Origin of the sequence: Saccharopolyspora gregorii (assembly GCF_024734405.1) — a bacterium.
Lineage (GTDB): Bacteria > Actinomycetota > Actinomycetes > Mycobacteriales > Pseudonocardiaceae > Saccharopolyspora_C > Saccharopolyspora_C gregorii.
On sequence record NZ_CP059556.1, the window covers coordinates 2,807,374 to 2,863,191 of the forward strand.

Genomic DNA, 55,818 nt, shown 5'->3' on the forward strand with positions numbered 1-55,818 from the left:
CAGGGCGGCACGCCGCTCGTGCTCGACCGCGTCGAGCCGGAGCTGGACGTCCCGCACGTCCGGGCCGACCTCGCCGACCGGGCGGCGACCGAGCGGGCCGTGCACCGGCTGGTGGAACTCGCCGGGGGCCGCCTGGACGGGGTGTTCACCGCCGCGGGCATCGACTCGTGCGGCGCGCTGGACGCGGTGCCCGCCGCGGAGTGGGAGCGCGTCGTCCAGGTCAACCTGCTGGGCACGGTCGCGGTGGTGCGCTGCGCGCTGCCGCACCTGAAGGAGAGCGCGGGCCGGGTGGTCACCTGCTCGTCGACGCTCGGGCTCAAGGCGGTGCCGGACGCGACGGCGTACTGCGCCTCGAAGTTCGGCGTTCTCGGGTTCTCGCGGGCGTTGGCCGCGGAGACCGCGGGCGCGGTCGGGGTCACCACGCTGGTGCCGGGCGGGATGCACACCTCGTTCTTCGACGGACGCGACGAGCAGTACAAGCCGCCGCCGGACGCGAAGCTTAACCGGCCGGAGGACGTGGCCCGCACCGTGCTGTTCGCGCTGCGCCAACCGGCCGGCTGCGAGGTGCGGGAGCTGGTGGTGTGCTCCTCGGAGGAGGGCTCGTGGCCGTGACGGGGACCGCGCTGGTGCTGCGCGCGCTGGGGCTCGGCGACCTGCTCACCGCCGCCCCCGCGCTGCGCGCGCTGCGCCGGGCCCACCCCGGCCACCACCTGGTGCTGGCCGCACCGCGCTGGCTGGCCGGGCTGGCGCACCGCACCGGAGCCGTCGACGAGGTGCACCCGACCGGTTCCCCGGAGGCGTTCAGCTGGGACCGGCCGCCGCCGGACCTCGCGGTGAACCTGCACGGCCGCGGGCCGGGGAGCATCGACGCGCTGCTGTCCAGCGGAGCCCGCCGGGTGCTGACCCACCGGCACCGCGCGCACCCGGAACTGGACGGCCCCCGCTGGCTGGACGAGCAGCACGAGGTGCACCGGTGGTGCCGGCTGCTGCGCCACGGCGGTGTGCCCGCCGACCCGGACGACCTGCTGCTACCGGTCCCCGGCGGGGCGCGGCGCGACGTCGTGCTCGTGCACCCCGGGGCCTCCCACGGCGCCCGCCGCTGGCCGCCGGAGCGGTTCGCGGCGGTCGCGGGCGAACTGGCCGGACGGGTGCCGGAAGTGCTGATCACCGGCAGCGGGGCGGAGCGGTCGCTGGCGCTGGAGGTCGCCCGCCGCGCCGGGCTCCCGGACTCCGCGGCCGTCGCCGGGCGGACCGACCTGCTCGAACTGGCCGCGCTGGTGGGCCGCGCCCGGCTCGTGGTGTGCGGCGACACCGGGATGGCGCACCTGGCCACCGCGTCCGGCACGCCCTCGGTGGTGCTGTTCGGCCCGGTCCCGCCGCGCCGCTGGGGCCCGCCCGAGCAGGGGCCGCACACGGCGCTGTGGGCCGGGACGACGGGGGACACGTTCGCGGAGCAGCCCGACCCCGGCCTGCTCCGGATCCCGGTGGGCGAGGTGCTGGCGGCCGCGGACGCGCGCCTGGCTCCCGCTCCCGTCGCGGAGGCCGGCCGATGAGCGCCCGCGTCCTGCTGGCGGGCGGCGGCGCGCCGGCCGCAGCCACCGCCGACGCCCTGACCGCCCTCGGCCACCACGTCACCGGCCCGTTCGACGCGGACCCGCCGCCGGACGGACCGGCACCGGACCTCGGAGTGGTGTGCGGCGCCCGGGCGGGCGTCGACGTGCTGCGGCGGCGCCTGCCGCGCGGCGCGGTCGTGCTGAACTGCTGCGCCCCGCCGTGGGAATCGACCGCCCGGCTGGCGTCCCGGCTGGGCCGGGCGGACCTGCTCGCCGTGAGCAACCCGCACCGCGCCGACGAGTCGGCCGCCGAGTTCCTGCACCCGGAGCTGGTGGTGCTCGGCGCCGCCACCGCGGCCGCGGCCGATGTGGCCGACGAGCTGTACCGGGGCGTGGCCGCGCCGCGGTTGCGCACCGACGCGGCCACCGCGGACCTGCTGCCGCAGGCGGTGGACGGGTACCTCGCGGTCCGGCGGGCCTTCACCGACGAGCTCACCGCGCTCTGCTCGGCGCTCGGCGCCGACATCGGCAGCGTCGCGGAGGCGTTGTCCTACGACGCCCGCACCGGCCGGGCGCCCTTGACGCCCGCGGTGGACGACGGCGCTGCGCTCGCCGAGCGCGCGTACCGCCGCCCGGCGAGCTGAGCGGGGCGGGAACCGTTGCGCGGCAAGCGGATCCTCGTCGTCGGCACCGGTTACGTCGGGCTGACCACCGGCGCGTGCCTGGCCTCGCTGGGGCACCGCGTGGTGTGCAGCGACGTGGACGCGGCGAAGGTCGAGCGGTCCTCCCGCGGGGAGATCGACCTGCTCGAACCCGGCCTGGCCGACCTGGTGCGCGACGGGGTCGCCGCGGGCCGGCTGGAGTTCGCCGTCGGTTCGGCGCGCGCGGCCGCCCGGTCCGAGGTGGTGTTCCTGTGCGTGCCCACCCCGATGGGCGCGGGCGGCGCCGCCGACCTGCGCGCGGTCGAGGCGGTGGTCGCGGAGATCGGCGACCGGGTGCCGCGCGGCGGGCTGCTGGTGGCGAAGTCGACGGTCCCGGTGGGCACCTCGGCGCGGCTGGCCCGGCTGCTCGGCCGGGACGACGTGGGGGTGGTCAGCAACCCCGAGTTCCTCCGCGAGGGGTCCGCGGTGCGCGACTTCCTGCACCCGGACCGGATCGTGATCGGCTCCGACGACCCGGCCGCCGTGGAGCGGGTCGCCGCGCTGTACGCGGCGGTGGACGCACCGGTGGTGCGCACCGGCGCCGCGAGCGCGGAACTCGTCAAGTACGCGGCGAACTGCTTCTTGGCGACGAGGCTGTCCTACGTGAACGCGCTCGCCGCCCGGTGCGAGCGCGCCGGCGCGGACATCGCCGACCTCACCGCGGCGATGGGGCGGGACCACCGCATCGGCCCGGAGTTCCTGCGCCCAGGGCCGGGATGGGGCGGGTCCTGCCTGCCGAAGGACGCGGCGGCGCTGCTGCGGGTCGCGGAGGCCGCCGGCACCGGTTTTCCCGCGCTGCGCGCGGCGATCGACTCCAACGCGCGGCAGCGGGCGCGCATGGTGCGCAAGGTGGCCGCCGCGTGCGGGTCCGGACCGGCGCGGTCGCTGCGGGGGGTGCGGCTGGGGCTGCTCGGGCTCACGTTCAAGGCGGGCACGAACGACCTGCGGGACTCGCCGGCCCTGGCGGTGGCGCGGGCGCTGGCCGCCGAGGGCGCCGACCTCACCGCCTGCGACCCGGCGCTGCGGCCCGGCTCGGCCGGGGTCGGCGCGGACGTGCGGCTGGTCGCCGACCCGTACCGGGCCGCGGCGGGCGCGGCGGGGCTGGTGCTGCTCACCGAATGGCCCGAGTTCCGCTCGCTCGACTGGCGGCGGCTCGCGGCATCGCTGGCGCGCCCGGTGGTCGTCGACACCCGGGACCACCTCGACCCGGCGGTGCTGCGGCGGGCGGGGCTGCGCTGGCGCGGGGTGGGGCGTCCGCCGGTGGACCCGGACTGAACGCGGGCCGCGTGGGTCCGGGCTGAGCGCGGGCCGCGCGGAGCCGGCTGAACGCGGGCCGGGCGGGTCTGGATTGAACGCGGGCCACGCGGAGCCGGCTGAACGCGGGCCGCGCGGAAGCCGGCTGAGGCGCACCGCAGTCGAACACGCCCCGTGCTCAATTCTCCCCGCCAACGTCCCGTTTCACCCTTTTGAGCAGGGAATTCGGGAGAGCGCGAACACAAATGGTGCCGATCTCGGGAGCCGCCTCGTCACGGTGGAGCGCGGTCCAGGTGCCTGCTCACCCCCGGTGACGTCGAGCCCCTGGCCGGAGTTGACCCCCGATCGGCCCGAGGACTGGATCGTGCGCTCTGCACTGACGACGATGTTCCAAGCGCTGCGCCACCGCAACTACCGCCGCTGGGCGACCGCCGACTTCGTGTCGGTCACCGGTGCGTGGATGCAGAACCTCGGCCTGAACTGGCTGGTGCTGACCAAGACCGGGTCGGCGAGCCTGCTCGGGCTGTCCCTGCTGTTCCAGGCCGTTCCGGCGCTGCTGCTGGGCCCGTGGGCAGGCACCGTCGCCGACCGCTGGCCCGCGCGCCGCGTCCTGGTGGTCACCCAGTCGCTGCACGTGCTGCTGGCGCTGGCGCTGGCGGGCGCGGCGATGTGGGACGCGCCGCTGGCGGTGATCTACGGCAGCGCCGTGCTCACCGGGCTGGTCACCGTGTTCGACGGTCCGGCGCTGGGGCGCTTCGGTTCCCAGCTGGTGCCGCGCGACACCTTGGGCAACGCGCTCGGCCTCGGCTCGATCCTGAGCTCCGGCGGCCGGATCCTCGGCATGAGCCTGGCGGGCGCGCTGGTAGCGTTCACGGGGGAACCGATGCTGTTCGTGCTCAACGCGGCGAGCTTCGCCGGGGTGATCGCGGTGATCTGCCTCGTGCGCGAGGACGAGATGTTCTCGCTCGCGGAGAGCCCGCCGGAGCGCAGCGGCGTCAAGGAGGGCGCCCGCTACGTGCTCGGCAGCGGACCGCTGCTGGTGCTGTTCGCGCTGACCTTCGTGCTCTCCAGCCTGGGCCGGAACTACCAGGTCACGATGGCGGCGATGAGCGAAGGACCGCTCGGCGCCGGGCCCGTCGGCTACAGCGTGCTGTCCGTGGTGTTCGCGGTGGGCACGGTCATCGGCGGTTTCCTGGCCGCCTCCCGGCAGGAGCTGACGCTGCGGCTGCTGCTGGTCATGGCGGTGGCGACGAGCGTGCTGCAGGCGGTGGCGGGTTCCGCGTCGAACCTGGTGGTGTTCGCGCTGGTGCTGCTGCCGATCGCGGCTGGCGCGGTGGTGATCGACACCGCGGCCAGCACCCGCATGCAGCTGGACTCCGCGGAGGAGATGCGCGGGCGCGTCCTCGCCGCCAAGGGCATGGTGACCGCGGCCTCCGGCGCCGTCGGCGGACCGGTGCTGGGCTGGCTGTCCGAGCACTCCGGGCCCGGGCGGGCGCTGGAGGTCGCCGGGCTGGCGACCGTCGCGGCCACCGCCCTGGCCTGGTCCCGGTTCGCGAAGATGCGCGAGCGCCGCGAGCTGCCCGCCCACGTCAAGTGGGTGCGGCTGGCGGACGTGCGCACCGAGGACCCCGCCCCCGGGCGCACCCCCGAACCGGCGGCGGGCACCGGTCCGCCCCGCGGGCCCCGGAACCAGCGGCCGGTGCACCGGCGCATCGCGGGTGGCCTACGGGCGGGCGGCCGACGGGCGCGGACCGGCTCCGCGGAACCGGCGGTCCCGGCGGCCGCCGAGCGCTGAGGCTCACCACAGCAGCAGATCCAGCGCCCTGGTCACGAAGAACCCCGCCATGAGCAGCACCACCAGCAGGATGACGGCCCACCACACCCACTTCGCGGGCCGGGCCGTCGCCTTCTCGGTGTGCGCGACTCCGCGGGTGGCCTCCCCGGATTCCGGCGGGGTCTCCCCGGCGGGCACGCCGCCACCCGGTTCCAGACCGGGCGTGCGGTCCGGGTCGGGATCCGGCGGTGGGGTGGTCTCGTCGTGCGGCATCCTCTCCGGCTAGCCGCGCGGCGCGGACGCGAAACGGTGCGCGGTCAACCCGGCCGGACGGTGCGCTTGTCGCGGACCCGCCCGCGCAGGTCGTGGATGACGACTTCGCCGCCCTCGTAGCGCAGTTCCAGGCAGGCGTCCTCGACGGCGTCGGCCTGGCACGGGACGTGGCGTTCGGCGGCGCCGGCTCCGACGACCTTCCAGCCGTCGCGTTCGGCGGGGACGACGTGCAGCACGCTCATGTGATCCTCTCGTCGTGGTCGCCCCCGAGGCCTAGCCGCCCGCACCGGACGCCAAACCCCCGATCACTGGCGCGACCCCACCCCGGTCGCGAGCTCCCGCCACCGGCCGCCCGGGGCGCGGGCGGCCAGTTGCGGAGTCGCCGTGCCGGTGCCGCGCCGCAGGCCGTCCAGCATCTCCAGCACCGCTTCGAGACCGGAGCGGGACGGGCACCACCCCAACTCCTCCCGGGCGCGGGAGACGTCCATCAGCGGCAGCCGCAGCACCGCGTCGAACAGGTCCGGCGAGGCGGGGACCAGGTGCAGCCGCCAGGCCGCGGCGAGCGCCGCCCGCACCGCTCGCGCCGGGATCCGCACCGGGCGCGTGCCGAAGTGCTCCGCCAGCAGCCGCGGGTCCACCACCGGGTCGGCCGCGACGTTGAACGCGCCGCGGACCGGGTTCCGCACCGCCGCGCGGAACGCCTCGGCGAGGTCCGCGCTGTGCACCGCCTGGAAGCGGAGGCCCGGGACGTCCGGGAAGGCGGGGAACGCGGCGGGGCGGACCAGCCGGCCCGGCACCAGCGGGCCGCCGAACAACCGCCGCTGCTCGGCCGCGGCCCCCGCCTTGAACACGAAACCGGGCCGGAACCGCACGATCCGGGTGTCGCCGCCGCGGTGCTCGAACGCGTCCAGGCAGCGCTCCAGGTACGCCTTCTCCCTGGTGTAGGCCGCACCCGGCCAGCCGTCGGTGGGCCAGTCCTCGTCGACGGTGCGGCCCGGACCGGGGGAGTAGGCGCCCACCGAAGAGGCGTACAGCAGCGCGGGCACCCGCTCCGCCGCGACGGCCTCGAACAACCGCAACCGGCCCAGCACGTTGTTGCGCCACGTCGTGACCGGGTCGTGCGTCGGCTGGAAGATCCACGCCAGGTCGATCACCGCATCGGCGTGGCGCACCCGGCGAGCCAGGTCGTCGCGGGTGATGTCGCACCGCGCGAAGTCCACCCCCGGCAGCCCCCGCGCGGGGACGCGGCGCGCGAGCCCGGTGATCCGGCCGACGCCCGGGTCGGCGGCGAGGGCCGCGACGACGCTCGTGCCGATGTTGCCGGTGGCGCCGACGACGACCACGTGCGGGCCGTCGCGGCGGGGTGACGTGCTCATCGTGGTCTCCACGGTCGTCGATTCCGGTCCCGTCCCGCGTACCCGGCACCCGCCGGGCACATGCGCCCCGGTTTGCGACGGTGGTCCGCGGGGCAAGCCGGGAGCAGGACGCGGCCGCGGCGAGACGGGAGGCCGGCCATGGACGCCGATCCGACCGGCGGGCAGGACTGCACGATCACCTTCGTGGGCACGGCGACGGTGCTGCTGCGCCTCGGCGAGTTCGCCTTGCTCAGCGACCCGAACTTCGTGCGCCGGGGGCAGTGGGTGCACATCGGGCACGGGCTGCTCACGCGGCGGCGCACCGAACCGGCGATGACGATCGACGAATTGCCCCCGCTGGACGGGCTCGTGCTGTCCCACCTGCACGGCGACCACTTCGACCGGGTCGCCGCGCGCGAGCTGCCCCGCGACCTGCCGATCTTCACCACCCACCACGCGGCGCGACGGCTCGGCCGGACCGGGTTCACCGAACCGGTGCCGCTGCCGCGCTGGGGGCGGGAGACGATGACCAAGGGCGGTGCGCGGCTGACCATCACCTCCTTGCCCGGCAAGCACGCGCGGGGCGTGCTGAGCGCCGTGGTGCCCCCGGTGATGGGCACCCTGGTGGACTACGAGCCGCCGGTGGGGCGCGGGCTCCGGCTCTACCTGACCGGCGACACCCTCGTGCACGACGACCTCGCCGCGATCGGGGAGCGGTTCCCCGGGATCGACGTGGCGCTGGTGCACCTCGGCGGAACCCGGGTGCTCGGGCAGCTGCTCACCATGGACGGGCCGGAAGGGGCCGACCTGCTGGAGCTGCTGCGCCCGAGCAAGGCCGTTCCCATCCACTACGACGACTACGGGCTGTTCAAGTCGCCGCTGTCGGAGTTCGAGCGCGAGGTCCGCCGCCGCGGCATCGCCGGCGTCGAGCACGTGGTGCGCGGGGACTCGCTCGCCCTGTTCGCCCCGGGCGAGGAACCGGGTCCCACCGCCGATCCGGCGCGGGTGACCGTGCGGCGGCGCGCACCGCTCGGCGGGCGGTGACGGGGTGGGACGCGTTCCAGGTGTCGATCCCGCGGCCGCGGGTACGCGGTGGGTCGGCCCGCGGTGACGACAGGGGGCGCAGCCGGATGAACGAATCTCGGACCTCGATCCCCGGCGTGACGATGGGCGTGGAGGAGGAGTTCCTGCTGCTCGACGCCCGTTCGGCGCGCCCGGTTCCGCGCGCGGGCGACGTGCTCGCGGACGAGGCCGCCCTGCCGGGCCGCGCCGAGGGCGCCACGTTCCAGCCGGAGCTGCACCGCAGCCAGGTGGAGGCCGCGACCGGCCGGTGCACCACCGCGGACGCGCTGCGCGCCCAGCTGGTGGACGACCGCCGCCGCCTGGCCACCGCGGCGGCCGGGCGGGACGCGATGCTGGTGTCCGCCGGTACGCCGGTGCTGGACGGCCCGCCGCCCGGGATCACCGATGAGGCCCGCTTCGCCCGCATCGCGGACGCCTACGCGAGCGTGATGACCGAGTACCAGGCGTGCGGGTGCCACGTGCACGTGGCGGTCCCGGACGAGGAGGCGGCGGTCGGGGTGGTGAACCACCTGCGGCCGTGGCTGCCGACCTTGCTGGCGCTGACGGTGAACTCGCCGTTCCACCGGGGCCGGGACACCGGCTGCGCGAGCTGGCGGATGGTGCAGCAGCTGGGCTTCCCCGGTTCGGGCGTCCCACCGCGGTTCGACTCCGCCGCGGCCCACCGCGACGAGGTCGCGCGGCTGGTGGACTGCGGGAGCCTGGTGGACCCGGAGATGTCCTTCTGGCTGGCCCGCCCGTCACCCCGGTTGCCGACCGTGGAGCTGCGGGTCGCCGACGCGCTGACCACCGCCGAGGAGGCCGTTTTCCACGCGGTGCTGGCTCGGGCGGCGGTGCGGACCGCGCTGCTGGCGGTGACGGCGGGCGTGCGGCCACCCGCGGTCCGGGACCAGGTCGCGGCGGCTGCGGTGTGGGCGGCGGCGCGGCACGGCATCGGCGGTTCGCTCGTCGACCCGGTCCGCGAGGCCCGCGCGCCCGCCGCCGTCCTGCTGCGGCGGTTGCTGGAGTGGATCGAGCCCGCGCTGCGCGCCGCGGGGGACGCCGCGGTCGTGCACGAGGGGATCGCGAACCTGGTGCGCCGGGGCGCGGGCGCCGACCGGCAGCGCCGCGCCGCGGTCGGGGGACCCCGCGCCGTGGCGTTCGCGCTGGCGCGCCGCACCGCCGAACCGAGCGCCGAGCACGTCCGAGAGGAGAGCAGATGAGCGCCCCCGCCACCGGCACCACCTCGGCCCGCCTGCCGAGCCCGCGCGGGCCGCTGTCCGAGGCGGTCGTCGCCGCCCTCGGATCCGCGCCGCCCGCCCCGCCGCTGCCCGAGCCGGACGGCGCCGACCCGTTCGGCGAGGACGTGGCGCTCGCGCTGCACACCTGCTACGAGCTGCACTACCGCGGTTTCCGCGGCGTGGCACCGGACTGGGAGTGGAACGCCGGGTTGCTGCACTGGCGCGCGAGCCTGGAACACCTGTTCCACGACGCGCTGCGCGCGCACGTCGCGGGCGGGGACGACGTGGCGGGCGAGCTCGACGGGCTGCTGACCGAGGTGGTGCCCGGGGACGGCGTCTCGCACCACCTCCGCGACCACGGGACGTGGGAGCAGATGCGCGAGTACTTCGCGCACCGGTCGATCTACCACCTGAAGGAGGCCGACCCGCACGCCTGGGTCATCCCGCGCCTGCAGGGCCGGGCGAAGGCGGCGCTGGTCGCCGTCGAGTTCGACGAGTTCGGCGGCGGGCGCGGCGAGGACGTGCACGCGCAGCTGTTCGCCGACCTGCTGGACGCGGCCGCGATGGATTCCGGCTACCTGCGGTACCTGGACGTGGTGCCCGCGCCGCAGCTCGCGATCGTGAACCTGATGTCGATGCTCGGCCTGCACCGCTCGTCGCGGGGGGCGCTCGTCGGCCACTTCGCGGCCGCGGAGATCAGCACCGCGCCGAGCGCGCAGCGGCTGGCGACCGCGCTGGAGCGGCTGGACGCACCGGCGCCCTGCCTGCGGTTCTTCACCGAGCACATCGAGGCCGACGCCGTGCACGAGCAGATCATGCGCCACGACGTGGTCGGGGACCTGCTCGACCGGGAACCGGAGCTGGCGGCCGACGTCGTCTTCGGCGTCCAGGCGACGGAATTCCTGGAAGGCGCACTCGCCGAGCGGCTGCTCGGGTCGTGGCGCGCGGAGGTGAGCTCGTTGCGGCGACCGCTGGATCAGCCGACGGCCGGGTGACCGCTGAGCCGGCGGGCGTCCGGTGACCGCTGAGCCGATGGGCGTCCGGTGACCGCTGGAGCAGCGGCAGTCCGGCGTCCGCTGGACCAGCGGCGGCCCGGCGAGCGCTGGATCAGCCCGCGGCCCGGTGGCCGCTGGGCCAGCCAGCTTCCCGGTGATCACTGGGCCGGCCGACGTCCCCGCGGATGCCGGACTAACCGGCGTCCCGCCGGGTGCGGCGCCGGTGGCTGGTGTCGCACAGCGGGAACCGGCGGCTGCGCCGGCAGGCGCACACGGCCACCACGAACCGGTCGCAGCGCACGGTGGTGCCGTCGGGCGCGACCAGCTCCACCGGCCCGTCGACGAGCACCGGGCCGTCCGGCACGACGCGCACCCGGCGCGCCGGGTCAGGTCCGGGCACCGCGGATCACCACCAGTTCTTCGCAGCGCTGCCCGGGTTCGATCAGCCCGCGCTCGGCCAGGAAACCGGCGCGGCGCCGCAGCACCGGGCCGAACGGCTGAGTGCGGCGCGCCGGGATCGACACGTCCAGCCCGGCGGTGCCGAGCCGCCGCACCGTTTCGTCCACATCGGACACCGAGGACTGCACGAGCAGCAGCACCCCGGCGGGCCGCAGCATCCCGGGCACCGCGGCGCACAGCGCGTCCAGCACCGCCCGCCCGTCGGGGCCGGCGTCCCAGGCCCGCGCGGCGCGGTGCCGCGGCGGACGTTCCCGCGCCGAGGGCACGTACGGCGGGTTGGACAGCACCAGGTCGAACCGCTCGTGCGCCGAGAGTTCCAGCGAGCGCACCCGCCGGGCCCGCACCGGCAACCGGTGCAGGCGCGCGTGCGCGCGGGCGGTGAGCACCGCCCGCGCGGACACGTCGATCGCGGTGACGTCCTCGGCACCGGCGCGCGCCGCCGCCAGGGCGAGCGCCCCGGTGCCGGTTCCGACGTCGAGCACCCGGGTTCCGGCGTCCACCTCCTCCTGCCGCAGCGCCCGCTCCAGCAGCCGCGTGTCGCCCTGCGGCCGGTAGACGCCCGGTGCGCTGAGCCAGCGTGGGGCGGCGGTGGTCCCGGATGCGGTGCGCGTCATCGCGCCCGGCCGCCGCGGCCGCCCATCAGGGTCGTGCCCAGCGCCCCGGCCCCGGCGAGGATCAGCAGCGCACCGGCGATGACGTTGCTCCACACCATGCCCGCCGAGGGCGTGGCGGTCGGAACGATCCAGGTGGACACGATCAGCCAGGCGCCCAGCGGCACCAGCACCCAGCTCAGCCCGCCGCCGCGCTCGAACAAGCCGGTGAGCCCGAGCCCGATGGCGACCGCGACCAAACCGATGATCAGGTTGTGCGTGCGCATGCCCGGTTGGGCCAGGTCGAAGCCGAGGACCCAGGGGGAGATCGCCGCCCACAGCCCGGCCAGCGCGACCACGCCGTCGGCGACGACGGTCTGCGGCGAGCCGAGAGCGCCGCCGTACTGCTGCTGCAACGACACCACGTCGGGGTGATCGCGCATCGATGCTTCGCGCGACGTCCGCTCGGTCATGATGGACCCCTTTCGCGAGGAGTTTCCTTCGCCTTCCAGGGGTCGCCGCCGGGCGGGCCGGGGAAACGTGCCTCCGCGGATCCGCGCACCGCGGATCTCCGGAACGAGTCCCCGGCGGGCCCGGCGTGCCGCGGTCAGGCGCCGGGGGAGATGACCGCCAGCGCGAGGGCGCGCCCGGCGACGAGGTGCCGGATCCCCTCGGCGGCGGCCGCCGCGACCTGCTCCGGCCCTGCCTGCTCCGGGCCGAGCAGCGCGGTGACGGCCGCGGCGAGCACCCGTTCGGGGTCGTCGACCGGCAGCCGCGGCGGGCGGACGGCCGCGGCGGCGAACCCGGTGGTCAGCGCGTGCAGCGCCAACGCCTGCTCGGCCAGCGGCCAGTCGGTGCGCGCGAGCCCGTGGTCCCGCCAGATCGGCAGCACGTCGGCCATCACCGCGTCCGGCCCCAGCGCGGCGAGCAGGTCCGCCGACCGGGGGTCGTCGGCCAGCACCCCGAGCAGGTGGTCGTCCCCGCTGCGCAGCCCGCTGACGAACCGGCGTTCGGTGGCGGTGCGCAGCATCCGCGGGCACAGCCGGGACGGCCGTGCCAGGTCAGGGTCGGCGGTGACCGCGGCGATCGCGTCGTCGGCCATCGCGAGGAAGTCCCGGCAGACCAGGCCGAGCAGCAGGTCCTCCTTCGTCTTCCAGTACAGGTAGACGGTTCCCTTGCCGATGTGGGCCCGCTTGGCGACCTCGGCGATCGTGACGCCCTTGCTCCCGCGGTCGAGCAGCAGCTCGCCTGCGGCGGCGAGGATGCGCGCCGCTTTCGGCGAAGCGTGCTCGGGCAGGTCAGCCAACGGGTGCCTCCTGTTCCGGTGCGGGTTCCCCCAGGACGTCGCCCACGATATCGACGCTCGCTCCCGTGACCGCGTCGTCCTGGCGCATCAGCCGTTGCACCAGGCGCTTGCCCGGCCGGGTCCTCGCCAGCTTCGGCATCGCCCGGCGCAGCAGGATCTGGCGCCGGGAGTCCGCGACGAAGATCTTGCGCTGCTCGAAGGCGTTGCGCTGGAACCGCTCGATGTGCGGGCGCAGCATCGCCTCCCACTCGCCCAGGGCCCGTTCGACGTCCTCCGGGTGCCGTTCGAGCACGGCGCCGAGCAGGTCCGCGCCGGTGAACCCGGCTGAGACGCCCATCCCGGCGTAGAGCGTGACGCACCAGGCCGAGTCGCCGACGAGGACGACCCGGCCGCGGTGCCAGGTGTCGAGCCGCACCTGCTCGACCGAGTCGAACAGCAGCCGGTCCGAGGATTCGGCCGTGGCCACCACGTCGCCGAGGGTGCCGCCGAGCGGCCGGGGTCCGAAGGCGGCCCGGATGCTCTCACCGGGCGGCCGGGCGAACTCGGCGTCGACGTCGTCGGTGCGGTAGGTCAGCAGGACGGTGGGGTCGTGGTCGGTGAACGCGAAGACCCACATCGAGCGGTCCGGTTCGAGCAGCGTGGCGCCTTGGCCGGGGAGGAGTCCCGGGGGCGTGCCCGGGTATTCGCACGCGGCGATCATGTAGTCCAGCCGGTGCAGGTGCTCCTCGTGCGGGCCGAAGACGAGGGAGCGCACGGTGGAGCGCAGCCCGTCCGCGCCGACGACCAGGTCGTAGCGCTCGGTGGTCGTGGTGCCCGCCGCGGTGTCGAGCAGGGTCACGTCCACTCCGCCCGGGTCCTGCTCGATCGCGGTCGGCACCGTCGAGTACCGGACTTCCGCGTCCGCGGGCAGCGCCGAGAACGCGGCCCGCTCCGCGTCGCCGCGCAGCATGACCCACGGCTTGCCGGGGATGTCGGCGAACGAGGTGCCGGGTCGGCGCCTGCCCTTCCGGTCGAGGTCGAGGTGCTGCTCGGTGCCGGACCGGTCGTGCATCGCGTCGAGGATCCCGAGCCGCCGCGCGGCGTGCCGGCCCGCGCCGAACAGCGCGATGAAGTAGCCGCCGGAGCGGCGTGCGGGCGCCCGTTCGACGAGCACCGGTGTCCAGCCCGCCCGGTGCAGCCGCGCCGCCGTGGCGAGTCCGCTGATGCCCGCTCCGATCACGAGCGCGCGGCCCGCGGTGATGTCGTCGCCCATGTCTCAGACCATACTGACCGAAATGTTCATCTGGTCAGTCTGTGGTGCGGGTCTCATCATCACGTGTGTGCGGAGCCCGCGTCCGGGTATGGCCGGTGAACGCGCGCTCGTCGATCGCGCCGTCGGGAGGAGGTCGGAGGGTGACGTCCCAGGAGCCCGGACCTGGAGGTGCCGCAGGCGGGCCGGAACTGCTCCGGCGCGGGCTGCGCTCGCTCTCCGAGCACGTCCGGGACCACGCCGACACCTGGCTGCTGCTGCTCAAGGGCGTGGTGGCCGCGACCCTGTCCTGGTGGATCGCGGCCGGCGTGCTGGGAGCGCAGGCCGCGTCCTTCGCCCCGTTCTCGGCGGTGCTGCTGGTGCACTCCACGGTGTCGCGGTCGTTGAACCACTCGGTGCGGTACCTGGCCGCGATGGTCTCGGGCATCGTGCTGGCCGGGGTGGTCATCACGCTGGTGGGCGCGGGCATCGCGGTGTTCGCGCTCGTCGTGGCGCTGGCCCTGCTCATCGGGCAGTGGCGCCGGTTGGGCAGCCAGGGCTGGCAGGTGGCGGTCGCGGTGATGTTCGCCTACCAGTACTTCGTGCAGTCCGAGGACCAGCAGGCCAGCTGGGCGCAGCTCGGCTCCCTGTGCGGGCTGGTGCTGCTCGGCTCGGTCGTCGGCGTCGGCACGAACCTGGTGCTGGTCCCGCCGTTGCGCTACCGGTCGGCCGAGCACGACGTGCGCGCGCTGAGCCGGTCGGTCGCGAACTGCCTCGACGAGTTCGCCGAGGCCGTGGACGACGGCCTGCCGTCCCGGGACCGGGCCCAGGAGTTGTGGTCTCGCGCGCAGGACCTGCAAGGGCTCGCGGCGAGCGCGCGGCACGGCCTCGACGACGCCGCCGAGACCCAGCGGTTCAATCCGCGCAAGCTGCTGGCCGGAGCGCCGCGGTCGTTCACCGGGCACCACTACACGGTCAACGCGCTCACCCGCGTGATCAACGAGTTGCAGTCGGTGGCGCGCTCGCTCGACACCGACGACGAGGCCGAGGACGAGCCGCAGCGGCGGTGGACCTCGTCCTTCGGGGAGCTGCTGTCCGCGGTCGGCGAAGCGTGCCGCAGCCTCGGCGAGGTGCACTCCGCGGCCGACCTGCGCGACGGCGGGGAGCTCGCCGACCGCGTCGAGCGGGCCCGGCGGTGCGGGGCGGAACTCGCCGAGCGGCGAGTGGCGGAGGGGATCGAGACGGCGACGCCGTGGCCGATCTTCCGCGCGCTCACCACCGACGCGCGCCGCCTGGTCGACGACCTGATCAGCGCCCACGACGACCTGAAGCGCCTCGGCTGACGCGGGGCGCGGTGGCGGAAATCCTTGGTGCGGCGGGCTTTCTCGGTGTTCCTCCGGTCTGCGGTGCGCCGTCCCCGCCCCTAGCCTGGCGGAAGTGCGACGAGGCGGTGGCCGGCGAACGGCGCGGCCACCGCCACCAGGACCGTGGACGTCAGGTGCGGACCCTCGGAGTCGAGCCGAGTCCGGGTGCGGTCGCCGTCGTGCGCCCTGATCGCGACCTGTCCAGGAGGGTCCATGTTCTTCCACCGCCAGGAGTTGCAGTTCAAGTCGGAGCCCGAGCAACCGGACGCCGTCTACGCCCGCAAGCTCCAAGAAGTGCTCGGCGGCCAGTACGGCGAGATCACGGTGGCCATGCAGTACATGTTCCAGGCGTGGAACATGCACGTCCCCGGCAAGTACCGCGACCTGGTGTTCGGCATCGGTGCCGAGGAGTTCGGCCACGTCGAGATGCTCGCCACGATGATCGCGCAACTGCTGGAGAAGTCCCCTCTGGGAATCACCGAGGAGGCCGTGCAGGCGGACCCGACGGTCGCCGCGGTCGTCGGCGGCACCGACGTGCAGCACGCGATCGTCGCGGGCGCGGGTGCGCGCCCGGTCGACAGCATGGGAAATCCCTGGCAGGGCGCGTTCATCACGGCGAGCGGGAACCTGCTGGCGGACTTCACCTCCAACGCCAACGCGGAGATGCAGGGACGGGCGCAGGTCGCGCGGCTCTACCACATGACCGACGACAAGGGCGTCCGCGACCTGCTGTCCTTCTTGCTGGCCCGCGACACCATGCACCAGAACCAGTGGCTCGCCGCGGCCGCGGAGTTGCGTGAGCAGGGTGTGGAAGAACTTCCGGTGCCCAGCAACTTCCCGCAGAGCAAGGAGCAGACCGAGGTCTCCTACCAGTACCTCAACTTCAGCGACGGCACCCGGGCGGCCGAAGGTCCGTGGGCGTCGGGCCCGGCCCCGGACGGCAACGGCGAGTTCAGCTACCACGAGGGTCCGACCACGAACGCTCCCATGCCGCCGCCCACGCATCCGGACGCCCGGTTCTACGGCACCACCGAAGTGCCCGACGTGGTGGAACGAACGGCCGCGACAGCGCAGGACAAGCTGCACCGGGAGTAGGGCCGGAAACCGGTTCCCCAGTGGACTGCCGGAATTCCGCGGCGTGGCGGCGGAACCGCGTCGAGGGACCGGAAACCGGGCGGGATGGAGGAGGCCGGGACGGACGGCCCGCGGGCGGCACGCCGGGTCCGGCTCAGCCGACGAGTCCGCTGATGGTCTGCTCCCAGGTGGTGGCGAGGGCCGGGGTGGTGAGGCCGAGTTGGGCGAGGACGGCGACGCAGCGGCCGTCGGCGGCGTGCAGCCGGACCACGGAGGTGGGACCGCGCACGCCGTGCGGCCGGGTGATGCGGGCCTCGGCGAGGTCGGCGGGGTGGAACGCGGCGTTGCAGCCGCCGGAGACCATCGTGATCATGTTGCCGCGGTGCTCGACGAGGTCGAGCGCGCCGGTGTGCAGCTGGAGGCAGCCGCGGTTGAGCACGCCGATGCTCAGCGGTACCCCGGTGTCGCACAGGTGGCAGAGCAGGTCGACGACCTGCGCCGGTTCGACCGCGACCCCCGCGTCGGCTCCGGAGGTGGCGTCGGCGAGCAGCCCGTCGAGGGTGCCGAGCTGGTCGGAGGAGTCGTCCGCCGGTTCGGCGGGTGCTTCCTCCGCCGCGGCGGGCCGCGCCATCCGCAGCAGGTCCATGGCGAGGGTTCCGCTGTGCGATACCAGGTAGCCGCGGTGCACCACGCGGTGCAGGCGGTCGAACATCCACAGCCCCGGTGGTTCGTGGCGGCCCTCGTCGGCGTCCATCGCGACGAACGCCCGCACCGACGGCCGGTGCAGCCGCAGCAGCACGGCGTCCGGGACGAGCGGCAGCGGGTCCCCGGTGAAGCTGGGCGGGGCGTAGGTGCCGAGGTCGCTGATCAGCGCGGTGCCGTTGGCGGTCATGGCGACGCAGTCGTCGAGCAGCGGCAGGTGTGCGGCGAGCGCGTCCACGTCGAGGTCGAGCCGCGCGCCGTGCGAGCCGGGCCGGTTCAGCAGCAGGTCGAGGTCGGTCCGGGCGCCGGTGCCCGCGGCGCCGCGGAACGGATCGGGTGGGTGCAACGTCGAGGTCCTCACTGGTCGGCGGGGACGGAACTGAACCTTAGGCGAGCCTAACCTAATAGTGGCGCTCCGGGGCGCTCGCCCGGTGGTCGATCCCCGCCGGAGAGCGGTTCTTGCGAGTGTTTCGTTAACGGTTTACGGTTCACGAACCCGGTGGCGACGCGGCCACCGGTTCGGTTTCGAAGGAGAACCGTTCATGGAATCCGACTCGCTGACCTCCGGCGGCGAGCGCGCGCCCGGCCGCGCCACCCCCGGCTCGAAGGTCGGCCGGTACCGCTACCTGGTGCTCGCCGCGGTGACGCTGGGCATCGCGGTCAACTACCTCGACCGCGCCACGATCAGCGTCGCGCTGCCGGACATGGAAGCCGACCTCGGCATGTCCGACGCGCTGGCCGGCGTGCTGCTGTCCTCGTTCTTCTGGACCTACTCGGCCGCCCAGCTGCCCGCCGGGTTCCTCGCGGGCAGGCTCGGGCCGCGGAAGCTCATCGCGCTGTCCGCGCTGGTCTTCGGCGCGGTCACGATGCTGATGGGCCTCGCCTGGGGCGTCGGCTCGCTGGTCGTGCTGCGGCTGCTGCTGGGAATCGGGGAGGCGCCCGCGTTCCCGGCCGCCGCCCAGGTGGTCTCCGAGTGGTTCCCGAAGGGGGAGCGCAGCTTCGCCTCCGGAACCTTCAACAACGGCAACCCGATCGGCTCGACGCTGTGCATCCCGCTGGTCGCGCTGCTCGTCGCGAGCTTCGGCTGGCGGGCCTCGTTCCTGGTGACCGGCGGCCTCGCCGTCGCCTACGCCGTCGGGTGGTGGTTCTTCTACCGCTCACCGCGCGAATCCCGGCGGGTCGGCGACGCCGAACTCGCGCACATCCGCTCCGGGCAGGAGGAACGCGCGGACGCCGAGCAGCCGGTCGCGGTGTCCTGGAAGTCGCTGTTCCGCCACCGCGCCGTGTGGTCGATGATGATCGGCTTCTTCTGCATCAACTTCGTCGCGTACTTCTTCATCACCTGGTTCCCGACGTACCTGGTGAACACCTACGACCTGACGCTGCTCAACTTCGGGTTCCTCGGGATGGTCCCCGGCATCGCCTCGATGCTCGGCGGCTGGACGGGCGGGCTCGTGTCGGACTGGCTGGTGCGCCGCGGCACCGACCTCACGACGGCGCGCAAGGGCTGCCTCGTCGGCGGACTGCTCGGCACCTCGGTGATCGCGCTGGCCGTGGTCTCGCCCGGTGTGGGCACGGCGCTGGTGGCGCTGTCGGTGTCGTACTTCTCCAGCACCTTCGCCGCCGCGTCCGTGTGGTGCCTGCCCGCGGACGTGGCGCCCACCGCCGCGCACGTCGGCTCGCTCGGCGGGATCCAGAACGCCGCCGCCAACTGCGCCGGGATCGTCTCGCCGATCCTGATCGGCGTGATCACCGGGATCACCTCGTCGTTCGCGGTGCCGCTGCTGATCGCGGGCGGGGTGGCCGTGCTCGGCGCGCTGAACTACGCGTTCTTCATGCCGCGGCTGCGCCCGCTCACCACCGAGGAGACCGCATGATCGAGATCAGCGAGCTGACCGACCGGGTGCGCGGCGTCGTGCGCGCGCTCGGCGCCCCCGCGGAGGTCGCCACCGAGGTCGCCGACCACCTGGTGCGGGCCGAGCTCTCCGGGCACGCCAGCCACGGGGTGCTGCGGTTGCCGCAGTACGCCGCCGAGATCGAGCGCGGGCTGATCGTCGCCGGGGCGCGCGCGGAAGTCGTCAGCGCGACACCCGCGGCGATCGTCGTCGACGGTCACCACGGCTTCGGCCACCACGCCGCCGCGCTGGCCACCGAGGAGGCCGCCGTCGCCGCCGAACGCCTCGGCGTCGCCGCCGCCACCGTCCGCCGCAGCACCCACATCGGCCGCCTCGGCGAGTACGCCGAGCGGCTCGCCGCGCGCGGGCTCGTCGCGCTCGTGCAGGTCGGCGCCGCCGGGCCCGGCGTGGGCAGCATGGCGCCGTTCGGCAGCGGCAGCGGCAGGCCCTTCCTGAACACCAACCCGTGGTCGGTCGGCGTCCCCGCCGCCGACGGCGCGATCGTGTTCGACGGTTCGATGTCGACCATCGCCGAGGGCAAGGTGCACGCCGCGAAGCGCACCGGTGATCCGCTGCCGGAGGGCGCCGTGCTGACCGCGGACGGCCGGCCGGGCACCGGCCCGGAGGACTTCTACGCCGACGGCACGCTGACCCCGCTCGGTGGCGCGCTCGCCGGGCACAAGGGCTACGGGCTTGCCCTGGCCGCCGCGCTGCTCGGCGGCCTCGCGCACGCCGACGGGTCCGCCGCCTCGCTGCGCGGCCTGGCGCGGCTGCGCGGACCCGACGAGGACCCGGCGGGCCTCGGCGGTGTCACGATCATCGCGCTCGACCCGGGCGCGTTCGGCGAGCGGGACGCCTACGCCGCGACCACCGGCCGGGTCGCCGCCGCGCTGCGCGCCGACGGGGTGCTGGTGCCCGGCGACCTGGAACGGCGCAGCAGGGCCGGGGCCACCGTCTCGCTGCCGCCCGGCACCCTCGCCGAGCTCGCCGCCCTCGAAACCAGCCTGTCCTGACCTCCCACCCGAAAGGACCGACATGACCGCGCCGAACCGGCCGATCATCCTCACCGCCGCCCCCGTCGGCTTCGCCGCGGACGGGTCGGTGGACCTGGCGGCCTCCCGCCGCATCCTCGAGTTCATCGCCGCCTCCGGCACCGACGGGGCGTTCGTGCTCGGCACCACCGGCGAATTCCCGTCGCTGACCGAGCAGGAGCGGCACGACCTCGCGCGGCTGAGCCTGGAAGTGCTGCGCGGCAAGCGGGTCGTCGTGCACGTCGGCGCGCCGAGCGCGTTCCAGGTGCGGGCGCTGATCGCCGACGCCCGCGAGCTCGGCGCCACCTCGGTCGCGGTGCTCACCCCGTACTACCTGCCCGCCGGGGACGAGGCGATCGTGGAGTTCTTCCGGTCCGCCACCGCCGACGCCGACGGGCTCGACGTGTACGCGTACCTGTTCACCGATCGCACCGGCAACGCCGTCGGACCGGAGCTGCTGGGCCGGATCGCCGCGCTGCCCGCGGTCGTCGGCGCAAAGATCAGCGGGGAGACGCTGGACGCGGTCGCCGCCTACCGGCACGCGGTCCCGGCGGATTTCCAGATCTTCACCGGTGGTGATCGGGACATCGCGCGGGTGACCGCGCGCGGCATCGACGGCGTGGTCTCCGGGGTCGCCTCGGTGCTGCCCAAGCCGTTCGTGGCGGCCGCCGACGCCGTCGCCGCCGGGGACCCGGACGCGGTGTCCCGGGCGCAGGACGGCGTCGACCTCGCGGTGGAGGCGGTGCGCGGCGACCCGGAGCGGATGAAGGCCGGCCTGGCGCTGCAGGGAGTCGACGCGGGCACCAGCCGGATGGCGCTCGACCCGGTCGGCGCCGCCGGCCGCGCGGAACTGGAACGCGCGGTCGCCGCCCATGGCTGAGCGCGGCGGGCGCGTGTGCGTGCTCGGCAGCGCCAACGTGGACACCGTGGTCCGGGTCGAGCGCAGGCCGCTGCCGGGGGAGACGGTGCGCGGTCTCGGCCGGGACCGCTTCGCCGGCGGCAAGGGGCTGAACCAGGCGGTGGCGGCCGCCCGGATGGGCGCGACCGTCGACTTCCGCGCGCGCGTCGGCGCGGACGGCGAAGCGGACTTCCTCGCGCGGCGGCTGGCGGCCGACGGGCTCGACCTGTCCGGCGTGCTGCGCACCTCGGCGCCGACCGGCACCGCCGACATCACCGTGGACGCCGCCGGGGAGAACACGATCGTCTTCTGCGGCGGCGCGAACGACGAGTTCACCGGGCTCAGCGCCGCGGACGGGGCGGCGATCGCGACCGCGGACGTGCTGCTGCTGCAAGGCGAGGTGCCGGTGCCGGTGCTCGTCGAAGCCGCCGGGCTGGGCCGCACCGTCGTGCTCACCCCGGCCCCGGTGCGGGCGTTCCCCGCCGCACTGCTCGACGCGGTGGACGTGCTGGTGCCCAACGAGCACGAGGCCGCCGAGCTCACCGGTGAGCGGGACCCGGCCACCGCGGCGCGCGCGCTGTCCACCGGCGGGCGGTCGGTGCTGGTCACGGTCGGGGAGCGCGGAGTGGAGCTCGCCGCCGACGGCCGCTCGCTCGGGCGCGTGCCCGCCGTGCCGGTGTCCACCGTGGACACCACCGGCGCCGGGGACACCTTCGCCGGGGCGCTCGGCGCGCTCCTCGCGGAAGGGGCCGCGCTGCCCGAAGCCGCCCGGGTCGCCGCCGCGGCCGCCGCGCTCAGCGTCACCAGGGCGGGCGCGGGCGGCATGCCGCACCGGCACGAGGTGACCGAGCTGCTGGCGGCGACCACTATTGTCCACGGTTGACGATGTGATCGAGGGAGGATGCATGTCCGACTCGCTCGTCCGCGCGGATTCGCTCGGGGAGCGGCTGGCCCGCACGCTCCGGGACCGGATCGTGCGCGGGGAGATCCCGCCGGGCACGCACCTCGTCGAGGACTCCGTGGCGGAGAGCTTCGACGTCAGCCGGGGCCCGGTCCGCGACGCGCTGAAGCTGCTGCGGCTGGAGAACCTGGTCGAACCGCAGCGCCGCGGGGTGCACGTGGTCGGGCTGAGCGCCGCGGACGTCCGCGAGCTCTACGCGATCCGGCAGGCCATCGAGACGCTCGCCGTGACCAGCGCCATCGGTCTCGGCGAGCAGCGCTCGGAGGCGGGCATGCTCCGCGGGCTGCGCGGCATGTCCGAGACGGCCACGCCGCCCCGGGCCGCCGAGTTCGCCGAGCACGACCTGCGGTTCCACCGCGGCATCTACGAGGCCAGCGGCAACCGTAGGCTGCTGACCATCTGGCTGCAGATCGAGCCGCTGTTCGCCAGCATGCTCGCGGTCACCAACAGCGAGGACGAGGACCTGGGCCCGGTGTGCACCGCGCACGAGCAGCTGCGGTCCTCGATCGCCGACGGCGATGCGGGGCGCGCCACCTCGCTGCTCACCGCGCACCTGGCGGGCTCCGAGGAGCGGATGCTCGCCGCGCTCCAGCGCATCTGGGCCGCCACTTCCTGACACCCACGCGGAACCCGGCTCCTCGCCACCGGCGGGGAGCGGGTTCCGCGCGCCCGGAACACCCCGAGAGAGGAACCATGACCGGTCACATCGTCAGCTTCTACGACCTCAACGACATCACCGAGGCGTCGTTGCGCGAGCACCTGCCGGACCTGCCCGGGCTGCGGATCACCGAGATCGGGCCGGCGCAGGACCCCGCCGACCACCTGGACGCGCTGGCCACCGCGACGATCGTGCTGGCCCCGCTGGAGAAGGAGCGGCGGATCGGCGCCGAGCTGCTGGACGCGATGCCGCGCTGCGAGCTCGTGCAGTCCGTCGCGGTCGGCTTCGACGGCGTGGACCACCTCGCCGCGGCCGAGCGCGGCATCCCGGTGGCGAACCTGCCCGGGTTCAACGCCGACGCGGTCGCCGACTGGACGGTCGGTTCGCTGCTGTTCCTGCTGCGGCACTACGCGGCCGGGCACCGCAAGGTGGAATCCGGCGGCTGGGGGCCGGAGGGGTTGCGCGGCCGCGACCTGGCGGCGCTGACGGTCGGGATCCTCGGCTTCGGCAACATCGGCCGCGCGGTGGCCCGCCGCCTGGACGGCTTCGGCGCCCGGGTGGTGGTGCACGACCCGGTGCCGTCCGAGCCGGGCCGGGAGTACCTGCCGCTGGCCGAGGCGGTGGCCGCGTCGGACGTGCTGAGCCTGCACCTGCCGCTGAACACCGCCACGCACGGCCTGGTCGGCGACGAGCTGCTGGCGCGGATGCGGCGCGGCGGCTACGTGCTCAACGCGGGGCGTGGCGGCGTCCTGGACGAGCGGGCGCTGGTGCGGGCCCTGGATTCCGGGCAGCTGGCGGGCGCGGCGCTGGACGTGTTCGAGCAGGAACCGCTGCCCGCGGACTCGCCGCTGCGGGGCCGCTCGGACGTGCTGCTCAACCCGCACACCGCGGGCGTGACCTGGGACGCCTACCACAACCTCCGCGGGAAATTGTTCGCGAAGCTCGCCGCCGTGCTGTCCGGGGAGCGGCCCGCCGACGTGGTCAACGGGGTCGAGCCGCGCCCCCGCTGAAGTTGGCGGGTTCTCGTCATCGGGAGCCGTTTTCGGGGCCGGGGCCGCCGGTGGTCCGGGTCCGCTCGGGGCAGCCGGTGCGCCGGGCCGGTCGCTCGATTCCTGGGCGGTACGGCCGAAGCCGCGTTGCTGCCGGAGCCACTCGCTGGACGCGCGGGACATGATCGACGCGTCCAGCGGGGAGGGCGCGAGTTCTCCGGATCGACCCGATCCGGACCGGATCAACGGCAGGCGTGATGAGTGTGAACGAGAAGGTTGCGGTGCCCCGCATCGGCGCGGTTCGGCTCGGTTCGGTCGGCTTGGCCGTCGTCGCCGCGCTGTCGCTGGCGGGATGCGGCGGCGTGCAGGTCGACTCCCCGAAGGACGCGAGCGGGGAGAAGCCCTGCGACCTGGTGCCCGAGCAGACGGTTCACGAGCTGGGATTCCACCTGGGCGGCAAGGAGGACGCGGGCGCGTGCACCTGGAGCACCCCGCGGGACAGCGTGCGGCTGGAGGTCGGCGTGGTCGCGGACCGGTCGCTGCAGGACTTCCAGGACGCGGCCGAGGAGTACTCCGACTTCGGCGAGCTGACCATCGGCGGGCACCCGGCGGTGCGCGCGAACTCCGGCGACCCGAAGGCCGACGGCACCTGCGAACTGGTCGTGGCCGCCGATGCGGACCAGGCGGTGTCGGCGAAGTCGAAGATCCCCAGCGGTGCCACCGCCGACCCGTGCGAGCTGGCGGAGCGGGCCCTCGACGCGGCCGTCCCCTCCTGGCCCGCCGCCTAGCCGCCGGGCGCACGGCGAGGTCGCGGTGATCCCGCGTCCGGTGGGGTGGCAGCACCGGGCGCGGGAGCCGGAGTCGCCGATGTCATATTCGCGAACGGCGATGCGTGCGCCGGTGTCCGCCACCTGCGGCGACACCGGTTCCGCCGACCGCGGTGCGGGTTCCGGGCGGTGGCCGCGGCCTTGACATCGGCCACCGGGGCTGCGAACTTCTGAGCCGTTCGAACGACGGTGTGCAGGAAGCCGGTGCGAATCCGGCGCGGTCCCGCCACTGTGAGCGGGGAGTCGTCCTCCACCCGAGCCACTGCCGGTCCCCGGCGGGAAGGCCGGAGGCCGGTGCCGATCCGCGAGCCAGGAGACTGGCACCGTCGTGCCGATTCGTGCGGGGTCGCGGAGCCCCGGAGGAGGTACGTGGTGTCGCGCATCGCCGCATCGCGCCGGGAAGTCCGGCAAACCGTCCACATCGGACACTAGTCGTCCCCGCGGGTTCGTCCCGCCGCTGTGCGTTCCGTTCCGGTTCCAGCTCGGGGAGACACGTGCGTCCTGCCACCACCACTGATCAGTCCTACGTGGACTCGCTGGTCGAGTCCGCGCTGTCCGGTCACGTCCGCGATGCGGGCGGGAACGGCCCGGCGGAGCTCTCCGCCGCCGTCGCGTTCCTGACCGTGCAGGCCGCCCGGCACACCGGCCGCGGCACCGGCTACACCAACACCGTGCTCAGCGTCCGGATCGCCGACGCCGTCGGCTCGTGCGCCGTCGAACCCGGCGCCCTGGACGAGGACGCGGTGCGCGACGCCGTGGGACGCACCGCGGCCGAGCTGCTGCGGCACCCGCTGCTGCCGGTTCGGGTCGCGGCGCTGGACGCCTACCTCGCCGCGCTCACCCCGCACCCCGCGCACCCGCTGTCCCGGCAGGTGGTGATCCCGGCGGGCGACTCGCTGGCCAAGTCCACCGCCCGCGCCCGCGCGGTCGCCGCGATCACCGCGGTCCCCGATGGCGGCCGGGTCGCGGTGATCGGCGTGGTGAACTCGCTGCTCGCCGCGCTGCGGGACCGCGGCCTCGACTACGTGCCCTGCGACCTCAAGGGCGGCCGCACCGAGTGGGACGAGCCGATCCGCACCGACCACGCCGCCGCGATCGACGGCGCGGACGCGGTGCTGGCCTCCGGCATGGTCCTCGGCAACGGCACCTTCGACGACATCGCCGCGACCTGCGCGGCCCGCGACCTGCCGCTGACCCTGTTCGCGCAGACCGGATCCGCGGTGCTGCGGGAACTGCTCGGCGGCCCGGTGCGCGCGCTGTCGGCGGAGCCCTACCCGTTCTTCTGGCTCTCCGGCGAGGACACCACGATCCACACCTACGAGGCCGCCCGCGCCACCGAGGTCGTGCGGTGACGGGTCGCGCGCCCGCCCGCTGCGACTCGGCCCTGGATCTGATCGGAGGCACCCCGCTGCTGCGGGTCGCCGCGCCGATCGCGTTCCCGCACCCGGGTTTCTGGGCGAAGCTGGAGAGCACCGCGCCGGGCGGCATGAAGGCCCGCGCCGCGCACGCCATGCTCACCGGGGCCCGGGCCCGCGGAGAACTGCGCCCCGGCGGGACGGTCGTCGAGTCCACCAGCGGCACCCTGGGCATCGGCTTGGCGTACGTGGGGACCGCGCTGGGCCACCCGGTCGTCGTGGTCGCCGACGCGGAGCTCGACGGGCAGACCCGCGCGCTGCTCACCGCGCACGGGGTGCGGGTGGAGCTGGTGCGCGACCCGCACCCGGTGGGCGGCTGGCAGCGCGCGCGGCTGGACCGGGTGCGGGAGCTGCTGGCCGAGCTGCCCGGGGCGTACTGGCCGGACCAGTACAACAACCCGGACAACGTCACCGGCTACCGCGCGCTCGGCCACGAACTGCTGGACCAGCTGCCGGACGCGCAGGTCGTGGTGTGCAGCGTCGGCACCGGCGGGCACAGCGCCGGCATCGCGCGGGCGCTGCGCGAGCGCGCCCCCGGGGTGCGGCTGGTCGGGGTGGACGCGGCGGGGTCCGCGGTGTTCGGCGACCCGGTGGCGAAGCGCCTGATGCGCGGCCTCGGCAGCAGCATCCACCCCGGCAACGTGGACTACGCGGCGTTCGACGAGGTGCACCTGGTCGGCGCGGCGGAGTCCGTCGCGGCCTGCCACCGGCTCGCCGCCGGCGCGTTCGTCACCGGCGGCTGGAGCACCGGCGCGGTGGCGCTGGTGGCGTCCTGGTGCGCCCGGGAGCTCGGCGCGGACCAGGTGGCCGCGGTGTTCCCGGACGGGCCGCACCGCTACTGGGGGACGATCTACGACCCGGACTTCCTCGCCGCGCAGGACTTCCCGGAACCCGCCGCCGAACCGGTGGACGCGGACGGCATACCGTCCGAAGTGGACAGCAGAACGACGTGGAGGAGGTCGCGCAAGGTGGTCGATCCGTGTGCCCGGCGAGCCGACGGCCCGGCGGAATGCCCGGTCTGCGAGGTGCGGCCGTGAACCGCGCCGCGTTCGCCCGGTTGTCCCCGGCGGCGAAGCTGCTGGTGATCAACCAGTTCGGCATCAACGTCGGCTTCTACATGCTGATGCCGTTCCTGGCCGCGTACATGAGCGGGAACCTCGGCTACGGCGCCGCCGTGGTCGGGCTCGTGCTCGGGGTGCGGAACCTGAGCCAGCAGGGCATGTTCCTGCTCGGCGGCACCGCGGCGGACCGGCTCGGCTGCCGGCCGATGATCATCGCCGGTTGCGCGCTGCGCGTGGTGTCGTTCGGCCTGTTCGCCGTGTTCACCACGCTGCCCGGCCTGTTCGCCGCCGCGATCCTCACCGGTCTGGCGGGGGCGCTGTTCAACCCGGCGGTGCGGACCTACCTGATGCACGAGGCGGGGGAGCGGCGCGCCGAGGTCTTCGCCGTGTTCAACGTGTTCCAGCACGCGGGCACCCTGGTGGGGCCGCTGCTGGGCGCGGCGCTGCTGGCGGTGGACTTCCGGGTCATCGCACTGGTGGCGTGCGTGGCGTTCGCGGTGCTCACCGGCGCGCAGCTGCTGGTGCTGCCGCACCGCGAGGTCGAGCCGCAGCGCCAGAGCGTGCTGGGCAGCTGGCGGGAAGTGGTGCTGAACCGCCGGTTCCTCGGCTTCACCCTGGCGCTGTCGGCGTACTTCGCGCTCTACAACCAGCTCTACCTGACGCTGCCGCTGGAGGCGCAGCGGGTGTCCGGGGTGGCGTGGTCCATCGCCGTCGTGTTCGGGGTGTCCACGCTGATCGGCGTGTTCGGGCAGGTGCGGATCACCGAGTGGTGCCGGGCGCGGTGGAGCTCCGGCCGGTCCATCGTGGTCGGCCTGGCCTGCATGGGCGGCTCGTTCGTGCCGATCCTGCTGGCCGCACCCGTGCTGCCGGAACGGCTGCCCGTCGGCGGCATCGCCGGGACGGTGCTGGCGTTCGTGCCCGTGGTGCTCGCGATCGTGCTGTTCACCGTCGGGCAGGCGATGACGAACCCGTTCGCGATGGAACTGCTTCCCGCGGTCGGCAGCGAACGCCTCGCCGGCACCTACTACGGCTTCTACTACCTGGTCTCCAGCCTGGTCGCGGCCGCGGTCAGCTGGCTGGCGGGCGCGCTGCTGGACGCCTTCGCCGAGCCGGGGATGCGCTGGCTGCCGTGGGCGGTGCTGCTGCTGGTGGGCCTCGCGGGCAGCGCGGGCACCCGCCTGCTGGAACGCCGGGGAGCGCTCACCCCCAACACCCCGGCCGACGCCTGACCGCCCGAGGACCAAGCGGGTCTCGGTCCTCTCCTGTCAGCGGCAAAGCCGCTGAGCCGCCGACCACGTACGCAGGTCGACCAACCGCTGAGATTCCGCCACCCGAGCGCTGAGCAACCCGTGTTCGACCACCCGCAGCTCAGCGGTCGAGCCATTCCGGGCGGGAAGAGCCTCGTGGGACCAGAACGGTGCGGTAGTGGCCGGGGGTCGCGGACATCCGGACCTGGTCGGTGACGCCCTGGTAGTGGCCCAGCGGCGTCTCGGCGGTGAACGTCTCCGGGTCGAGGTAGGCGTGCCGGGCGTCGCTGCCCGCGGTGGCCGCCGCGTACTCCTTGTCGAACACGCCGAGGCTCAGGATCCAGAGCGCGGCGCGGGTCAGCGACACGTGCACCCGGTAGCTGCCGCCGTCGACGGCGCGGCGGGCCAGCGCCTCGGCCACCCCGGTCGCCATCAGCCAGGACACGATGTAGTCGTTGACCACCAGGATCGGCGGCAGCGCAGGCGTCTCCCCGTCGCCCTCCAGGTTCATCATGCCGGTGAGGCTGCCCGCGGTCTGGTCGAAGCCGACGCGCCCCGCCCACGGCCCGCGCTCGCCGTTGAGGGTGGTGGTGGCGTGGACGATGCCGGGCCGGGCCTCGGCGGCCTGCTCGGCGGAGAGCCCGATGGAGTCGAGGAAACCGGGCCTGCGGTTGGCGAAGAACACGTCCGCTCCGGCCAGCAGCTCCCGGATGCGCCGCGACCCGTCCGCGCCGTAGGGGTCGAGGGTCGCGGAGCGGGTGCCGACGTTCGCGGTCACGTAGGTGGTGTCGTGCTCCATCTCGCCGGGCCGCCACAGGTTCAGCACGTCGGCCCCGTGCAGGGCGAGGGCGCGCCCCACCCCGGCTCCGGCGATGACGTGGCCCATGCCGAGCGCGCGGATGCCGTCCAGCGGTGAGCCACCGCCGGTGAGCGGTTCCGGTTCGCTCTCGCCGATCTTGGTGATCTCGATCAGCGGCAGGTCGGCGAGGGCGTCGCGGTAGTGCGGTTCGGCGAGCAGTTCCTCGGTGCTGCGCAGCATCGGCAGCACGGTGCCCGCTTCGACGGCCGCGTTCTCCAGGTCGAGCGCGTTCCAGCCGGAGATCGCCTTCGCGACGGCCTGCGCGTCGTCCGGGACGCCCAGCAGCTTCTGCGCCGCGATCTTGATCTTCGGGTAGGGGTTGAGCGGCATCACCCAGCGGTCGTCGGCGGTGCGGTAGAAGGCGAAGCCGAGCGCGTTCGACGGGTTCGCCGCCGAGGCCGCCGGATAGCCGTTGACCAGCTCCCACCTGCGGTCGTAGAACGGGCACAGCCGGTGCGGCGCGGACCGCAGGTCCACTTCGATGTCCTGGCCCTCGCCGCCGCGCAGCCGCCACAGCTTCGCGATCGCCGCCGACTTCGCGGCCAGTGCGATCGCCGAACCCCCGCCGAGGCGCAGGGTGCTGGGCACCACCGGGTCCGCGCCGTGGAAGGTGATGGAGCCGCCGGTGTCCGCGGCGCTCATGCCGACGCCGCCGAGCACCTCCTCCAGCTCGCCCGCCGGATCGAACTCGTCCGAAGTGGACGGTTCGGCCACCGCCTTGGTGACGCGGTCAGTCAGCGACATGGTTCCCTCCTCTGTCCGGTAGCAGTTCCACCGGGATGAGCACGTGCTTGGCCCGCAGGTATTCGCCCACGGCCTTGCCTACCTGGTCGACGCGCAGGTTCGACGAGCCGCCGGTGCCGAGCAGTCCGCGCAGCACGAAGTGCACGGCCCGCAGCTCCGGAAACTCGTGGCGCACCACGTCCAGCCCGGCGCACTCGGGCAGCAGCTCGCGCAGCGCGGCGGTGGACAGGGTGTCCCGCAACCACGGCCACGCCCGGTCCTCGGCGACCCAGACGCCGACGTTGCTGTTGCCGCCCTTGTCGCCGCTGCGCGCGTGCGCGAGCGTCCCCAGCGGAGCCGACCGGGTCTCGCCGAGCTCGGGAGCGGCCGGTTCCGGATGGGCGGGTCGCGCGGGAGCGGGCTCGGTGCGGACGGGCGGCGCGACGTCCACTTCGGACCCGTCGGCGAGCACGACCCGGTGCGGCACCTCGGACATCGGCAGCAGCGCCGGCCAGTGGTCGATGCGCGGCCGCGGCGTCGAGGTGAGCCCGGCGGCGCCGTCGTGGAAGAAACCGGGCAGGCCCTGCAAGTACAGCGACCCGAGCCGCGCCGCCGCGTCGAACCGCTCCAGCGGTTCCCGCTCGGCCGCCGTCGCCATCACCCGCACCGGGACGGTCGCCGCCCACTGCGTCGCCGGATCGGCGGCGGGCGTGCCGAGCGGGGTGACGTCCAGCTCGGTGATGCCCTCGGGCAGGTCGCGGGCGAGCTGGGTGCGCAGCAGCTCGACCTTCGCGGCCACGTCCAGGCCGGTCACGAACGCGGTGTTCACCACCTGGTACCCGATCCCGCCGAACACGGCGACCTTCGTCGTCGGCGGCGGGGGAGAACCGGTGGCACCGGTGATCCGCACCCGGTCCGGGCCGTCCGGCGCCAGCGCGACCGCGTCGAGGTGCGTGGTGACGTCCGGGTTCAGGTAGGTCGGGCCCTGGATCTCGTAGACCAGCTGCGCGGTGACGGTGTCGGTGGTGACCGCGCCACCGTCGCGGGCGTGCTTGGTGATGGTGCTGGACCCGTCGGCGGCGACCTCGGCGATCGGGAACCCGGGCACCGCCATCCCGGGGATGCGGGTGAAGCCGGAGAAGTTGCCGCCGGTGGCGTGCGCGCCGCACTCGATGACGTGCCCGGCCAGCACCGCTCCGGCCAGCTCGTCCCAGTCCTCGCGGCCCCAGCCGTGCCACCAGGCGGCGGGGCCCGCGGTCAGCGAGGCGTCGGTGACCCTCCCGCACACCACCACGTCGGCCCCGGCGGCGAGCGCTTCGGCGATGCCCCACCCGCCGAGGTAGGCGTTCGCGGCCATCGGCGTCGCCGCCCACCCGGCCAGGTCCCGCCCGGTGTCCAGGTGTTCCAGCCGGTGCCCGGCCCGCTGCAGCTCCGGCAACCGGCCGAGCACGTCGTCGCCGGCCACGTGCGCGACCCGCAGGCCGGCGCCGTCGGCCGCGATCAGCTCGCGCAGCGCCGCGGCCAGCCCCGCCGGGTGGAAGCCGCCCGCGTTGGTGACGACCTTGGCGCCGCGTTCGGCGAGCACCCCCAGGTGCGGGCGCAGCTGGTCGAGGAAGTGCTCCACGTACCCGTGCGCCGGGTCGCGCCGGTAGCGCACCGACAGCGCGGCGAGGGTGATCTCCGCGAGGTAGTCACCGATCAGCACGTCCACCGGATCTCCGGCCAGCACCTCGGCCACTCCGGTGAACCGGTCCCCGAGGTAGCCGGAGAACCCGCCGATGCGGATCGCGCGTTCGGACATGGCAGTGCACCTCGCTGTTCGTCGGTTTTCACGCTACGACCGGTGCCGGGCCGCGGCTACGACCGTTCGGCGAAGGCCGCCGTGATCGCGCCGGTCACGCCGCCGGGTCAGCACGCCACGAGCCCGGCCGCCTGCGCCGCGGGTCCGGTCGGTCCCGGTCGGCGGCGAAGCCGCTGACCCCCCGCCGCTGAGCGGGCGAGCGGACTGGTGCGTCGGGACCGATCCCGCACCGGGAGGACCGCTGGGGTTCCGCCGTCCCAGTGCCGCGCGGCAGGAGCAGCGGGGCGTCAAGCGGTGAAGTGCGGGGACAGACCCGGGCGCGGCCACTCGGTCTCGTAGAGCACGCCCCGGCCCGAGGAGGTGATGTAGGCGGTGCGCAGGTCCGGCCCGCCGAAGCAGATGTTGGTGACCAGCGGGTCCGGCACAGGGACCGGCACCTGCTCGACGAGTTCGCCGTCCGGGCTGAGCACGCTGATCTCGCCGGTGTTCAGCGTCGCCACGCACACGTTGCCCGCCGAGTCCACCGCGAGCGAATCCAGCATCCGCGCCCCGGAGAACCCGTGCAGCAGCTCAGCACCGCGGCGCACCCGCCCCGGTCCCAGCACCTCCCAGCTCCACACCCGGCCGGACCCGGTTTCGGCGACGTGCACCCGATCTCCGTCCGGGGACAGGCCGACGCCGTTCGGCTGGTGCAGCGGGAACACCAGTTCCTCCACCCGGGAGCCGTCCGGCAGCGCGTAGTACAGCCCGCCCAGGTCCATCTCCCGCGCGCGGGTCTTGCCGAAGTCGGTGAAGTAGCAGCCGCCGTCGGCGTCGAACACGAGGTCGTTCGGCCCGCGCAGCGGGCGCCCGTCCACTTCGGTGCACACGTCGGTGACCTCGCCGTCGAGGGTGACGCGCTGCAGGCGCCCGCCCGAGTAGTCGTCGGGTTGGCCGCCGGGCACGCTCAGCCCGTCCCGGTCGTGCCAGCGGAACCCGCCGTTGTTGCACACGTACACCGCGCCGTCGGGGCCGACGGCCGCGCCGTTGGGTCCGCCGCCGCAGTCCGCGACGATCGAGATCGCGCCGTCCGGGCCCACCCGGGACAGCGTGCCGCGGCGGATCTCCACGACCAGCACGGAGCCGTCGGCGAGGGCGACGGGGCCTTCGGGGAACCGCAGGCCTTGAGCGATGGTGCGCAGTTCGGGCATGGGGCGGGACTCCTCTTCTCCTGGCGGCCGATCACCACGCTCCCAGACTCGCGCCAGGTCCTCGACCCCGATTGCGGAGGTTCCGCGGCGCTCCGCACGCCCGCCCCTGCTCACCGGCTCGGCCGGAACCCGGAGCCGACGCGAGGTCGTGCGCCGACGTCCTCGGCCCGCTGACCGATCCGCGCGCACAGGGCGGGGACCTGGCGGATGCGCTCCACGCGGTCGCGCCGTCGTTGCCCGGGTACGGCTGGAGCGACAAGCCGTCGACGACCGGGTGGGGCGTCACGCGCATCGCGCGGGCCTGGGAGCCGTTCATGGCGTCGCACCCGCGAATCCACTGTGGACGGCACGTGTCCGCCGCCGGAGGTGGCGTGGTGCCGCGGTGTTTCGCTGTGCGAAGCTGGTGGTTCGGACCACCGATCGCCCCGGCGGAACCCGGGAACGGTCGGATCGAACGGGCCACGCGCCCGAAACGTCGGAAGGTAGGCGTCGTGACCGAACAATCGCAGGCGTTCGTGCCGGAGTGGGTGCGCGTCGAGCCGGAGCGGGTGCTCGCCTTCGCCGAGGCCGCCGCGCACCCCGACGGCGGCTTCGCCTGGCTGGACTCCGCGGGCGCGCCGGTGCTGGATCGGCCGGTAGAGACCTGGATCACCTGTCGCACCACGCACGTGCTCGCCCTCGCCGTCGCGCAGGGCCGGGACGACCTGCGGCCGCGGGTCGAGCACGGGGTGGCCGCGCTGCGCGGACCGCTGCACGACGACGAGCACGGCGGCTGGTTCGCCTCGGCCACCGCCGCCGGGCCGGTCGCCGATCACAAGGGCGCCTACGAGCACGCGTTCGTGCTGCTCGCCGCCGCGAGCGCCGCCGCGATCGGCGCCGACGGCGGCCGGGAGCTGCTGGACGACGCGCTCGCGGTGCAGGACGCCCACTTCTGGGAGGACGAGCACGGCCTGGTCGCCGATTCCTGGAACCGCACCTGGACCGAGCTGGAGCCCTATCGCGGCGTCAACGCGAACATGCACACCGTGGAGGCGCTGCTGGCCGCCGCCGACGTCACCGGCGACCGCCGCTGGTCCGACCGCGCGGCCCGCATCGTCGAGAACGTGGTGCACGGCTTCGCCCGCGACGGCGGCTGGCGGCTGCCGGAGCACTTCGACCCGAGCTGGAACGTGCGGCTGGACTACAACCGGGACAAGCCCGCCGACCAGTTCCGCCCGTACGGGGTGACCATCGGCCACCTGCTGGAGTGGTCCCGGCTGGCCCTGCACGTGCGGCACGCGCTGGGGGAGGAGGCGCCCGCCTGGTTGCTCGACGACGCGCGGGAGCTGTTCACCACCGCCGTCCGCGACGGCTGGGACGTGGACGGGGCGGCGGGCTTCGTCTACACCACCGACTTCGACGGCGTCCCGGTGGTGCGCAACCGGCTGCACTGGGTGATCGCGGAGGCGCTGGCCACCGCGTGGGCGCTGCACCAGGCCACCGGCGACGAGGAGTACGCCCGCTGGTTCACCACCTGGGCCGAGCACGCCGAGCGCCACTTCGTGGACCGCGAGCTCGGGTCCTGGCGCCACGAGCTCGACGAGCACAACCGGCCGGCCGCCACGGTCTGGGAGGGCAAGCCCGACCTGTACCACGCCTACCAGGCGACGTTGCTGCCGCGGCTGCGGCCTGCAGCGTCGTTCATCGGCGCGCTGACCGGCTGATCGCCTGCTGAACGCCCTGCCCGTGCGGCAGGGCGTTCTCCTCGTCCGACGTTCTCTGCGCACCGAATGTGTTCAGGGTCGACTGAAATCAATCCGCGGACGAGCCGGTGTCGATCCGCGCCAAGCGGGTAGCCGGGAGGGGACAACGACGTCCACCCCGCTAATTGCCTGTCTCTGAACCCGCCCGGCGGGTCTTGTCGGTTTCCTGTCAGCGGCGGAGCCGCTAAGCAGCCGACCACCTGAGGCACCGGCACCGCCGCGGGTTCTCAGCGGCTTCCTCGCGAGGACAGCGATGTCGCCGTGTGTGGACACACATCAGACATCGATCCCGCAGCGAGGAAGCCGCTGAGGTTCCGCTACCCGAGCACTACGCAACAGAAGCAGCGAGACAGGCAGTAAGGAGGCGGCCGTGAAGATCGTTGCCGTCCTGTACCCCGGCCCCACCGAGCAGCACGCCGACCACTCCGGGCTGGAAATGCTCGGCAGCACCGAAGGCGCGCTGGGGCTGCGCGAGCAGCTCGAATCCGAAGGCCACGAGTACGTCGTGCTCAGCGATCGGGACGAGGCGCTGCGCGAGCACCTGCCCGACGCCGACGTGTTCATCACGACCCCGTTCTGGCCGACCTACCTCTCCGGCGACGACCTCCGCCGCGCGCCGCGGCTGAAGCTGGTGCTGACCGCGGGCGTCGGCTCCGACCACGTCGACTCGGACACCGCTGCCGAACTCGGCATCACCGTCGCCGAGGTCACCGGCAGCAACGTGGTCAGCGTCGCCGAGCACGCCGTGATGCAGCTGCTGACCCTGGTGCGCAACTACATCCCGGCCTACCAGCAGGTGGTCGACGGCCGCTGGGACATCGCCGACATCGCCGCCCGGTCGCACGACATCGAGGACAAGACCGTCGGCATCATCGGCATGGGCCAGATCGGGCAGCGGATCGCGTTGCGGCTCAAAGGATTCGACGTGCGGATGCTGTACAACACCCGGCACCGCCGCAGCAGCACCGAAGAAGCGGTGTTCGGCGCCCGGTTCAAGCACCTCGACGACCTGGTGGCGCAGTCGGACGCGATCGTGCTGTCCTGCCCGCTGACGTCCGAGACCAAGGGGATGTTCGGCGAGGAGCGGTTGCGCTCGATGCGGCCGGGCGCGTGGCTGGTGAACATCGCGCGCGGCCAGATCGTGGACACCGACGCGCTGGTGCGGGTGCTGGAGGACGGGCACCTCGGCGGCTACGCGGGCGACGTCTGGTACCCGCAGCCCGCCCCCGCCGACCACCCGTGGCGCAGCATGCCGGGGCACGCGCTGACCCCGCACGTCTCGGGCACCAGCCTCGAAGCGCAGCAGCGCTACGCGGCCGGCGTGCAGGACTCGGTGCGCCGGTTCCTCGCGGGCGAGCCCCTCCAGGACGACTACGTCGTCGCCTGAGCCCGTCGGGTGGACGGCCCGTCCGGAACGGGCCGTCCGCTCAGCGCGCTCGGCCGTGGCGCCAGCGGACGATCCGCTCCACCAGGCGCATCGTCCGGGCCGTGCGCTCGAAGCTCATCAGCGCCATGCCCGGGAGCGCGAACCGCTGCCGGGTCAGCGAGTGCGATCGGCTGAACTCCAGCAGGCCCTCCGCGCCGTGGATGCGGCCGAACCCGGAGGCGCCGACCCCGCCGAACGGCAGCGCCGCCACCGCCGCGAAGCCCAGCACCGCGTTCACCGAGGTCGCCCCGGCGCGGATCCGCCGCGCGATCTCCATGCCGCGCCCGCGGGAGAACACGGTTGCCGCCAGCCCGAACTCGGTGGCGTTGGCCAGCCGCACCGCCTCGTTGACCGACTCCACGGTGCGGACCGTGACCGTCGGGCCGAAGGTCTCCTCGCGGACGGCGGCGGAATCCTCGTCCGCGTCCACCAGCAGCACCGGATCCACGTACGGCGGGCGCACCGACTCCGCGCCGCCGACCCGGGCCGTGGCGCCGTGCGCGAGCGCGTCCGCGACGTGCCCGCGCACGATCTCCACCTGCGCGGGCACCGTCATCGGCCCGTAGTCCACCCCGGCCCGCACCCGGCGAGCGCGTAGGCGATGGAGCCGTTCGGGGTGAACAGCGGGTAGTTCCACGGCCCGATCACGCCGACCACGCCCAGCGGACGCTGCTCGACCCGCGCCGCGTGGTTGGCCATCAGCGCGCCGGGGGAGACCGACCGGGGACGCAGCACCGAGCGGGCGTGGCGCGCGGCCCAGCGGATGTGCTCCAGGGTGAGGGTGAGTTCGAGGAACACGTCGTCGCGGGGCTTGCCGTTCTCGGCGCGGACGAGCGCGGTGATCTCCTCGCGTGCCGGGTCAGGTGCGCGGCCCAGCGCAGCAGGCGGCGTTCCCGGTCGGCGAAGCCGAGGCCCGCCCACCAGGTCGAGGCCTCGCGGGCGCGGGCGACGGCGGCGGCGACCTGCTCGGAGCCGTCGACGTCGAACTCGGCGACCAGGCCGCCATCAGCGGGATCGGTGGACCGCAGCCGCGGTGTCGGGTCGGTCATGGTCGCTCACAGCCCGTAGGTCTTGCCGATGATGTCGCGCTGGATCTCGCTGGTGCCGCCGTACACGGTGGACACGACGGTGGAGCGCAGCAGCGCCTCCATCCCGTACTCGGTGGCGTAGCCGTAGCCGCCGAGCATCTGCATCCCTTCCAAGGACACGTGCTTGGCCAGCTCGGTGCACTTGAGCTTCGCCATCGACGCCTCGCGCGGAAAGGTGCGCTCCGGTGCCTCGTCGATCTGCCGCGCCACGTCGTCGACGAGCAGCCGGGCGCATTCCAGTTCCGTGGCCATGTCGGCGATCCGGTGCCGCAGCGCCTGGAAGGTGCCGATGGGGCGGCCGAACTGCTCCCGTTCCTTCACGTAGGCCACGGTGTCGTCGAACGCGCGGCGCGCGGTGCCGAGCATCAGCGCGGCGAGGATCATCCGCTCCAGGTTCAGCCCGGCCATCAGCTGCTTCCAGCCCTGGTCCACGGTGCCGACCACGGCGTCGTCGGGCAGGAAGCAGTCGGTGAAGTACAGGTCGTTGACCTCGCGCCCGCCCATGGTGTCGATGCCCTGGATCTGGAGGCCGGGGGTGCCGGTGGGCACCACGAACTGGGTCAGCCCCTCGTGCTTGGTGCCGCCGGACCCGGTGCGGGCGATGAGCAGCACGTGGTCGGCGAGGTGCGCGTTGGAGCACCACGTCTTCTGCCCGTTGACCACCCAGCCGCCGTCGCGCCGCTCGGCCTTGCAGGTGAGCGCGCCGACGTCGGATCCGGCGCCCGGCTCGGACATGGAGATCGCTTCGACCCGGCCGCGCACGACGCCTTCGAGGATCGTGCGCTTCTGCTCCGGCGTGCCGAACTTCGCGTAGGCGGCGGCGGAGATGATGGTGGTGGCGAAACCGCCGATGGGGGCGCGGCCGTAGGCGGTCTCCTCCAGGAACAGGCACAGGTCGGTCATGCCGAGCCCCGCGCCGCCGTGCTCCTCGGGGATGTGGACGCCCAGCCAGCCCAGATCGGCCATCTTGGCGTAGAGCTCCTGGTTGTGCAGGTGCGTCCCGCCGTCGGTGAGCTCGTCGCGCTGCTGCTTGCTGCCGCATTCGCGGCGGCAGAACTCGGAGATCGCCTGGACGAAGTCGCGTCGCTCGTCGCTGAGGACTCGGGGCATGGTCGTTTCCTTCCGGGATGGCCGGACGTGATCCCTCGGAGAGTGGTCGGCCGCGGCGGGCCGGACCTCCGGTGAACTGTAAATCCCGATTAACTTAGTGGCAAGGACGTGCCGATCCACCTGCTACGACGGGGAAAAACCAGCTTGCGGAGCAATGCGCGTGCGATTCACGGTTCACCCGAGCGGTCGCTCCGGTTGCGCCGGACGCGGTGCGGTCAGACGCGGTGCAGCACGTCCAGCGCGAGGTGCGCGGCCTGCTCCGGGGTGGCCGGCTGCGCGCTCGCCATCGCCAGGTCGTTGATCATGTTCAACGCGGCCTGCGCGGTCACCTGCGCGTGCTGGGCGTCCGGGCGCACCCGCTCGGCCACCAGCGTCCACTGCCGCACGTGGTCGCGCTGCGCCCGCCGCAGCTCGTGCCGGTCCCCGGTGGGCAGGTTCTTGTACTCCGAGAGGTAGACGGCGAGCAGGTCCCGGTTGCGGAACGCGAAGTCCACGTAGGCGGCGACCAGCCCGCGCCGCGCGGCCTCGGCGTCCGGGGCGTCGGCCACCGCCTGCCCGCACGCCGAGGTGAGCCGGTCGGCGGCCCGGTAGTACACCGCGGCCAGCAGGTCGGCCTTGCCGCTGAAGTGGCGGTACACGCTGGAAGCGTTGATGCCCGCCGCGGTGCCGATCTCCTCCATGCTCACCGCGTGGAAGCCGCGCCGCCGGAACAGCGGCACGGCCGCGGCCAGCAGCTTCTCCCGCCGCGCGGCCAGGTCGGGGACCCCGTTCCCGGCCGGTGCGGCCGAGGTGGGGGAGTCGGCGGGCGGATCGGCGGCCAGCAGCACCGCCGCGATCGAGCACAACCTCGCCTGGGCCACCTTGTCGCCGAGCGCGACGCGGTGCGTGGACCAGCCGGCGATGCCGCTGAGCGAAGCCGAGGCCAGCAGCCGTGCGGTGGCCGCGGGCAGTTCCGGGCGCACCGCGGCGAGCCGGTGCGCGAGGACCGAGATCAGGTCGCCCAGGCAGCGGGCCACGTGCCTGCGGTCCTCGTCGTCGAGGTGGCGCGCTTCCCACTGGTAGAGCCGGATGCTGCGGCGGCGGTGCACGACCAGTTCGGCGACCGCCCGCACGACCGCGTCCAGCTTGTCCCGGTCGCTGCCGGGTTCGGCGTCGGCCCGCCGCGCGCATTCGGTGAGCGCCGCGGCGAACTCGCGGGCCGCGTGGGCGAGGATGCCCTGCTTGTTGGGGAAGTGGCGGTAGATCGCCGGTCCGGTGATCCCGGCGGCGGAGGCGATCTCGCCGAGGCCGACGCCGTGGTAGCCGCGTTCGCTGAACAGCTCCGCGGCGATGGCGGAGATCTGCGCCCGCCGGTCGCCGGTGCGCCGCCGCGAGGTGCCGGTGCCGCGCGTGCCCGGAGATGCCATGAGTGATACCTCCGTTGCTCGCCGCACCGTCGCGCGCCGACTTTACACTTCGGCGCTCTCGGTGGCAGAGCTGGCGGTCGTGGCCTTGACGGTCTTCGACGACGGCACCTATGTTAATCATAATTCGCATCGCGCCCGGGTTGTCGACCCGCACGTGGAGGAGCCACCGCGCCCGGTGCGCCGACCCTTCCCCGGATCACCGTCGATCGTGGAGGCGCCCAGTGAACGACACCGCAGGCAGCAGGCGACCACCCGGCGCGACCCCGGTGCCCCGGCGTTCCGGGCGGGCGGCATGACCGCCGCGGTGCGCGTCCCGCAACCGCTGACCGGGGACGCGGCGTGGGAACTGGTCGAACGGGCCCAGCGCGGTGACCGGATCGCGTTCGGCAGGCTCTACGAGCGGTACCGCCCGCTGGTCAGCAACTTCCTGTGCGCGCGGATCCACGACTTCAGCACCGTCGAGGACCTCGTGCACGAGACGTTCGCGCGAGCGCTGCACAACATCCGCACCGTCCGGCGCGGCAGCGACGATCCGGGCGCGTGGTTCGTCACCATCGCCCGCCACCTGCTGCTGGATCACCTCAAGTCCGCGCGCAACCGCCGCGAGGTCGTCACCGCCGACTTCGACCCGGACCGGCGCAGCGCCGACGCGCTGGAGGACCTGGTGCTGGACCGGTTGATGGCCGACCGGCTGTGGTCCCGAGCCGGTGACCTCAGCGACGACCAGCACCGCTGCCTGGTGCTGCGGTTCGCGCTGGGCCTGACCGTGGAGCAGACCGCCAGCCGGATGGGGCGCGATGGCGGCGCGGTGCGCGCCCTGCAGTACCGGGCGGTCCGGCGGCTCGGCGCGCTGCTGCGCGAGGACTGCTGGGAGCACGTCCCGCATCCCCGGTGACCGCATCGCCCCCGGCTCGCTTCCGGCCGGACCGGGAGGCCGCGGCGGTGCTCCGCGGAGATCCGGCGTCCTTCGAACCGGCCCGGTGCCATGCGCATGCTCGATGTGCTCCGCCATCGGCGGGGTGGCCTGCCGCGGCGCGCAGGAACCCGCCGACGACCGGTGCGCTGGACGGCGCGCAGCAGGATCGACGTGCCGGCGCCTCCCGGTCGTCGGCTGCGGCGACAGCGCGCTCGCCCGGTCGGCCCCCGGCCGGCGTCGGCCGGGAACCCGCCGGGCGGGCCCGCAACGCGGTGGCGGCCGCCGTCGAACACCTCGACGGCGGCCGCACCGAACCGCGTCCCTCAGCGGCCGCGCCGCGCCCGCGTTCGACGACGACGGCACCGGCGGGCCGGGTGGCTCAGCCGTGCAGCGCCCGGTCCGGAACGCCGAACCGCTCGGAGGCGCTCAGCTCCTGGTGCCAGTGCGGGTAGATCAGGTACGGCTTGCTGATCTCGTCGAGCTTCCGGAACTCGTCGTCGCTGAGCCGCACCTCGGTCGCCCCGAGGTTGTCCCGCAGCTGCTCGTCCTTGCGGGCGCCGATGACCAGCGAGGTGACCCCCGGCTTGCGCAGCAGGTAGGCCAGCGAGATCTGCGCCGGGGACACCCCGTGCGAGGAGGCGATGTCCACCACTTCCTCGATGGTGTCGTAGAGCTTCTCGGCGTCGCGCACCGGTGGCTCGTTCCAGTCCTCCTCCAGGTGCCTGCCGTCGGCGGCCTGCTGGCCGCGCCGGTACTTGCCGGACAGCAGCCCGCCGGCCAACGGGCTCCACACCAGCACGCCCAGGCCCTGGTCGATCGAGGCCGGGATCAGCTCGTACTCGGCGTCGCGGCTCTCCAGCGAGTAGTAGATCTGGTTCGCCACGAACCGCTGGTAGCCGAGCCGGTCCGCCAGGCCCAGCGCCTTGAGCAGCTGCCAGCCCGCGTAGTTGGACACCCCCAGGTAGCGGACCTTGCCGGAGCGGACCAGCGTGTCCAGCGCTTCGAGGGTCTCCTCCAGCGGCGTCTGCCCGTCCCACTCGTGCACGTGGTAGAGGTCGATGTGGTCGGTGTCGAGCCGGCGCAGGCTGGCCTCCGCCTGCGAGATGATGTGGTGCCGGGAGAGCCCGGCGTCGTTCGGGCCGTCGCCCATGACCATCCGGACCTTCGTGGAGATCAGCACGTCGTCGCGCTTGTCCGCGATGGCCTTGCCGACGATCTGCTCGGCGACGCCGGTCGAGTACATGTTCGCCGTGTCGATCAGGTTGACCCCGGCGTCGAGGCACATGTCGATCTGCCGCTTGGCGCCGTCGACGTCCACGTTGCCGAGCTTGGCGAAGTTGCCCTCGCCGCCGTACGTCATCGTGCCCAAGGTCAGCGTCGAGACACGCAGTCCGGATCGTCCCAGCTGGCGGTACTCCACTGTTGTTCCTCCTGTCGGCGTGCGCGGCGGACCGGTCGCGGTCCCCAGGATCAACGATCAGCGGAAGGGTGTTGTTCCCGGTCCCGACCGCGACCGGACGCGTTCACCCTTCCCGGTGGAGCGCCAGGTGCTCGTGGTGGACTACGCCGTCCCGGACGTCACCGGTCGCGGTGAACCCGGTGTCGTCGACGTCGTCGAGGTGACTCCCGGTGACGGTGCGGCCGCCGGTGCGGGCGGGGCCTCGTCGTAGCGCCCGTCGGCCCGCGGCTCCTGGCGGAGGTGGCCCGTCGGCGGTCACCCACGTGCCGGCCACGCCCACCGGCCGTCCTGTTCGGGCTCCCGATCGCGTTCGTGCCGAGCCGAGCAGGCGGGCCGGGCGGTAGGTGGCGGGGAGGCGGCGCGGCCCCCGGGTTCCTTGCGCCCGCCACCAGTTGAGTACACAGTGGACTGAGTCCGGTAACGCGAATTCCCTTCACCACACGAAGGTGTTCCTCCGTCCTGCGTGGCGACCGGTGCCGGTCCTAGTCTTGCCGGACCACCCAGGTCGCAGGCGGGTGAGGGGGCCATTGTGGACATGTCACGGGCTCGTGGACGACCTGCCCACGAGCGCACCACCGCGCGGGTACCGGACTTCGCGGCGCAGCTGCCCGACAGCGCGGCCGTGCTCGCGCGGGCCGACGGCGAGAACTTCCCCGTCGCGGCGCGAGTGCTGCCGCGGGGCCCGCGCACCCACCTGATGGCGCTCTACGGCTACTTCCGGCTCGTCGACTACGCCGGGGACGACGCGCCCGGCAACCGCGAAGTCCTGCTCGACCACCTCGAAACCGACCTCGGCCACGCCTACCGCGGCACCCCGCGGCTCCCGCTGCTCAAAGCGCTCGCACCCACCATCCGCGCCTGCGGCCTGCCGCAGGAGGTGCTGGTGCGGCTGATCGACGCGAACCGGCGCGACCAGCACGTGCACCGCTACCGCACCTTCACCGAGCTCGTCGACTACTGCGCGCTCTCGGCGAACCCCGTCGGCGAATCCGTGCTGCACGTCTTCGGCTGCGCCCGTCCCGACCTGGTCGCCCTCTCCGACCGCATCTGCACCGCGCTGCAGATCCTGGAGCACTGCCAGGACGTGCTCGAAGACCACCGCGCGGGCCGCGTCTACCTGCCCGAAGCGGACCTGCGCCACTACGGCTGCGCGCCCGAGGAACTGGAATCGGGCCCGGTCCCCGCGCACTGGCGGGCGCTGCTGCGCTTCCAGGTCGTGCGCGCGCACCGGATGCTCGAATCCGGCGCGCCCCTGGTCGGCAAGCTGCCGATGCCCGCCCGGCTCGCCGTCGCCGGGTACGTGGCGGGCGGACGCGCCACCGTCCACGCGTTCACCGCCGCCCGGTTCGACCCGATCAGCGGCGACGTGACCCCCGCCCGCGCCCGCACCGCCGCCGAATCGGTGCGCTTGCTGCTGTCAGGAGGTACCTGGTGACCACCTCGGTTCCGGAGGCGTACCGGGAGTGCGAGCGGATCACCCGCGAACGCGCGCGCAACTTCTCCTACGGGATCAGGTTGCTGCCGGGGCCGAAGCGGCGGGCGCTGTCCGCGGTGTACGCGTTCGCCCGCCGCGTCGACGACATCGGCGACGGCGAGCTGCCCGCCGCCGAGAAGCTGCGGCTGCTGGCCGAAGCCCGCACCGCGCTGCACCACGCGAGCCCGCGGTCCGCGGACCCGGTGCTGGTGGCGCTGGCCGACGCCGAATCGCGGCTGGCACTGCCGATGTCCGCGTTCGACGAGCTCATCGACGGCTGCGAAGCGGACGTGCGCGGCACCAAGTACCTGACCTTCGAGGACCTGCTGCACTACTGCCGCTGCGTCGCCGGATCGATCGGCAGGCTCTCGCTCGGGGTGTTCGGCACCACCGACCGGGCCGTGGCCGAACGCCGCGCCGATTCCCTCGGCGTCGCGCTGCAGCTCACCAACATCCTGCGCGACGTGCGCGAGGACCACGGCAACGCGCGCGTCTACCTGCCCGCGGAGGACCTGCAGCGCTTCGGCGTGCACCTCGCCCCCGGCGAACCCGGCCCGGTCGCGAGCGACGCCGACGGGCTCGCCCGGCTCGTGCGGTTCGAGGTCGCCCGCGCCGAGCAGTGGTACCGGGAGGGCTTCGGGCTGCTGCCGATGCTCGACCGCCGCAGCCGGGCCTGCTGCGCGTCCATGTCCGGGATCTACCACGAGGTGCTGCAGGCCATCGCCGCCGCGCCTTCGCGGGCGATGCGGCGGCGCACCTCGCTGCCCGCCTGGCGCAAGGCCGGCGTGGCGGCCCGCTCGGTGGCGGGGATGGCGCCGTGAACCGCGCCGTGCTCGTCGTCGGCGGCGGCCTCGCCGGGCTCACCGCGGCGCTGCGCTGCGCCGACCAGGGCTTCGAGGTGACGTTGCTGGAGGCGCGGCCCCGGCTCGGCGGCGCCGCGGGATCGTTCCGCCGCGGCGACCTCGACGTCGACACCGGGCAGCACGTGATCCTGCGCTGCTACACCGCCTACCGCGCGCTGCTGCGCCGGTTCGGCGCCGCCGACGGGATCCACGTGCAGCCGAAGCTGCGGATCCCGGTGCTGCGACCCGACGCGCCGCCGAGCGTGCTGCGGCGCTGGCAGGCGCCCGCCCCGCTGCACCTGGCACCCGCGCTGCTCGGCTACCGGGCCCTGGCGCCCGCCGAACGGCTCGGCGCCGCGCGGACCGCGCTCGCGCTGCGCGCGCTGGACCCGGCCGACCCGGAGCTCGACGAGCACAGCTTCGGGGACTGGCTGCGCTCCCGCGGCGAATCGGCGCGAGCCGTGGACGCGCTGTGGGGGCTGCTGTCGGTGGCCGCGCTCAACGCCCAGCCCGACCGCTCCTCGCTGGCGCTGGCGGTGAAGGTGTTCCGCACCGGCGTGCTCGACGGCACCGATTCCGCCGACATCGGCATCCCGCGCCGCCCGCTCGGCGCGCTGCACGACACCGCGGCGCACCGGGCGCTGCACGCCGCCGGGGTGCGGGTCCTGCTGCGCACCAAGGCGGTCGGGCTGCGCCGGGACGCGCTCGGCTGGCGCGTGCCCGTGCGCGGGCGCGGCGGTGAGGACGTGCTCAACGCCGACTCCGTGGTCGTGGCCGTGCCGCACCAGCACGCCACCGCGCTGCTGACCGGGCTGCCGCTGCCCGCGGTGCCGCGCTGGTCCGGGCTCTCGGCGGCGCCCATCGTCAACGTGCACGTGCACTACGACCGGGCGGTGCTGGCCGAGCCGATGGCCGCGGTGCTCGACTCGCCGGTGCAGTGGCTGTTCGACCGGACCGCGATCGCGGGCGCGCGGCACGGCCAGTACCTGGCCCTCTCATTGTCCGCCGCGCAGGACCTGCTCGACCGGCGCACCGACGAGCTGCGCGAGCTGTTCCTGCCCGCCCTGCGGGATCTGCTGCCCGCGGCCCGGCAGGCCCGCGTCGACGACTTCTTCGTCACCCGCGAACCGCGCGCGACCTTCGACCAGGCCCCCGGCACGCGGGCGATGCGTCCCGCGGCGGACACCGGGCTCACCGGGCTGGTGCTCGCAGGCGCGTGGACCGCCACCGGCTGGCCCGACACCCTCGAAGGCGCTGTGCGCAGCGGAGAACGGGCCGCGCGCGTCGTGCGAGCGGCCACCGGCGACGCCCGGCAGGCGGGCGTGGAGGTGTCCCGATGACCATTGCCGTCCCCAGCGCGCTGACCACCTCGCGACGGCAGGTGGAGCCCGCACTCCGGGCCGCGGTCGGCGAGCTCGACGAGCACACCCGGCTGGTCTGCGAGTACCACTTCGGCTGGGTGCACGCCGACGGCAGCCCCGACGGGCGCACCGGCAAGGCGCTGCGGCCCGCGCTGGTGCTGCTCGCCGCTGCCGCCGCCGTCGACGACGCCCCCGCGCCGTTCCGGGAAGCGGCCGCGGTGGAACTGGTGCACAACTTCTCGCTGCTGCACGACGACCTGATGGACGACGACACCTCCCGGCGGCACCGGCCCACCGCGTGGACGGTGTTCGGCAGGCCCGCCGCGCTGCTGGCCGGGGACGCGCTGCTCGCGCTCGGCACCAGCGTGCTCGTCGACCCGCCCGCCCCGCACGCCGCCGACGCGGTGCGGATGCTCGGCTCGGCGACCGGGCGGCTCATCGTCGGGCAGGCCGCCGACCTCGACTTCGAGCGGCGGCACGACGTGGGGCTCGGCGAGTGCCTGCGGATGGTCGAGGGCAAGACCGCGGCGCTGCTCGGGTGCGCCTGCGGGCTCGGCGCGCTGGCCGCGGGCGCGGATCCGGCCGTCGTGTCGCGGCTGCGGACCTTCGGCGAGGAGCTGGGGATGGCCTTCCAGCTCGTCGACGACCTGCTCGGCCTGTGGGGAGACCCGGCGACCACCGGGAAACCGGTGCTCTCCGACGTGCGGGCGCGGAAGAAGACGGCGCCCGTCGTGCACGCCCTCACCTCCGGGACCGCGGCGGGAGAGCGGCTGCACCGGCTCTACCAGGACCCCGAGCAGCTCGTCGGCGACCGCGCCGAACTCGCCGCCGACCTGGTGCGCCAGGCCGGTTCGAAGGAGTGGGCCGAGAACGAATGCGAACGCAGGCTGACCGCCGCGCTCGCGCAACTGCCCACCGGCGGCCGGACCGGCCCCGCGGTGGACGCCCTGACCGAACTCGCGGAATTCATCGTGCGGAGGCAATGGTGACCGAACAGCTGACCCGATCCGGGACCGAGGAGCAGACCCTGCCGGACCTGCCGCTGGGCAGCGGTGTCCGCGCGCACGCGGCGCTGCTGTCGGCCCAGGAGCACCTGCTGTCCCTGCAGGACACCGACGGCTGGTGGAAGGGGGAGTTGCAGACCAACGTCACCATGGACGCCGAAGACCTGCTGATGCGCCAGTTCCTCGGCATCCGCACCCCCGCCGAGACCGAGCGCGGCGCGCGCTGGATCCGCTCCCAGCAGCGGGAGGACGGCACCTGGGCGACCTACTTCGGCGGCCCCGGGGACCTGTCCACCACCGTCGAGGCCTACACCGCGCTCAAGCTCGCGGGCGACGACCCCGAGGCCGAGCACATGGCGGCGGCCCGCTCCTGGATCCTCGCCCGCGGCGGCATCGAGGAGACCCGGGTGTTCACCCGGATCTGGCTGGCGCTGTTCGGGGAGTGGTCCTGGGACGAGCTGCCCGCGATGCCGCCGGAAGTGGTGCTGCTGGGCAAGTCGGTGCCGCTGAACCTGGCGGACTGGGCGTGCTGGGCCCGGCAGACCGTGGTGCCGCTGACCGTCGTGTGCACGCTGCGGCCGAGCCGCGACCTGGGCGTGGGCGTCGGAGAACTGCGCACCGGACGGGTCCCGCAGCGCTCCACCGGCGCGTGGGACCGGGCGTTCCACGCGCTCGACGCGGTCCTGCACCGCTACCAGCGCCGTCCGCTGCGGTCGCTGCGGGAACTGGCGATGCGCCGGGCCGCGGAGTGGATCATCGCGCGGCAGGAGGCCGACGGGTCCTGGGGCGGCATCCAGCCGCCGTGGGTGTACTCGCTGCTGGCGCTGCACCTGCTCGGCTACCCGCTGGAGCACCCCGTGTTGCGGGAGGGCATCGCCGGGCTCGACGGGTTCACCGTCCACGAGCAGACGGCGGACGGGCCGGTGCGCAGGCTGGAGGCGTGCCAGTCGCCGGTGTGGGACACCGTGCTGACCGTGCAGGCGCTGCGCGACTCCGGGCTGCCCGCCGACCACCCGGCGCTGCGCTGCGCTGCGGACTACCTGCTCGACGAGGAGGTGCGGGTGACCGGTGACTGGGCGGTGCGCAGGCCGAACCTGGCGCCCGGCGGGTGGGCCTTCGAGTTCGAGAACGACGGGTACCCCGACACCGACGACACCGCCGTCGCGCTGCTGGCGCTCAACCGGATCCAGCACACGAAGCCGGCCGAGGTCCGCCGCGCCATCGACCGCGGGGTGCACTGGCTGCGCGGCATGCAGTCCCGCGACGGCGGCTGGGGCGCGTTCGACGCGGACAACACCCGCAAGCTCGTCACCCGGCTCCCGTTCTGCGACTTCGGCGAGGTCATCGACCCGCCGTCGGCGGACGTCACCGCCCACGTGGTGGAGGCGCTGTCCGCGGTCGGGCACCGCGACGACCCGGCGGTGCGCGCCGGGGTCCGCTGGCTGCTGGAGAACCAGGAGTCCGGCGGTTCCTGGTTCGGCCGCTGGGGCGCCAACCACGTCTACGGCACCGGAGCGGTGGTGCCCGCGCTGGTCGAGGCCGGGGTGCCCGCGAACCACCCGTCGCTGCGGCGTGCGGCGCGCTGGCTGGAGCAGCACCAGAACGCCGACGGCGGCTGGGGCGAGGACATGCGCTCCTACACCGACGAGCGCTGGATCGGCGTCGGCACCTCCACCGCCTCGCAGACCGGGTGGGCGCTGATGGCGCTGCTCGCGCTGGGCAGGCACACCACCGAGGCGGTGCGCAACGGGGTCGAGCACCTGGCGGCCACCCAGCGCGCGGACGGAACCTGGGACGAGCCGCACTACACCGGCACCGGGTTCCCCGGCGACTTCTCGATCAACTACCACCTGTACCGGCTGATCTTCCCGCTCACCGCGCTCGGCCGGTACGAGCGCGCGGTCGCCGAGCGGTGATCGGGGCGCGGCGGTGAGCGCGGCGGCGCGACGGCGGACCGGTGGTGCAGCCACCGGTTCCCGGGTGCTGCTGTGCGCGCCGCTGCGCTGCGAGGCGGTCGCGCTGCGCGGCGCGACCGGTTCACCGGTGCTGCGCACCGGGCTCGGGCCGTGGCGCAGCGCGCGCCGTGTCGCCGGGGTTCCGCTCGGTCCCGAGGACGCGCCGGTCCTGCTCGGCCTGGGCGGGGGAGTGGGGGACACCGGTCCCGGCGCGGTCGTGGTCGCCGACGAGGTCCGCGACGAGGCGGGCAGCGTGCGGCTGCCCGGGGCGGCCGGGCTGGCCGAGCTCCTCCGCGGCGCCGGGTTCCCGGTGCTGGTCGGTCCCGTCGCCAGCACGGACCACCTTGTCGGCGGCGGCGAGCGCGCCGCGCTGGCCACCACGGGCGTGGTGGCGGTGGACATGGAATCGGCCGCGGTGGCGCGCTCGGCGGGGGACCGGTTGTGCGCCGTGGTGCGGGTCGTCGTCGACACCGCGCGGACCCCGCTGCTGCACCCGCGCACCGCCGACCGGGGGCTGCGCGCCCTGCTGCGGCTGCGGCGGCTCGCTCCCGCGGTGACCGCGTGGGCCGCCTCGTCGCGGCGATGTCGGCCCGCGGCGACCGACCACCCGCGGTGACGACCCGCCGTCCCGACCCCACCCGAGCTGGAGGTACTGACATGGGAATTCCTCTGCGCCAAGCCGTCCGCGTCGGCTCCTACCTCGTGCGGCAGAAGCTCGCGCGACGCGAGAAGTTCGCCCTCACCCTGGAGCTCGAACCGCTGTTCGCCTGCAACCTGGCCTGCGCCGGCTGCGGCAAGATCCAGCACCCGGCCAGCGTGCTCAAGCAGCGGATGCCGGTGGACCGGGCGCTGGCCGCCGTCGAGGAGTGCGGCGCCCCGGTCGTGTCCATCGCCGGTGGCGAACCGCTGATGCACCCCGAGATCGAGGTGATGGTCGCCGAGCTGGTGCGGCGCAAGAAGTTCGTCTACCTGTGCACGAACGCGCTGCTGATGCCCCGCAAGATCGATAAGTTCACGCCGTCGCCGTACTTCTCCTGGGCGGTGCACATCGACGGGCTGCAGGAGCGCCACGACGCCTCGGTGTGCAAGCAGGGCGTGTTCGATCAGGCGGTGGAGAACGTGCGCGAGGCGCAGCGCCGCGGCTTCCGGGTCACCACCAACAGCACGTTCTTCAGCACCGACACGCCCGCGTCGGTGATCGAGGTGCTCGACTACCTCAACGACGAGCTCCAGGTCGACCAGATGATGCTCTCGCCCGCCTACGCCTACGACAAGGCGCCCGACCAGGAGCACTTCCTCGGCGTCACCGAGACCCGCGAGCTGTTCGCGAAGGTCTTCGCCGACGGCAGGCGCAAGAAGTGGCGGTTCAACCACTCGCCGCGGTTCCTGGACTTCCTGGAGGGCAAGGTCGACTTCGGTTGCACCGCGTGGGCGATCCCGTCCTTCTCGCTGCACGGCTGGCAGCGGCCCTGCTACCTGATGGGTGACGGGTACGCGCAGAGCTACCGGGAGCTGATCGACGAGACCGACTGGGAGTCCTACGGGCGCGGCCGGGATCCGCGGTGCGCCAACTGCATGGCTCATTGCGGTTATGAGCCCACCGCGGTACTGGCCACGATGGGTTCACTACGCGAATCGATTCGTGCCCTGAAGGGGTGAGGGATACCACCCGAACCACTGTTGATCAGCAACGATGCGGTTACCCTTGTGGTCCCGCCCCCGACGACGGACACCGAAACGCATGAAGCAGCCATCGCAGGTCGTGCACCTCGACGCGCTCCCATCGCACCTGTGGCACGCCGCCAAGCACCTGGGCGAAACGGTCGTCGCACCGCTGGTGCTGTTCTACGTCCTGTTCACCTTCACCGGTCTGACCGGTGGACTGATCGCCGCACTCGTGTGGGGCGTCGGCGCCGTCGCCGTCCGCCTCGTGCTCCGGCTGCGGGTGCCGCTGGTGCTGATGCTGACCACCGGGGTGCTGGTGGTGCGGACCGTCGTCGGGTTCGCCACGAACAGCTCGTTCCTGTACTTCCTGGAACCGAGCCTGCAGAACTTCCTGGTGGCCGTGCTGTTCCTCGGGTCGCTGCTGTTCGAACGGACGCTCATCGCCAAGCTCGCCGACGACTTCTGCATCCTGCCGCCGTCGCTGATCGGCAACGCCCGGGTGCAGCGGTTCTTCCGGCGGGTGTCGCTGCTGTGGGCGCTGGTGTTCACGATCAACGGCTTCACCACGCTGTGGGCGCTCGCCCAGGCCACCATCGGGCACTTCCTGCTGGCCAGCACGGCAGGCTCGTTCAGCCTGGTCGCGGTGGCCGCGGTCGCCTCGATCTGGTGGCTGCGGCGCGAGCTGCGCGGTGAGGGGATCACGCTGCGCTTCGCCCGCGCGGCCTGAGCAACCGCGGTCGCACGGCCCACCGATCCGGTCCAGCCGGGTCGGTGGGCCGCTCTCGTGAGCAGCCCTCAGCCGAAGCGGTGCGCGAGGCGGTGGAAGGTCGCGGGCAGCGCACCCTGCGCCCGGGCGGCGAGACCCAGCCAGCTCGGCACGAACACCTCCGCCGTGCCCTCCTCCAGCGCGCGCACCAGCACCCGCGCCACCCGCTCCGGCGGTACCGGCCGCGGGAAGCGGCGCTCCGGGGCACCCCGGCGGTCGAAGAAGCGGGTGGCGACCAAGCCCGGGAACACGGTGGTCACCGGCACGCCCTCGTGCGCCACGCTCGCCGCGAACGCCCGCAGCCCCGCCTTCGTCGCCGAGTACACCGCCTCCCCGCGCACCCCGGTCGCGGCGATCGACGAGACGAACCCCACCTGGCCGCCCCGAGCGACCAGCCCGGGCAGCGCCGCGCGCGTCAGCTGCAGCGGGGCCGTGAGGTTCAGCGCCACCAGCTCCGCCACCCGCGCCTCCGGCATCTCCGGCAGCGGACCCGCGCACCCGGCCCCGGCGTTGTTGATCAGCAGATCGGTGTCGGCGGCGACCTCGGCGACCCGGCGCACCGCATCCGGATCCGCCAGGTCCGCCACCAGCGCGCGCCCGCCGCTGCGCCGCGCCACCGCCGCCAGCCGCTCCCGGTTCCGGCCCACCAGCACCGGATCGCACCCGAGCGCCCCCAGCTCCAGCGCGAGCGCGGCGCCGATGCCGGAGGACGCGCCGGTGACCAGCGCGGAGCGCCACCTCACCCGGCACCTTCCTCGATGGCCCGCCGCAGGTGCTCGCCGCGGTGCGTGAGCACCCAGATGCCCGCCATCAGCACCAGACCCGCCAGCACCTGCCCGGCCACCGCGCCCGGCGCCGTCTCCACGCGCTCGCCGAGCCAGCTCACCCCGATCGCCATCCCCACCAGCGGATCCGCCGCGGTGATCACCGCGAGCGCCGGGGAGATGAACCGGCCCTGCTGGAACGTGTTCTGGCTCAGCAGGAACCCCACCGGCCCCAGCGCGCACACCACGTACAGCGTCGGATGCGTGAACGGTTCGGCGATGCCGCCGTGCCGCAGCTGCTCGGCCACCACCTTGATCAGTCCGGCGGTGACGCCGTAGAGCACGCCCGTCGCCAGCGCCAGCGCCAGCACCCGCACCTCACCGGGGAAGCGGTTCGCGGTGAGCACGCAGGCCAGCACCACCAAGGCCAGCGCCACCGCCAGTGGCCGCACGTCCGTCGCCCCCGTGAACCCCGTCCCCTCGCCGACGGGCCGCGCCAGCAGCAGGAACGCGGCGAGCCCCGCCATCACCGCCAGCGCGCCCAGCACCAGCACCCGGTCCAGCCTGCGGTGCGCCATCCCCGCCGCGAACACCGCGCCGAACAGCACCGAGGTCACCAGCAGCGGCTGCACCAGCACCAGCGGTCCGAACGCCAGAGCCACCATCTGCAGCGACAGCCCGGCCAGCACCGTCCCGATGCTGAGCAGCCAGACCGGCTTGCGCACCAGGTCCCACAGCAGCCGCGGGTCGAGCGTGCGGCTGGTGGGCACCTGCTTGGTGGCGCGCTGCTGCACCGCGCTGGCCAGCCCGAACCCGGCCGCGCCGAGGACGGCGGCCGGTACCGCGATCCCCAGCATCGTGCCCGTGGAACTCACGAGCCGACGCCCACCGGTGCGGGGTCGCCCAGCGCGGCGAACGCCTGCCGGAACCGGTCGGCGAACTCGGCCACGTCCGGGAACGACCCGGGGTCGGTGGTGATGCCGACGCCCGTGTGCTCGGACCAGTGGATCACTCCGAGCGCCAGGCCCACCCCGGCGGCCAGCGGCAGCACCGGGTGCACGGTGTGCAACCGCGCGCCCGCGATCCGCGGCGGTTCGGCCCGGCCCGGCATGACCGAGACGATGGCCTGGAAGAAACGTCCCCGGTACATCGACCGGACCGCTCGCGCGTGCAGCGGGGCCGGGAGCGCGCCCAGCGCGCCCACCACCGCGGCAGCGGCGACCGGCATGCCGCCGCGTTGCGCCCGGTCCAGGCGGGCGGCGATCTCGGAGAGGCGTCGGCGCGGCGCCATCGGACCCAGCGGCAGGTCCACCGCGATCCCCGCCGCGTGGTTGCCGAACCAGGACGTCCCGCCACCGGTGCCCCGGGGCACCATCGCGCGCAGCGAGCGCTGCGTGGTGTCGTTCTCGTCCACCAGGTGCAGCGCTTCGGCCAGCACCGCCAGCAGCAGCGCGGTCCGGCTGACCCGGTGGGCGGCGGCGGTGCGGCGCACCTGCTCGGTGGGGAGCTCCACCCACGCGTAGCGGCGGGCCGAGGTGCTGCGCCGCGCCGGCCCCGCCGCGGGCAGCGCGTTCGCCGCGGCCAGGCCCAGCAGACCGCGCAGCACCACCAGCGCCCGGCGCGCCCCCGACAGCTCCGGGGCGGCGGGCGGCGGCTCCTCCTGCGGGTCGTCGGAGAGCAACCGCAGCAGCGTCGCGGTCATCACCAGCCCGTCACCCAGCGCGTGGTGCATCGACACCAGCAGCACGACCTGCGCCGAGCCGGGTTCGCGCAGCACCTTCAGCGCCCACGGCGGCCGGTCGGCGCGCAGCGGGGCGGTGAAGAACTCCCGCTCGACCCGTTCCCGCTCGCCGGGAGCGCCGCTCAGCTCGTGGTGGCCGAGGTGCTCGGGCACCGAGATCTCCCGCACGGGGATCCAGCGCCCGCCGCTGAGCCGGTGGTGCAGCATCGGCAGCCGCGGCGCCCGGCTGGTGATCAGGGCGCCGAGGTGGTCGATCCAGTCCGCGGTCGTCATCACCCGGTCCGGGTCGCTCAGCGTCAGCACCGCGCCGGTGCGCTGCGGGACCTCCGGGGTGGCGGCGTGCACGAAGAACGCGTCCTGCCCGCGCAGCCGCCGCGGGCGCGGCGGGGGCCGCAGGTCGGCGAGCTCGGCCACCTGGTCGGCGAACCGGCCGGTGACCCGCAGGTGCTCGTGCACGCGCTGCTCGACGGCGTGCAGCTCGTCCGGGTCGGTGAGCAGGCGGTCCAGCACCCGGGCCAGCGCGTCCGCGTCCTCGCACAGCTCGGCGAGCCCCGCGTCGGCCATCAGTTCGGCGTTGGCGCGGCCGTGCCCGGCGATCGGTTCCACCATGAGCACCGGGCGTGCGCACGCGAGCGCCTCCAGCGCGGTCGCACCGCCCGCGTTGGTCACCACCACGTCGGCGGCCGCGGTGTAGGCGGGCACGTTCCGCACCCAGCTCAGCGGCACCAGCCGGGGGTCCTGTCCGGCGCGGTCCCGCAGCCGCCGCAGCAGCGCCTCGTTGTGCCCGCACAGCACCACCACCCGGTCGATCTCGGTGCGCAGCGCGGCGTCGGCGGCGCGCTCCACGGAACCGAAGCCGAGCGAACCGCAGGAGATCAGCAGGATCCGCCCCTCGGCGGGCAGCCCGCAGTCCCGGCGAGCCTCGGCCTTGTCCCGCGGCCGGAACCGGGACTCCACCGGCGGGGCGCTCACCGCGTGCACCGAGCGGGGCTGGGCACGGCGTGCGGCCCGCAGCCCGTTCTCGCTCATCACGTAGTGCAAGTCGATCCGCGAGTACACCCAGAACGGGTGCGGCGCGAAGTCGGAGATCACCGCGGCGATCGGCACGTCCAGCTCACCGCGCCCGCGCAGCCAGTCGAGGCCCGCGGTACCCAGCGGGTAGGTCGAGACGATCAGGTCCGGGCGGTGCTCGGCCAGCACCGGCCGCAGCCGCCGCCCGCACCAGGACCCGACGAAGCGGCGGCAACCGTCGGCGAACCAGCGCTGCCGCCACAGCGCGGCGTAGAAGAAGTCGTACAGCCACGGGGTGCTCTCGACGTTGGTGACGTAGATGCGCTGGAACGCGGCCGGCACCCACGAACCCATGACCTGCAGCGCGTCCACCCAGGTGACGGCGCATCCCGGCCAGCGGGCGCGGGCGGCCTCCTCCACGGCCCGCGCCGTGGCGTTGTGGCCTTCCCCGATGGTGGCGCTGACCAGCAGGAGTCGGTGCGGTGGCTGAGTCACGAGGCGAGCTCCCCCCTCCGAGAACGGCTCGTGGTCCGGAGGCTAACGGCGTCCCGGAGGCCCGGCCGGATGAGCGAACGCCCCGCAGCCGGATGACTCGGCGGCCGGTTCCGGGCGAGGATGGCCGTGGTGGATCAGCTGAGGCCCGGGCGACCGGGCGGAACGGGAGTGGGCATGACCAGCAAGCAGGAGGCGGCGGCCGCGGTCCGGGCGAAGAAGGTGGAGCTCGGCATCACGTGGGCGCAGCTGGCGGAGGCCGTGGGGCGCCCGGTGGCGTGGACGACGGCGGCGCTGCTGGGCCAGCACCCGATGCCGGAGGCGGAGGCGCGCGCGGCGGGGAGCTGCTGGAACTGGGACCGGACGTGCTGCACGCGCTGCGGCTGCAACCCACCAGGGGCGCGTTGGACCAGCCGGTGCCCACCGACCCGACGATGTACCGGTTCTACGAGGTGCTGCAGGTCTACGGGCCGACGATCAAGGAACTGATCCACGAGGAGTTCGGCGACGGCATCATGAGCGCGATCAACTTCCGGCTCGACGTGAGCCGCGCGGAAGATCCGCAGGGCGACCGGGTGGTGGTGACGCTGGACGGCAAGTTCCTGCCGTACCAGTGGTGACCTCGCCGCGCGCCTGAGCGGGCGTTCAGCCGGTGGCCGCGAGGAACGCGTCGCGCAGGTCGTGGGTGATGTGCGCGGGCCACAGCGCGTGCAGCGGCGCGAACAGCGCCGGGCGCAGCTCCACCACCCGGGTCCGCCCGCCCGCGGTGGGCCCGGGCGGGGCGGTCACCAGGGCCACGTGCCGGGTGCCGATCACCGCGGTGACCGGCGGGGTGCCCTGGATCGGATTGCGCAGGTGCTTCGGTTCGAACCCGGCGCGGCGGCAGTGCTCCAGCAGCAGGTCGGTGTAGCCGGACCGCCCCGGATCGCCCCAGACCACGAGCCGTTCCCCGGCGAGTTCGGTGAGCTCGACGTGGTCCCGGCCGGCCAGGTGGTGGTCCGCGGCGACGGCGAGCGACAGCCGGTCCTGGCTGAGGGTGCTGCGGGTCAGCCCGTGCTGGGGGCGCATGCCGCGGCAGAGCCCGAGGTCGAGTTCGCCGCCGAGCAGGTCCTC

The 55,818-nt window shown here is 74.3% G+C and carries 52 protein-coding genes, 4 pseudogenes and 1 riboswitch (2 of these 57 cut by a window edge); of the genes and pseudogenes, 34 read left to right on the forward strand and 22 right to left on the reverse strand.

The genetic code is table 11. The annotated features are described in order from the left end of the window. From H1226_RS12055 to H1226_RS12075, 5 genes are all read left to right on the forward strand, one after another. Positions 1 to 612: the 3' portion of an SDR family oxidoreductase gene (locus H1226_RS12055; protein ID WP_224956779.1), read on the forward strand. 78 nt of this gene lie to the left of the window's left edge; only the last 612 of its 690 coding nucleotides appear in the window; its start codon lies beyond the left edge, outside the window; it ends in the stop codon at positions 610 to 612. After that, positions 609 to 1,553 carry a glycosyltransferase family 9 protein gene (locus H1226_RS12060; protein WP_258349398.1) on the forward strand — a complete coding sequence of 315 codons (945 nt, stop codon included), beginning with the start codon at positions 609 to 611 and terminating at the stop codon, positions 1,551 to 1,553. Before H1226_RS12055 ends, H1226_RS12060 begins: the two co-directional genes overlap by 4 nt. Further along, positions 1,550 to 2,197, forward strand: a complete 648-nt coding sequence (locus tag H1226_RS12065) for a UDP-glucose 6-dehydrogenase (protein WP_258349082.1) — start codon at positions 1,550 to 1,552, stop codon at positions 2,195 to 2,197. Before H1226_RS12060 ends, H1226_RS12065 begins: the two co-directional genes overlap by 4 nt. A 15-nt stretch (positions 2,198 to 2,212) precedes the next feature. Continuing rightward, positions 2,213 to 3,529 carry a UDP-glucose dehydrogenase family protein gene (locus H1226_RS12070; protein ID WP_258349083.1) on the forward strand — a complete coding sequence of 439 codons (1,317 nt, stop codon included), beginning with the start codon at positions 2,213 to 2,215 and terminating at the stop codon, positions 3,527 to 3,529. Positions 3,530 to 3,872: 343 nt separating this feature from the next. Continuing rightward, the gene (locus H1226_RS12075; RefSeq protein WP_258349084.1) at positions 3,873 to 5,303 is read left to right on the forward strand and encodes an MFS transporter; all 1,431 of its coding nucleotides are present in this window, start codon (positions 3,873 to 3,875) and stop codon (positions 5,301 to 5,303) included. Between the two features lie 3 nt (positions 5,304 to 5,306). Here the strand turns inward: H1226_RS12075 and H1226_RS12080 are convergent, their stop codons facing one another. The 3 genes from H1226_RS12080 to H1226_RS12090 form a co-directional block, all read right to left on the reverse strand. After that, a complete protein-coding gene (locus H1226_RS12080) occupies positions 5,307 to 5,555 on the reverse strand; it encodes a DUF6480 family protein (RefSeq protein WP_258349085.1) in 249 nt (82 codons plus the stop codon). 44 nt (positions 5,556 to 5,599) lie between these two features. Further along, complete coding sequence (locus tag H1226_RS12085; RefSeq protein ID WP_258349086.1) at positions 5,600 to 5,797, reverse strand: DUF2188 domain-containing protein; 198 nt, start codon at positions 5,795 to 5,797, stop codon at positions 5,600 to 5,602. A gap of 63 nt (positions 5,798 to 5,860) precedes the next feature. Beyond that, complete coding sequence (locus H1226_RS12090; protein WP_258349087.1) at positions 5,861 to 6,931, reverse strand: NAD-dependent epimerase/dehydratase family protein; 1,071 nt, start codon at positions 6,929 to 6,931, stop codon at positions 5,861 to 5,863. A 138-nt stretch (positions 6,932 to 7,069) separates the two neighbouring features. Here H1226_RS12090 and H1226_RS12095 point away from each other — a divergent pair, with 138 nt between their 5' ends. The 3 genes from H1226_RS12095 to H1226_RS12105 all read left to right on the forward strand — a co-directional run bounded on the left by H1226_RS12095 (position 7,070) and on the right by H1226_RS12105 (position 10,205). Further along, the gene (locus H1226_RS12095) at positions 7,070 to 7,954 is read left to right on the forward strand and encodes an MBL fold metallo-hydrolase (RefSeq protein ID WP_224956767.1); all 885 of its coding nucleotides are present in this window, start codon (positions 7,070 to 7,072) and stop codon (positions 7,952 to 7,954) included. 86 nt (positions 7,955 to 8,040) lie between these two features. Continuing rightward, entirely contained in the window at positions 8,041 to 9,192 is a 1,152-nt protein-coding gene (locus H1226_RS12100; RefSeq protein WP_258349088.1) for a carboxylate-amine ligase, read from the forward strand. Then, a complete protein-coding gene (locus H1226_RS12105; protein WP_258349089.1) occupies positions 9,189 to 10,205 on the forward strand; it encodes an iron-containing redox enzyme family protein in 1,017 nt (338 codons plus the stop codon). Before H1226_RS12100 ends, H1226_RS12105 begins: the two co-directional genes overlap by 4 nt. Before the next feature lie 193 nt (positions 10,206 to 10,398). Here H1226_RS12105 and H1226_RS12110 read toward each other — a convergent pair whose 3' ends face one another. The 5 genes from H1226_RS12110 to H1226_RS12130 all read right to left on the reverse strand — a co-directional run bounded on the left by H1226_RS12110 (position 10,399) and on the right by H1226_RS12130 (position 13,812). After that, positions 10,399 to 10,605 carry a CDGSH iron-sulfur domain-containing protein gene (locus H1226_RS12110; RefSeq protein ID WP_258349090.1) on the reverse strand — a complete coding sequence of 69 codons (207 nt, stop codon included), beginning with the start codon at positions 10,603 to 10,605 and terminating at the stop codon, positions 10,399 to 10,401. After that, positions 10,592 to 11,278, reverse strand: a complete 687-nt coding sequence (locus H1226_RS12115; RefSeq protein ID WP_258349091.1) for a HemK2/MTQ2 family protein methyltransferase — start codon at positions 11,276 to 11,278, stop codon at positions 10,592 to 10,594. Before H1226_RS12115 ends, H1226_RS12110 begins: the two co-directional genes overlap by 14 nt. Further along, entirely contained in the window at positions 11,275 to 11,727 is a 453-nt protein-coding gene (locus H1226_RS12120; protein WP_224956762.1) for an SPW repeat protein, read from the reverse strand. The genes H1226_RS12115 and H1226_RS12120 overlap by 4 nt, the downstream gene beginning before the upstream one ends. A 134-nt stretch (positions 11,728 to 11,861) precedes the next feature. Then, a complete protein-coding gene (locus H1226_RS12125) occupies positions 11,862 to 12,560 on the reverse strand; it encodes a TetR/AcrR family transcriptional regulator (RefSeq protein ID WP_258349092.1) in 699 nt (232 codons plus the stop codon). Next, a complete protein-coding gene (locus H1226_RS12130; RefSeq protein ID WP_258349093.1) occupies positions 12,553 to 13,812 on the reverse strand; it encodes an FAD-dependent monooxygenase in 1,260 nt (419 codons plus the stop codon). The genes H1226_RS12125 and H1226_RS12130 overlap by 8 nt, the downstream gene beginning before the upstream one ends. 140 nt (positions 13,813 to 13,952) lie before the next feature. Here H1226_RS12130 and H1226_RS12135 point away from each other — a divergent pair, with 140 nt between their 5' ends. Beyond that, positions 13,953 to 15,131, forward strand: coding sequence for an FUSC family protein (locus tag H1226_RS12135; RefSeq protein WP_258349094.1), 1,179 nt, complete (start codon positions 13,953 to 13,955; stop codon positions 15,129 to 15,131). A 234-nt stretch (positions 15,132 to 15,365) separates the two neighbouring features. Next, positions 15,366 to 16,247, forward strand: a complete 882-nt coding sequence (locus tag H1226_RS12140; protein ID WP_258349095.1) for a manganese catalase family protein — start codon at positions 15,366 to 15,368, stop codon at positions 16,245 to 16,247. 133 nt (positions 16,248 to 16,380) lie between these two features. Here H1226_RS12140 and H1226_RS28140 read toward each other — a convergent pair whose 3' ends face one another. Continuing rightward, entirely contained in the window at positions 16,381 to 17,274 is an 894-nt protein-coding gene (locus H1226_RS28140; protein ID WP_309148808.1) for a ChuX/HutX family heme-like substrate-binding protein, read from the reverse strand. 196 nt (positions 17,275 to 17,470) lie between these two features. Here H1226_RS28140 and H1226_RS12150 point away from each other — a divergent pair, with 196 nt between their 5' ends. From H1226_RS12150 to H1226_RS12195, 10 genes are all read left to right on the forward strand, one after another. Beyond that, positions 17,471 to 18,805 (forward strand): MFS transporter, encoded by a 1,335-nt coding sequence (locus H1226_RS12150; RefSeq protein WP_258349096.1) that lies wholly within the window; start codon positions 17,471 to 17,473, stop codon positions 18,803 to 18,805. Further along, positions 18,802 to 19,836: an Ldh family oxidoreductase gene (locus H1226_RS12155; RefSeq protein ID WP_258349097.1), complete on the forward strand. Its 1,035-nt coding sequence runs from the start codon at positions 18,802 to 18,804 to the stop codon at positions 19,834 to 19,836. The genes H1226_RS12150 and H1226_RS12155 overlap by 4 nt, the downstream gene beginning before the upstream one ends. A 22-nt stretch (positions 19,837 to 19,858) precedes the next feature. Continuing rightward, a complete protein-coding gene (locus tag H1226_RS12160) occupies positions 19,859 to 20,734 on the forward strand; it encodes a dihydrodipicolinate synthase family protein (protein ID WP_258349098.1) in 876 nt (291 codons plus the stop codon). Continuing rightward, positions 20,727 to 21,635: a ribokinase gene (locus tag H1226_RS12165; protein WP_258349099.1), complete on the forward strand. Its 909-nt coding sequence runs from the start codon at positions 20,727 to 20,729 to the stop codon at positions 21,633 to 21,635. Before H1226_RS12160 ends, H1226_RS12165 begins: the two co-directional genes overlap by 8 nt. A 22-nt stretch (positions 21,636 to 21,657) precedes the next feature. After that, positions 21,658 to 22,329 carry a GntR family transcriptional regulator gene (locus H1226_RS12170; protein WP_258349100.1) on the forward strand — a complete coding sequence of 224 codons (672 nt, stop codon included), beginning with the start codon at positions 21,658 to 21,660 and terminating at the stop codon, positions 22,327 to 22,329. Positions 22,330 to 22,406: 77 nt separating this feature from the next. Next, entirely contained in the window at positions 22,407 to 23,381 is a 975-nt protein-coding gene (locus H1226_RS12175) for a 2-hydroxyacid dehydrogenase (protein ID WP_258349101.1), read from the forward strand. Positions 23,382 to 23,623: 242 nt separating this feature from the next. Beyond that, entirely contained in the window at positions 23,624 to 24,148 is a 525-nt protein-coding gene (locus H1226_RS12180; protein WP_258349102.1) for a DUF3558 domain-containing protein, read from the forward strand. Between the two features lie 211 nt (positions 24,149 to 24,359). Continuing rightward, a riboswitch (cobalamin riboswitch) is annotated at positions 24,360 to 24,527 on the forward strand. 154 nt (positions 24,528 to 24,681) lie between these two features. Beyond that, a complete protein-coding gene (locus tag H1226_RS12185; protein WP_258349103.1) occupies positions 24,682 to 25,539 on the forward strand; it encodes a hypothetical protein in 858 nt (285 codons plus the stop codon). Then, complete coding sequence (locus H1226_RS12190; protein WP_258349104.1) at positions 25,536 to 26,639, forward strand: PLP-dependent cysteine synthase family protein; 1,104 nt, start codon at positions 25,536 to 25,538, stop codon at positions 26,637 to 26,639. The genes H1226_RS12185 and H1226_RS12190 overlap by 4 nt, the downstream gene beginning before the upstream one ends. Then, the gene (locus tag H1226_RS12195; protein WP_258349105.1) at positions 26,636 to 27,892 is read left to right on the forward strand and encodes an MFS transporter; all 1,257 of its coding nucleotides are present in this window, start codon (positions 26,636 to 26,638) and stop codon (positions 27,890 to 27,892) included. Before H1226_RS12190 ends, H1226_RS12195 begins: the two co-directional genes overlap by 4 nt. 139 nt (positions 27,893 to 28,031) lie before the next feature. Here H1226_RS12195 and H1226_RS12200 read toward each other — a convergent pair whose 3' ends face one another. From H1226_RS12200 to H1226_RS12210, 3 genes are all read right to left on the reverse strand, one after another. Next, the gene (locus tag H1226_RS12200; RefSeq protein ID WP_258349106.1) at positions 28,032 to 29,513 is read right to left on the reverse strand and encodes a CoA transferase; all 1,482 of its coding nucleotides are present in this window, start codon (positions 29,511 to 29,513) and stop codon (positions 28,032 to 28,034) included. Further along, a complete protein-coding gene (locus tag H1226_RS12205) occupies positions 29,500 to 31,293 on the reverse strand; it encodes an acyclic terpene utilization AtuA family protein (RefSeq protein ID WP_258349107.1) in 1,794 nt (597 codons plus the stop codon). The genes H1226_RS12200 and H1226_RS12205 overlap by 14 nt, the downstream gene beginning before the upstream one ends. A gap of 287 nt (positions 31,294 to 31,580) precedes the next feature. After that, complete coding sequence (locus tag H1226_RS12210) at positions 31,581 to 32,483, reverse strand: SMP-30/gluconolactonase/LRE family protein (RefSeq protein ID WP_258349108.1); 903 nt, start codon at positions 32,481 to 32,483, stop codon at positions 31,581 to 31,583. 155 nt (positions 32,484 to 32,638) lie between these two features. On the opposite strand from H1226_RS12210, the pseudogene H1226_RS28415 reads away from it, so the two are divergent. From H1226_RS28415 to H1226_RS12225, 3 genes and pseudogenes are all read left to right on the forward strand, one after another. Beyond that, a pseudogene (locus H1226_RS28415) lies at positions 32,639 to 32,806 on the forward strand (epoxide hydrolase); the annotation flags it as partial. A 168-nt stretch (positions 32,807 to 32,974) separates the two neighbouring features. Further along, a complete protein-coding gene (locus H1226_RS12220) occupies positions 32,975 to 34,186 on the forward strand; it encodes an AGE family epimerase/isomerase (RefSeq protein WP_258349399.1) in 1,212 nt (403 codons plus the stop codon). 409 nt (positions 34,187 to 34,595) lie between these two features. After that, the gene (locus tag H1226_RS12225) at positions 34,596 to 35,612 is read left to right on the forward strand and encodes an NAD-dependent formate dehydrogenase (protein ID WP_258349109.1); all 1,017 of its coding nucleotides are present in this window, start codon (positions 34,596 to 34,598) and stop codon (positions 35,610 to 35,612) included. 40 nt (positions 35,613 to 35,652) lie between these two features. Here the strand turns inward: H1226_RS12225 and H1226_RS28430 are convergent, their stop codons facing one another. The 4 genes and pseudogenes from H1226_RS28430 to H1226_RS12240 all read right to left on the reverse strand — a co-directional run bounded on the left by H1226_RS28430 (position 35,653) and on the right by H1226_RS12240 (position 39,255). Next, positions 35,653 to 36,234 carry an aldehyde dehydrogenase family protein gene (locus H1226_RS28430; protein WP_309148809.1) on the reverse strand — a complete coding sequence of 194 codons (582 nt, stop codon included), beginning with the start codon at positions 36,232 to 36,234 and terminating at the stop codon, positions 35,653 to 35,655. Beyond that, a pseudogene (locus tag H1226_RS28435) lies at positions 36,204 to 36,700 on the reverse strand (aldehyde dehydrogenase family protein). The gene H1226_RS28430 and the pseudogene H1226_RS28435 overlap by 31 nt, the downstream one beginning before the upstream one ends. 6 nt (positions 36,701 to 36,706) lie before the next feature. Continuing rightward, positions 36,707 to 37,849: an acyl-CoA dehydrogenase family protein gene (locus H1226_RS12235; RefSeq protein ID WP_224956733.1), complete on the reverse strand. Its 1,143-nt coding sequence runs from the start codon at positions 37,847 to 37,849 to the stop codon at positions 36,707 to 36,709. A gap of 215 nt (positions 37,850 to 38,064) precedes the next feature. After that, positions 38,065 to 39,255: a TetR/AcrR family transcriptional regulator gene (locus H1226_RS12240; protein ID WP_258349110.1), complete on the reverse strand. Its 1,191-nt coding sequence runs from the start codon at positions 39,253 to 39,255 to the stop codon at positions 38,065 to 38,067. Between H1226_RS12240 and H1226_RS12245 the strand changes: the two genes are divergently transcribed. Then, the gene (locus H1226_RS12245) at positions 39,254 to 40,150 is read left to right on the forward strand and encodes an RNA polymerase sigma factor (protein ID WP_258349111.1); all 897 of its coding nucleotides are present in this window, start codon (positions 39,254 to 39,256) and stop codon (positions 40,148 to 40,150) included. The two genes, H1226_RS12240 and H1226_RS12245, sit on opposite strands and share 2 nt — an antisense overlap. A gap of 400 nt (positions 40,151 to 40,550) precedes the next feature. On the opposite strand, the gene H1226_RS12250 is transcribed toward H1226_RS12245, so the two are convergent. Continuing rightward, a complete protein-coding gene (locus H1226_RS12250) occupies positions 40,551 to 41,591 on the reverse strand; it encodes an aldo/keto reductase (protein WP_258349112.1) in 1,041 nt (346 codons plus the stop codon). A gap of 103 nt (positions 41,592 to 41,694) precedes the next feature. Next, positions 41,695 to 41,904, reverse strand: a pseudogene (locus H1226_RS12255) (Atu4866 domain-containing protein). Between the two features lie 261 nt (positions 41,905 to 42,165). Here H1226_RS12255 and hpnC point away from each other — a divergent pair. The 8 genes from hpnC to H1226_RS12295 all read left to right on the forward strand — a co-directional run bounded on the left by hpnC (position 42,166) and on the right by H1226_RS12295 (position 50,658). Beyond that, positions 42,166 to 43,065, forward strand: coding sequence for a squalene synthase HpnC (hpnC, locus tag H1226_RS12260; protein ID WP_258349113.1), 900 nt, complete (start codon positions 42,166 to 42,168; stop codon positions 43,063 to 43,065). Further along, positions 43,062 to 43,925, forward strand: a complete 864-nt coding sequence (gene hpnD / locus H1226_RS12265; protein WP_258349114.1) for a presqualene diphosphate synthase HpnD — start codon at positions 43,062 to 43,064, stop codon at positions 43,923 to 43,925. Before hpnC ends, hpnD begins: the two co-directional genes overlap by 4 nt. Continuing rightward, positions 43,922 to 45,286, forward strand: coding sequence for a hydroxysqualene dehydroxylase HpnE (hpnE, locus tag H1226_RS12270; RefSeq protein ID WP_258349115.1), 1,365 nt, complete (start codon positions 43,922 to 43,924; stop codon positions 45,284 to 45,286). The genes hpnD and hpnE overlap by 4 nt, the downstream gene beginning before the upstream one ends. Beyond that, positions 45,283 to 46,296 carry a polyprenyl synthetase family protein gene (locus H1226_RS12275; protein ID WP_258349116.1) on the forward strand — a complete coding sequence of 338 codons (1,014 nt, stop codon included), beginning with the start codon at positions 45,283 to 45,285 and terminating at the stop codon, positions 46,294 to 46,296. The genes hpnE and H1226_RS12275 overlap by 4 nt, the downstream gene beginning before the upstream one ends. After that, positions 46,290 to 48,227: a squalene--hopene cyclase gene (gene shc / locus H1226_RS12280; RefSeq protein ID WP_258349117.1), complete on the forward strand. Its 1,938-nt coding sequence runs from the start codon at positions 46,290 to 46,292 to the stop codon at positions 48,225 to 48,227. The genes H1226_RS12275 and shc overlap by 7 nt, the downstream gene beginning before the upstream one ends. Before the next feature lie 13 nt (positions 48,228 to 48,240). Continuing rightward, the gene (locus tag H1226_RS12285) at positions 48,241 to 48,882 is read left to right on the forward strand and encodes a nucleoside phosphorylase-I family protein (RefSeq protein WP_258349118.1); all 642 of its coding nucleotides are present in this window, start codon (positions 48,241 to 48,243) and stop codon (positions 48,880 to 48,882) included. A 41-nt stretch (positions 48,883 to 48,923) separates the two neighbouring features. Then, entirely contained in the window at positions 48,924 to 49,925 is a 1,002-nt protein-coding gene (gene hpnH / locus H1226_RS12290; RefSeq protein ID WP_224956723.1) for an adenosyl-hopene transferase HpnH, read from the forward strand. An 82-nt stretch (positions 49,926 to 50,007) separates the two neighbouring features. After that, the gene (locus tag H1226_RS12295) at positions 50,008 to 50,658 is read left to right on the forward strand and encodes a VC0807 family protein (protein WP_224956722.1); all 651 of its coding nucleotides are present in this window, start codon (positions 50,008 to 50,010) and stop codon (positions 50,656 to 50,658) included. Positions 50,659 to 50,726: 68 nt separating this feature from the next. On the opposite strand, the gene H1226_RS12300 is transcribed toward H1226_RS12295, so the two are convergent. From H1226_RS12300 to H1226_RS12310, 3 genes are read right to left on the reverse strand one after another with little or no spacing between them, the layout of a single operon-like run. Next, positions 50,727 to 51,440, reverse strand: a complete 714-nt coding sequence (locus H1226_RS12300; protein WP_258349119.1) for an SDR family NAD(P)-dependent oxidoreductase — start codon at positions 51,438 to 51,440, stop codon at positions 50,727 to 50,729. Continuing rightward, complete coding sequence (locus H1226_RS12305) at positions 51,437 to 52,336, reverse strand: DMT family transporter (RefSeq protein WP_258349120.1); 900 nt, start codon at positions 52,334 to 52,336, stop codon at positions 51,437 to 51,439. Before H1226_RS12305 ends, H1226_RS12300 begins: the two co-directional genes overlap by 4 nt. Continuing rightward, positions 52,333 to 54,708 (reverse strand): MGDG synthase family glycosyltransferase, encoded by a 2,376-nt coding sequence (locus H1226_RS12310; RefSeq protein WP_258349121.1) that lies wholly within the window; start codon positions 54,706 to 54,708, stop codon positions 52,333 to 52,335. Before H1226_RS12310 ends, H1226_RS12305 begins: the two co-directional genes overlap by 4 nt. A gap of 174 nt (positions 54,709 to 54,882) precedes the next feature. On the opposite strand from H1226_RS12310, the pseudogene H1226_RS28330 reads away from it, so the two are divergent. Together H1226_RS28330 and cynS are read left to right on the forward strand one after the other, a co-directional pair. Continuing rightward, positions 54,883 to 54,990 (forward strand): annotated as a pseudogene (locus tag H1226_RS28330) (cyanase); the annotation flags it as partial. An 80-nt stretch (positions 54,991 to 55,070) separates the two neighbouring features. After that, the gene (cynS, locus tag H1226_RS12320) at positions 55,071 to 55,325 is read left to right on the forward strand and encodes a cyanase (RefSeq protein ID WP_258349123.1); all 255 of its coding nucleotides are present in this window, start codon (positions 55,071 to 55,073) and stop codon (positions 55,323 to 55,325) included. Positions 55,326 to 55,350: 25 nt separating this feature from the next. On the opposite strand, the gene H1226_RS12325 is transcribed toward cynS, so the two are convergent. Continuing rightward, positions 55,351 to 55,818, reverse strand: the 3' portion of a protein-coding gene (locus tag H1226_RS12325; protein WP_258349124.1) for a LysR family transcriptional regulator. The gene runs 405 nt beyond the window's last position; only the last 468 of its 873 coding nucleotides appear in the window; its start codon lies off the right edge, out of view; it ends in the stop codon at positions 55,351 to 55,353.

What these genes read in the sequence shown, in the direction of transcription:
- H1226_RS12065 (WP_258349082.1), top strand. Translation starts at nt 1,550, where the DNA reads ATGAGCGCCCGCGTCCTGCTGGCGGGCGGCGGCGCGCCGGCCGCAGCC.
- H1226_RS12080 (WP_258349085.1), bottom strand. Translation starts at nt 5,555, where the DNA reads ATGCCGCACGACGAGACCACCCCACCGCCGGATCCCGACCCGGACCGC.
- H1226_RS12085 (WP_258349086.1), bottom strand. Translation starts at nt 5,797, where the DNA reads ATGAGCGTGCTGCACGTCGTCCCCGCCGAACGCGACGGCTGGAAGGTC.
- H1226_RS12090 (WP_258349087.1), bottom strand. Translation starts at nt 6,931, where the DNA reads ATGAGCACGTCACCCCGCCGCGACGGCCCGCACGTGGTCGTCGTCGGC.
- H1226_RS12095 (WP_224956767.1), top strand. Translation starts at nt 7,070, where the DNA reads ATGGACGCCGATCCGACCGGCGGGCAGGACTGCACGATCACCTTCGTG.
- H1226_RS12100 (WP_258349088.1), top strand. Translation starts at nt 8,041, where the DNA reads ATGAACGAATCTCGGACCTCGATCCCCGGCGTGACGATGGGCGTGGAG.
- H1226_RS12105 (WP_258349089.1), top strand. Translation starts at nt 9,189, where the DNA reads ATGAGCGCCCCCGCCACCGGCACCACCTCGGCCCGCCTGCCGAGCCCG.
- H1226_RS12115 (WP_258349091.1), bottom strand. Translation starts at nt 11,278, where the DNA reads ATGACGCGCACCGCATCCGGGACCACCGCCGCCCCACGCTGGCTCAGC.
- H1226_RS12120 (WP_224956762.1), bottom strand. Translation starts at nt 11,727, where the DNA reads ATGACCGAGCGGACGTCGCGCGAAGCATCGATGCGCGATCACCCCGAC.
- H1226_RS12130 (WP_258349093.1), bottom strand. Translation starts at nt 13,812, where the DNA reads ATGGGCGACGACATCACCGCGGGCCGCGCGCTCGTGATCGGAGCGGGC.
- H1226_RS12140 (WP_258349095.1), top strand. Translation starts at nt 15,366, where the DNA reads ATGTTCTTCCACCGCCAGGAGTTGCAGTTCAAGTCGGAGCCCGAGCAA.
- H1226_RS12150 (WP_258349096.1), top strand. Translation starts at nt 17,471, where the DNA reads ATGGAATCCGACTCGCTGACCTCCGGCGGCGAGCGCGCGCCCGGCCGC.
- H1226_RS12155 (WP_258349097.1), top strand. Translation starts at nt 18,802, where the DNA reads ATGATCGAGATCAGCGAGCTGACCGACCGGGTGCGCGGCGTCGTGCGC.
- H1226_RS12160 (WP_258349098.1), top strand. Translation starts at nt 19,859, where the DNA reads ATGACCGCGCCGAACCGGCCGATCATCCTCACCGCCGCCCCCGTCGGC.
- H1226_RS12165 (WP_258349099.1), top strand. Translation starts at nt 20,727, where the DNA reads ATGGCTGAGCGCGGCGGGCGCGTGTGCGTGCTCGGCAGCGCCAACGTG.
- H1226_RS12170 (WP_258349100.1), top strand. Translation starts at nt 21,658, where the DNA reads ATGTCCGACTCGCTCGTCCGCGCGGATTCGCTCGGGGAGCGGCTGGCC.
- H1226_RS12175 (WP_258349101.1), top strand. Translation starts at nt 22,407, where the DNA reads ATGACCGGTCACATCGTCAGCTTCTACGACCTCAACGACATCACCGAG.
- H1226_RS12200 (WP_258349106.1), bottom strand. Translation starts at nt 29,513, where the DNA reads ATGTCGCTGACTGACCGCGTCACCAAGGCGGTGGCCGAACCGTCCACT.
- H1226_RS12205 (WP_258349107.1), bottom strand. Translation starts at nt 31,293, where the DNA reads ATGTCCGAACGCGCGATCCGCATCGGCGGGTTCTCCGGCTACCTCGGG.
- H1226_RS12210 (WP_258349108.1), bottom strand. Translation starts at nt 32,483, where the DNA reads ATGCCCGAACTGCGCACCATCGCTCAAGGCCTGCGGTTCCCCGAAGGC.
- H1226_RS12235 (WP_224956733.1), bottom strand. Translation starts at nt 37,849, where the DNA reads ATGCCCCGAGTCCTCAGCGACGAGCGACGCGACTTCGTCCAGGCGATC.
- H1226_RS12245 (WP_258349111.1), top strand. Translation starts at nt 39,254, where the DNA reads ATGAGTGATACCTCCGTTGCTCGCCGCACCGTCGCGCGCCGACTTTAC.
- H1226_RS12240 (WP_258349110.1), bottom strand. Translation starts at nt 39,255, where the DNA reads ATGGCATCTCCGGGCACGCGCGGCACCGGCACCTCGCGGCGGCGCACC.
- hpnC (WP_258349113.1), top strand. Translation starts at nt 42,166, where the DNA reads ATGTCACGGGCTCGTGGACGACCTGCCCACGAGCGCACCACCGCGCGG.
- H1226_RS12275 (WP_258349116.1), top strand. Translation starts at nt 45,283, where the DNA reads ATGACCATTGCCGTCCCCAGCGCGCTGACCACCTCGCGACGGCAGGTG.
- shc (WP_258349117.1), top strand. Translation starts at nt 46,290, where the DNA reads ATGGTGACCGAACAGCTGACCCGATCCGGGACCGAGGAGCAGACCCTG.
- hpnH (WP_224956723.1), top strand. Translation starts at nt 48,924, where the DNA reads ATGGGAATTCCTCTGCGCCAAGCCGTCCGCGTCGGCTCCTACCTCGTG.
- H1226_RS12295 (WP_224956722.1), top strand. Translation starts at nt 50,008, where the DNA reads ATGAAGCAGCCATCGCAGGTCGTGCACCTCGACGCGCTCCCATCGCAC.